Below are 57,671 nucleotides of genomic sequence, written 5' to 3'. Positions count from 1 at the left end.
CTTTTCGACAAAGATCTCGCGAGGCGTCGGCGTGCTGATGACGCCGAGCGTATCGGCAGTGGCCGTGATGTGAAATCCGCGGGTCGTGTTGTATGCTGCGGCGTTTCGCGTGATCTCGATCTCGTAATAAAAATCGGTACATGACCCCGCCGCCAGCGATGCCAGGGCGAGCGACGAACTCGAACCGGTCCGCAGATTTATCAAAGCGTTTGCCGTGTCCCAGACGAACGTCGAGGCGACATTCACCGCGGGATCACCGCCGGTATTGCAGACACGGGCACCGACCGGGAAATGGTTCGGGCCCACTGTCAAATTGTTGCTGTCGAGCCCGACGACGCCCCATGTGATCGGTGTGATCGTAAGTACCGGAACGAGTTCTGCACTTTCCGTTTTGGCTCCGTCCATAGGCAATTCCTGCTCCTGAACTTTTGAACGAAGATCCTGCCCGAAAGCAGCGGATATCAGCAGCACTAGGGTAAAAAAGGATGTCGCAACCTTGCGGCTGATTACAGAGATAGAGTTGGTCATAATATTTAATGCAGTTGTGCTATTTCAAAAACCAACGAAATAGCAGCCGTTAGATCTGATATTGTCTGAAATTGAGAGGAGGGTTTGGCGAGGACGAACGCGGCCTGGGATCATCGGCCTATCCATCGTTCCAATTAATAGGTTAACAGGGCGAACTATTTGGTGTCAATCGCAATTTAACGCCGCGATCTGTGATCGAACTCCAAAAAAGTGAGGCCGCCGAACGCTCGGCAGCCCCGCATATAGGACAGTTTTTGCCTGGAAAAATTATTCGTCCGAGACCCAATCATAGTCGGCCAGATCTTCGTTCAGGCTGACAATGCGTGTGGACGGGTTGAATGTGTAGCGTTTCGCCGCGACGCTGACTATGACGGTCTGGCCGGCGGGGATGTCTTCGAAACGGTAGTAACCGAACGAGCCGGTCTTGGTAACGTGCAGCGTTCCGTCGGCCTCGACGAGGGCGACCTGAACATTGCGGATGCCATTTCCCGCCGCGAGCGAAACTCTGCCCGAAACGTAAACACCTGATGCTGATGCCGGAATGTAGAAACCTGTGTCGAATGTGTGGTTGTTCGATCCGGGGCCGCCGGTCGTGACATTGATGACAGGAAAATTGCCGTTGGGCGAGCCCGTCGGATTGATAACCTGGGCCGCGTCCGAATCGGACGAATCATCATCGCCCAATTGCGACGTGACATTGGCAGCCGTCAGCGTCAGGCCGTTGAGCGGGCCGCCGGTGAGGTAATCGGCAATACGGTCAAAACGGATCTGATACGCGGTACTGAAACCGATCCCGCCGTTGACCTGGCCGATGTTGTCGCCGGTGTTGCCGTCCGCCGCGGTGCTGCCGACGAAGTAGTATTCGCCGTTGGCATCGGTCACGGCCGTGCCGACCACGACGTTAGAGGCATTGAACAAACGGACCTGCACACCCGCGATTCCCGGTTCGCCCGGATCCTGAACGCCGTTGTTATTGTTGTCACGCCAGACGCGGTTGCCGATCTCGATGGGTGCTGCCGAGCACAACGCCGACATCGTTCCGAGGCCGTTCGCCTTGCCAAAATCAGGCTGGCCAACGCCGCCGAGTCCGTTGTAGATACGATAGGCACGCTCAGCGTTGCCGGTGTTGTTGTTGAAATAGCGGAGCCCGCCGTCGAATGTTGCACCGTTGTCGATGATTCGACTGATCGGGTCGAGGAGCGTTGTGACCACGTGCTGACGGCCGGGAAGGTACATCAGCGAGCCCCATGTCACTTCGTCGTGATAGTTCGCTCCGTTCGGAGTCAAACAAAAATCGTCATTGTGATAAAACTCGCCGTTGCCCGGGCCTTGGCCGGTGTTTTGCGGAGCCGAGCCGGTCCCGCCGCAGCGGCCGTTCGATTCGAGCGTCCATGAGCCGAATGTGCCGCATGCACGAAGCGTGTCGCCGGCGGTTCGCTTATCATCCGGACCCGCGTCGAGCGACGAATCGCCCGTACGGTCGCGAATGCCCATGATCAGATTACCGTTCTCAAATTCGATGCTCGTGAACATCGGCTGCGGATATGCGAAGTTCGCCTGGATCGTTGTCACCCAAGGTCGCCACTCGGCTGCCTCGCCCGGATCGGCAAAACCGCGGCTGTAATTAAGCTGTGTGCTGAATACAGGCGTCGATGTGATTGCAAGCGTGGCCGGATCGACCTGGAAAACGTAAGCGTAGAGGTTTGCCGCGTTCTGATTTGTCTCAGCCGTACAAAGTACGCCGATGTAAACGCTGCCGCGATAATATTTGACCGCGAACGGGCGCTTGTTCGTGTTGCCCGAACCTGTCGAACAATTGGTCGCTGAGCCTGCCGGAGTCGGCAATGTCAGGGTCGTGACCGAGACGCTGTTGCCGAGGCTTGCTCCCGTGGTCGGATTGAGTGCGTAGAGGCTGCGGTCCTGGAGGTTCATTACGAAAAGGCGGCTGTTGTCGTCGGCGATGTCCATGCCGCCGATGCCGCTCTTGCCGACGCCGTTCCAGCCGGTGTCACCGTTGTCCGCGCCGTAGTCGAGTACGTCGTGGTTGTTTGTGGTGGCATTCGGCAGCGTAAATGTGGCCGTGACGGCGCTCGTTGCCGGGTTGATGACATATATCGCTCCGGGATCGTCCGACGTGTTGAGCGTACCATCGGCACCGGGGCCGAAGCCCGAATGCTTTTTAAAGTACGAAGCCGCGTAGATGCGATTTGTCGAGCTGTTGTAGGAGATCGAATAGATCGTGCCGACCGTGGCGGCCGTCGTCGTCAGAGAATGGGTCAGCGGATTATCGTAATTTGCGATCGTCGTATCGGTGTAGGTCGTGCCCGCATTGTAGGGGAAATCGTAGAGGACCGCGTTGGCGCTGTATTGGCCGTTCGAGGCTCCCTGAGCGTAACGTGAAACAACGACGGTCGGGTTGTTCTGGCAATAGTCCTCAGCTCGGGTGAGAGCCAGATTGACGTTAGAGGTATTCAGATCATTGACAAACTGCACGGTCGAGCCCGAATCGGCCGCCGAACCGCCGAGCACTGAATCAGTGCTGCGTGCCGACGGTGTGTGTCCGGCGGGCAGTGTTGTGAATTCGATCCGGTAAGGGCCGGTTCCTGTCGCGGCGAGCGAGAACGTGCCGTTCGCGGCCGACGTTGTCGAACCCCGTGCAACTCCATTCTGATCAAAGGCCGAGACTGTCACTCCGGCGACGCCGACGTCGATCGAATTGAGCCCTGCCGTCGTGTCGTAAGCACCGTTGCCGTTGAAATCCTGATAAACACGGCCTGAGATCGTTCCTGCCTCGGGAGCCAGATCATCGATCATTACCCGCGAATATTCATCACCGGCAAGTTCGAACTTCTGTGCATGTGACGTTGTCTGCCACATGATCGCGGTTGCCGAAAGAAACAACGCAAATAGGAATAGAGCGGCCAGGTGCCGTGAATTACCAAACAAATTGGACATAGTCGTTGTTAAACCTCTAAGAAAAGGATATGGGTAAGACGTGGAAAGGAAATGCGGAAAGGGAGATCAGTGTGAGGCGGACATAGCTCATCACCGAAATGACAAGCTTGCCATAATCAACATAACAAAAAACGGCGAGGTGTGTCAAACAGTTTTTGCACTGTTTAACGTATTGTTATTTTCGTTTTAGACGTGCGGTGAACTTTTGTCTGAACTTAGCGACCTTTGGCGCGACGACGGCGGCGCAGTATGGCTGGTTTGGGTTGTTGGCGAAATATTCCTGGTGATAATCTTCGGCAGGCCAGAATTTGTCGAACGCGGTGACCTCGGTGACAATAGGAGCGTCATAAACGCCCTCGGCGGTGATCTCGGCGATGACCTCGTGGGCGACGCGCTTTTGTTCGTCCGAATGATAAAAGATCGCGGAGCGGTAGGACGTACCGATGTCGCCGCCCTGGCGGTTTAAGGTCGTCGGGTCGTGAACGGTGAAATATACCTGCAGCAGCTCTTTGAAACTTAACTGCGTCGGGTCGAACGTTATCTGTACGACCTCGGCGTGGCCGGTCGTCTCGCTGCACACCTGCTGATAGGTCGGATTCCCAGTATGCCCGCCGCTGTAGCCCGAAACGACGTCTTCGACCCCGACCAGATCGTCAAATACCGCCTCGACACACCAAAAACATCCTGCGGCTAGTGTTGCTGTTTCAAGAGTCTCCATGATCCTCATGATAGCAATTATTCGTCGGGAAAACATAAATCGCCGTTAGTATTGACTCAGTTTCGTCGAGAAAATTTATCTTTTATATTTCGGAAAACTGATATAGAATTCTGCGATCATGAGAAAGAAAGTAAACGGTTTTGTTTCTGTTCGTGCGATCAGCGGAACGCATGTTGTTTTCTTAGCCTTTGATATGAAGGAGGCCGATACTGCCGGATTGATGGGTTTTGCGATCCAACGAACGGACCTGACGGATGATGAAACTGTATGGCTTAGAGGTAACAAGACCTTCGCGGCCGTTAGAGAATCAACCGGTATCGAAGATGCGAATAGTCATGAACATCCGTTTCAGATGTTTCAGTGGGCCGACTATGCGGCAAAGCCCGGCTATAGATACCGTTATCGTGTGGTCCCGATGTTCGGGACGCCGGGTAACCTTACAGACGGTGCGGCAACGTCGGTCACAATCGACACCGAACCGCTGACCACCGGCACACATGACGTTCACTTTAATCGCGGAGCGATCTCGTCGCAGGCATTTAGCCGACGGTTTCCCGGAATGACTCTCGACGACGCGGGTGATCCCGGCTACGAGTGGCTCGCACGCGACCTGCTGCCGGCTATGTTGAAGTTCATTGCGCAGGCCAATGACAATACATTCTCGTTACACGCAGCCATATACGAATTGAAATGGCCATCCGTTCTCCAGGCATTTAAGGCCGCAAAACAATCCGGTGCCGATGTAAAGATAATTTATGATTCAAATGGCGAAACCGGAGCCGGAAATGACACTTTCATCGACGACGAACACATAGGCATACGCAATATTTGTATTCGACGTACGAATGCAAAGCTCATGCACAACAAGTTCATCGTTCTCAGCAAAAATGGACAACCGATCGCTGTTTGGACAGGATCGACGAACGTTAGCCGAAACGCCCTTCACGGACAATTGAATGTCGGACACGTGGTGCGGGACCCGAACATTGCAAATGCCTATCTGGGATATTGGAAAGCGTTGGAGGGCGACCCGGACGATGAGACGCTGAAGGACTGGTGCGAGACGAACAATCATCTGCCGCCGCCGAATGAAAATGATGCGATATTGCCGATATTTTCACCGCATCGAGGGCGAAGCATATTCGATTGGTGGATCAACCTCTCAAATAGCCAGAACAAACCTCTGTTCATGACCTTTCCATTTGGAATTGTGAAGGATTTCAGGCCTGTTTTTGAGACAAATGACGGCGTTCTTCGTTTTGCCCTGCTGGACAAGTATGTGAACGGCGGAAATGCACAGAGCCGAAAAATTGCGATCGATCAGATCGAGAAACTTCGTCGGCTCCCAAATATCGGACTCGCCCTGGGGAATCGAATCTTGGTTGACTGGATAGATGGTTGGTTAAAAGAGGGGACGCCGATCGGCGTTAACGTAAATTGGGTTCACACAAAATTTATGCTGATCGATCCATTGGGATCGAAACCGGTAACGATGACAGGCTCTGCTAATTGGAGTGAACCCAGCGTTAACGAGAATGATGAGAATATGTTGATCATCCGGGGCGACAAGCGAGTGGCTGATATCTACTTTGGCGAATTTATGCGTATTTTCGCGCATCATCGATTTAGGGAGTCGGTAAAGAAACATATCGAGCAGAACGGTACCGCGGCATTTAATACCTGGAAACCACAGGACCTATTCGAAGACCCGACAAAATGGGTTCCTAAGAATTACAAGTCCGGTTCGGAATATGAGATCAAACGAAAGTACTTTGCAGACTCTTAAATTGCATTATTTATTAATTTGATCCGCGACTTTGAACCTCAAACAGATGTTCGAATATCTCGACGTGGCGGCGGGTTTCGGCGACGGTTTCTCCCCAGGTGAAGAGGCCGTGTTTGCGGATGTAGATGCCGTGGATATTGCCGGCGTCGTGGAGGACGTTTTCGATGACGTGCGACTGGGCGATGTGGTCATGCGAATTTTCGATGATCGGGATCGTTTCGGTGTGGTCGTATGACGCGACATCGGCGACGCCTTTGAGGACCTCGTAGCCGGTTAGTTTTATCGCGCCATCGGCGTAGAGACGATCTGCCAAAAGCGTGCCCCAGACCGAGTGCGTATATAGAATGCAGCGAGCCTTGGGCCGCAGGCGATAGATCGACAGATGCAGCAAGGTCTCGTCCGAAGGCCGCCCGAAGCCCTGCAATATCTCAGCGTCATCATCTATCTCGAGAAAATTCGTCTCGTCAAACTTACCGCTTTCATTGCCTGCAGGCGTCAAACAAATACGCATCGGCCGCCGCGCAAGCAGCACGCTAAAATTCCCGCTCGTTCCGGCAGACCAACCCCGGCGATAGAATTCGCGGCCGGCCTCGGCGAGTTGTTGTGTGGGGGAATTATCGGATTCGGACATAGTAGTTCTCCGTAAATGCCATTGCGATACGTAGAGCTTAAGTTTGAGTGTTTTCGGAAAGTTTTTCAATAAGTAACTTTGCGTGCGGAGAAATAGTCGGCCTAAAAAACGTTCAAATCGTGATATTCTAAGCTTTGAGGTGCAATGTAATGAACTGGCGAAATCGAATTTCAATTGACCCTGCGGTCTGTCACGGTCAGGCCTGCATTCGCGGAACGCGAGTTTTGGTTTCGGTGATACTCGACAATCTCGCCGCAAATATCCCTGTAGATGAGATCCTCAAAAGCTATCCATCGCTTGAGCCTATTGATATTCAGTCCGCGATATCATATGCCGCAGAACTATCAAAGGAGCGTGTTTTTGTAATTCCTGAAACCGCAATCGCGTGAAATTTAAGATCGACGAAAATCTTCCCGCTGAAGTCGCCGAGCTACTTCGAACCTCCGGTTTTGATGCCATGACGGTTTTCGACCAGAAATTGGTGGGGGAACCCGACGAACTAATTCTCTCGGTGTGTCAGGCCGAGGAACGAGTACTCATAACTGTGGACATGGATTTCAGCGATATTAGAGTTTGTCCACCAGAGGAGCACTTTGGCTTGATCGTGCTTCGCTCACGTCAACAGGACAAACATTCGCTCCTCGAATAAACCAAGAAACTCATACCGGCATTTAAGAGCGAGAGTCCAGTCGGAAATCTGTGGATCGTGGACGGCAATCGGATTCGGATCCGAGGCGGTTCGGCGTAATGTTCTATTCCTCATCTTCCCGTAATTTCTCCAAAACCGACATGTCTTCGAGAGTTGTGGTGTCGCCGGCGACTTTACCGCCTGAGGCTAGCTCACGGAGAAGCCGGCGCATGATCTTGCCGGAGCGCGTTTTCGGCAGCATGTCGGTGAAGCGGATGTCGTCAGGTTTGGCGAGAGCACCGATCTCGTGGGCGACGTGTTTGCGCAAGATCTCTTTGAGTTCGTCATCGCCTTTGCGGCCGCCTTCGAGGGTGACGAAGGCGGAGATGGCCTGGCCTTTGATCTCGTCGGGGCGGCCGACGACAGCGGCTTCGGCGACTGCCTCGTGCGAAACGAGGGCTGATTCGATCTCGGCGGTGCCGAGGCGGTGGCCGCTGACGTTGATGACGTCATCGACGCGGCCCATGATCCAATAATAGCCGTGCTCATCGCGGCGGGCTCCGTCGCCGGCGAAATAGAAGGGCGGGATCTCGGACCAATAAGCCTCTTTATAGCGTTCGTCATCGCCCCACAGGGTACGGAGCATCGACGGCCACGGGTGCGTTGCGACGAGGTAACCGCCTTCGTTCACACCGACGCTCTTGCCGGCCTTAGTGACGACATCGAGGAGAATTCCAGGAATCGGACGGGTCGCGGTGCCGGGCGTCGTCGGCGTCGCACCGGGCAGCGGTGAGATCATGATCGAGCCGGTCTCGGTCTGCCACCATGTGTCGACGATCGGGCATTTACCTTTACCGATGATGGCGTGATACCACATCCAGGCCTCCGGATTGATCGGTTCGCCGACCGTTCCAAGCAATCTTAGGCTCGACAGGTCGTGTTTGAGCGGATATTGCTCGCCCCATTTGATGAATGCTCGGATCGCAGTTGGGGCGGTGTAAAAGATGGTGATCTTGTGGCGTTCGATGATATCCCAAAAACGGTCGAATCCGGGATGGTTCGGCGCGCCTTCGTACATAAAGACGGTCGCACCGACGGCGAGCGGACCGTAGACGACGTAGCTGTGGCCTGTGACCCAGCCGATGTCGGCGGTGCACCAATAGATATCGTCGTCCTTGAGGTCGAAAACGAGCTTGGCTGTGTACGCGGTCTGCGTCAGATAACCGCCGGTCGTATGCAGGATGCCCTTGGGCTTGCCGGTCGTGCCTGAGGTGTAGAGGATAAAGAGCGGGTTTTCGCTGTCGAGCTCCTCGGCCGGGCAATCGGCGGAGACGGTCTTGGTCAGTTCGTGCCACCAATGATCGCGGCCGGGCATCATCGAGATCTTGGAATTTGTCCGCTGAAAGACAATGACATTCTCGACGCCGGGGCATCCCGTCACGGCTTCGTCGACGATCTCCTTGAGCTTGATCTCGGCTCCGCGGCGAAAACCGCCGTCGGCCGTGACGATGAGTTTAACGCCGCAATCGTTCACACGGTCGCGGATCGCGTCGGCCGAAAATCCGCCGAAAATGACCGTGTGCGTCGCACCGATCCGCGCACAGGCGAGCATCGCGACCGAGAGTGCCGGAATCAGCGGCATATAGAGAGCGACGCGGTCGCCGGTCTTAACGCCGAGGCTCTTGAGGACGTTGGCGAAACGCGTAACCTCTTGATGGAGCTGGAGATAAGTGATCGTTTTGATCTCGCCCGTCTCGCCTTCCCAGATGATCGCGGCCTTGTTTTTACGCGAGGTCGTCAGGTGCCGGTCGAGGCAGTTGTACGAAATATTGATCTTGCCGCCGACGAACCACTTGGCAAACGGAGCGTCCCAATCGAGAACCCTGTCCCATTTCCTGAACCAATGCAGTTCCTCAGCCTGCTTTGCCCAAAAGCCTTCGGGATCGGCCGCCGCCTCGGCGTACAGACGGTCGTACTCGTCCATGCTCTTGACGTGGGCATTCGCCGCAAAGTCATTCGGCGGATGAAAAAGGCGATGTTCGTTGAGCGTCGATTCGATAGCGATTGGTTCGGACATATGAGGAATTATAGTGTATTTTGGAATCGCTTTCTAAGCGTGTAAAATCGGCGAAGAAATTATCTCTGCTTTACACTCTATGTCACTGCTCGAAATGCGCTCCATTGTGAAGGAGTTTCCCGGGGTCAAGGCTCTGGACGGCGTGAGTTTTACGCTCGAGGCGGGCGAATTTCATGCGCTGGTCGGCGAGAACGGTGCGGGCAAATCGACGCTGATGAAGGTGCTGTCGGGCGTCTATCCGTACGGGACTTACGAGGGCGATATCTTGATCGACGGAGCGATTTGCACGTTCTCGAAGATCCGCGATTCGGAGAACGCGGGCGTTTCGATCATTTTTCAGGAGCTGTCGCTCGTCAAGGAACTGACCGTCGGCGAGAACATCTTTCTCGGCAAAGAGCCCGCGACATTTGGCGTGATCAATTGGTCGGAGCTTTATCACCGGGCTACGAAGCTGCTGAGCGACCTCAATCTGGACATCGACCCACGCGTTCCGGTCGGGAATCTTGGCATCGGGCAGCAGCAATTGGTCGAGATCGCCAAGGCACTTTCGAAGGACGCAAAAATTCTCGTTCTTGATGAACCGACGGCCGCACTCACCGAATCGGAGGTCGAGACGCTGTTCGGCATTCTCGCAAGACTTAAAGCTCGCGGCGTAGGGATGATATATATCTCGCACAAGCTCGACGAAGTTTTCCGCATGAGCGACCGCATCACCGTGCTTCGCGACGGCAAGACGGTCGGCACGCATTTGGCCGCGGATCTTACCAAAGACAAGGTCATCTCTGCGATGGTCGGGCGTGAGGTCGGTGATATCTTCCCGAAGCCGGAGCATGAATTTGGCGAGACGGCTTTTGCGGTGTCGGGGTTGACGGTTTACTCGGTCGATCGGCCGGACAAGGCTCTGGTGAGCGACGTTTCGTTTGGCGTGCGAAAGGGCGAGGTGCTAGGCATCGCCGGGCTGATGGGCGCCGGGCGGACCGAACTGCTGATGGGTATTTTTGGTGCGTGGAACGGCAAATACGGCCGTCAGATAACGATCGACGGCAAGGCGGCGTCGATCGGTTCGCCTGCGGATGCGATCAATCAGGGCATCGGTTTTGTGACCGAGGACCGCAAGCGGTTCGGCCTGATCCTCGAGCAAACAGTTCTCGACAACATGACGCTCGCGGGGCTGAAAGAGATCTCGGGCCGGTTCCTGACAAATCGAACCCGCGAGAGCATCGCCGCGAGCGGGCCGATGAAAAGTTTACGGATCAAGGCAAATTCGCCGCTGACGATCGCCGGAACGCTCTCCGGCGGCAACCAGCAAAAGGTCGTGCTCGGCAAATGGCTGCTGACCAATCCGAAAGTTCTATTCCTCGACGAGCCGACACGCGGCATCGACGTTGGCGCCAAGCAGGAGATCTACGCCGAGATCAACCGTCTTGCCAAAGACGGGAATGGCGATCGTCCTCGTCTCGAGCGAACTGCCCGAGGTTCTGGGGCTCTCGGACCGCATCATCGTCCTCCACGAAGGCCGCATGACCGGCGAATTTACCCGCAGCGAAGCAACACCGGAAAAAGTGATGGCAGCGGCGACGGGGAATCAATGAAGATTTGAAGAAAAGGAACAAATAGAACGCCGATCGAACGGATCAAGCGGTAAGATAAAAACTTTTGACCACATCATCGCTGCGGGCGTATATCATGATCGCGGTGCTGGGGCTGATCTGGATGTATTTTCATTGGGCGACGGACTCGATATTCTTGACGCCGCGGAATCTTTCCAATCTGATGACGCAGATGTCGGTGACGGGTATTCTGGCGGTCGGGATGCTGATGCTGATCGTTTCGGGCAACATCGATCTGTCGGTCGGTTCGGTGCTGGCATTTGCGGGCGGCATCGCGGCATTTGCGTTAAGCGAAGGTTACGGGCTGCCGGCATCGGTCATGCTGGCGATCGTCGTCGGTGTGGCGGTTGGGCTGTTTCAGGGGACGCTGACGGCGTATCTAAATATTCCGGCGTTCATCGTGACCTTGGGCGGGCTGCTCGCGTGGCGTGGCGCCGTAAAATGGCTGCTCGGCGGCAACACGATACCGATCTCTGACGATACTTTCAAGTTCATCGGCCAGGGTAATCTGCCTGCTGTGGTCGGTTGGGTCCTCGCTGTGGCGGCGGTCGCGTTCGTCATTTTTATGGCTATCCGCAAGGCCCGATCGGTCAAGACCTACGGTCTGGGCGAAGCGAATTACACCGCCGAATTGCTCAAGACGCTGATACCGATCGGTGCGATCATCGCGTTTATCTTTGTGATGAACACCGAACGCGGCGGGGCGATCGAGGAAAGCGGCGTGCCGGTCCCGGTGCTTATTTTGCTGGCGGTCGCCCTCGGCGGAGGTTTTTGACGACATCGACGACGTTCGGGCGATACCTGTACGCGATCGGCGGCAATGCGGACGCTGCACGGCTCTCGGGCATCAATAACAAACGAAATGTGCTTAAAGTGTATGCCATTCTCGGTGCGTTGACGGGCGTGGCTGCATTGATATTCACCGCACGCGTCGGCAGTGGTGCACCGGACGCGGGAACCCTTAAGGAACTCGATGCCATCGCCGCCTGCGTCATCGGCGGAGCCAGCCTGATGGGCGGCCGCGGCACCATCTTCGGTGCATGTCTCGGAGCGCTCATTATGGCCAGTCTTGATAACGGAATGTCGCTGCTCAACGTCCGCGATTTTATGCAGGACATCATCAAAGGCTCGATCCTCGTCGCCGCAGTCGGACTGGATATGGCCGGGCGGAAGCAGGGCTAGAGAGAGCCGGAGAAGTGGAAACGGCCTCTTTCTTATCGCCTTTTCTCCTGTTCCCCTCTTCTCCTGTTTATCCTTACGCGGTTGTGTCGCGCGTCACTTTTCGACTACCGGTTTAGACATATAATCCAAACGTATATCGGAGCGGCGGTCGACGGTCGATTGCTTTTCGCCAGGTCGGACCGGTCCCGGGTTTCATCACATGTGAGCCCTCACCAGATCCAACCGACATGTCTCTCACGCCGCTCGCCGAAATACGAGGAGAACGGGGATATGTCACCAAATACACTTTTAACAATCGGACAACAATTCAGCCGCCGTTCGTGGGCAGAACCGTGGAAGATCAAGATGGTCGAACCGCTCAACATGAGCACCCGCGAAGAACGCGAACGGGCCCTGACGGACGCCGGATTTAACACATTTCTGCTGCGTTCGGACGACGTCTATATCGATCTGCTGACCGATAGCGGAACCGGAGCGATGAGCGACCGGCAGTGGGCCGGGATGATGCTCGGCGACGAAGCGTACGCCGGCAGCCGCAATTTTTACCACCTTGAGTCGGCGGTCCAAAAATTCTACGGCTATAAATTTATCGTGCCGACGCATCAGGGCCGCGGAGCCGAGCACCTCATTAGCAAGGTCGCGATCAAGCCGGGCCAATACGTGCCGGGGAATATGTATTTTACGACGACGCGGCTGCATCAGGAGCTAGCGGGCGGAATATTCGTGGACGTCATCATCGACGAGGCACACGACCCGCAAATACTGCACCCGTTCAAGGGCAACATCGATCTCGACAAGCTCGAAACGCTGATCAAGCGTGAGGGAGCCGGCAATATCGCCTATGTCAGCGTCGCCGGAACGGTCAACATGGCCGGCGGCCAGCCCGTCAGCATGAAAAACATCCGGGATCTGCGGCATATGACCGACCGCTACGGCATCAAGCTCTATCTGGACGCGACGCGGATGGTCGAGAACGCATTCTTCATACAGGAACGCGAAGCGGGCTACGCCGATATGTCGATCGCGGAAATTTTGCGGGAATTCTGCGGCTACACTGATGGTGCGTGGATGAGCGCGAAAAAGGACAGCCTCGTCAATATCGGCGGCTGGCTGGCGGTCAACGACGAAGAGATATTTGAAGAACTGCGCAATCTCGTCGTCGTTTTCGAGGGCCTGCACACCTACGGCGGTCTGGCCGGACGCGACCTCGAGGCAATGGCCATCGGCATCGCCGAAAGCGTGCAGGACGAGCATATCCATTCGCGGATCGGTCAGGTCCGATATCTCGGCGAACTGCTGACGACATGGGAGATACCGATCGTTCATCCGGTCGGCGGCCATGCGATCTTTCTGGACGCCAAGGCGTTCTATCCGCAGCTCGAACAGATCAAGTTTCCGGCCCAGACACTGGCGGCTGAGCTGTATCTCGATTCAGGCATTCGTTCGATGGAACGCGGCATCGCTTCGGCCGGACGCAACGCCAAGACCGGCGACCATAATTACCCTAAACTCGAGCTCACGCGGCTGACCATCCCGCGCCGCGTCTATACGCAGGCACACATGGACGTCATCGCCGAATCGGTCCGAGCCGTCTACGAAAACCGCGACCAGACCCGCGGCCTGAAAATGGTCCACGAGCCGAAATACCTGCGATTTTTCCAGGCGAGGTTTGAGCGGTTATAGATATGGGGGCTATCCGCCGATAAAACTCATTGTCCTGGCCGGTTGGACGAAGTCCGCGTCATTTATGTGGTGACGCGGTTCTTTTTTTAGGACGACGGATTCGATGAATTCGACGATCTCGGTGCGGGTTGCGCCGCTGCGGACAACGTCGCGGAGGTTGTGTTCGGTGGAGGAGAACAGGCAAGTGCGGATCTGGCCGTCGGCGGTCAGGCGGATGCGCGAGCAGGCTCCGCAGAACATCTCGGTGACGGGTGCGATGATGCCGATCTCGCCGGGGGCACCGTCGGCAAATTTGTATTTCCAGGCGGTCTCGCTGCCGCGAGTGAGGTTGACGGGGACGAGCGGATAGACGGCATTGATCGTCTCGAAGATCTCGCGGCCGGGGACGACCATGTCGCGGCTCCATTCGTGGCCGCTGTCGAGCGGCATGAATTCGATGAAGCGCATCGAGATGTCGTATTCACGCGCGAAACGGGCGAAATCTACGAATTCATCATCATTATGGCCGCGGATGACGGCGGCATTTATCTTGACGGGCGAAAACCCGTGCTGCTTGGCGGCGGCAATGGCAGCATAGACCTTGTCGAGGGCGTCGACGCCGGTGATCTTTTGGAATTTGTCGCGGCCGAGGCTGTCGAGGCTGATCGTGACGCGGTCGACGCCGGCGTTTCTCAAGCCTTCGGCATGACGCGGGAAGTCGAATCCGTTTGTCGTGAGCGATGTCTAGGAGGTGCGACTTGAGTTTCGCGAGCTGCTCAACGAGTTTTGGTACGTCCTTGCGGATCAGAGGCTCGCCGCCGGTCAGACGGATCTTTTCGATCCCGAGAGAGACAAAGATATCAGCGAGATAGGCGATCTCTTCGAACGAAAGGATCGTTTCTTTGCGCGCGAGCGGCGGTTCGCCGTTGGGCAAGCAGTAGAAACAGCGGAAATTACATCGATCTGTCAGCGAGATGCGCAGATCGCGAATTGTCCGATTGTGAGCGTCGCGAAGCATTACCACAATGATACAGGAACAACGCTCGAATTTCGTCTTATTTGTATCCTTCTTCGATCTGCTTGAGCTGGGCAAGTGCTTTTGCGGTTTCGGGATATTTGGTCTTTGAAAAAATGCCCCTCAGATCTTTAATGGCCTTGGTAAATTCAGCGTCGTCTCCGGCTTCGATCGCCATCATAGTTTTTCTTTGCCGAGACCGCATCATCGGCCATATATCCAAGTGACTTGACGGTCTCTTGAACGCCTTTCGGCTGTATTTTCCGTTTGGGTAAAGCGAAAGGTATTCGCCGTAGGTCATACGGACGACCGAAAGGTGACACGGGATATAGCCCTCACATTCGCCGGGCAATTGATTCTCGGCGGCGGTCCAAGCGATCTGATCGGCGATCGGCAGAGTTTTGTATTTTTTCTGCAGATCCCAAAAACGGTCGGAGCGGACGTACCATTCGCCAGCGGGTTCACTGTAAACGATGTCCTTATCGTTTCGTTTGAGAAATGAACGGTGCGGTTCCTTGTTCTGCCGATCCATCGGGATCTTACGCAGGGCAGCTTGCAGGTTAACTAGGCGTTTGTATTCCTTGCTTGCGGCTGACTGGGCCGCGGTCTGTGTGGCGGAAAGGCCCGCGAAAACCAGAATCGAGGCTGCTATCAAAAGTGTGTGAGCCAATACTTTCTTAGATATTGCTGATGCCATTAAATGTCTCCTGAGAGGTTATTTTTATAGATCTTGCATTTCGTTTGAGTCCGCCGAGCTTAGAGCGTTTCATCGCGGAGCGGCGAAATCGCTCGACGTATTCGTCGTGCGTCATCGTGATCACACTATCCAGAACGAGCGAGGTCTCGTTTTCTCGCGGTTCAAATCTCGTTTCGTCCGTCTGACTTTCAAAGCGGTTCCATGGGCATATGTCCTGACATATGTCGCAGCCGTAGATCCAGCCATCTTGATGTTCGGCGATCTCGCGGGGCAGCGATTCGCCCCGCAGCTCTATTGTCGCGTATGAGATGCATTTTTTCGAATCGACGAGGTAAGGTTCGATTATGGCCGACGTCGGGCACGCATCGAGGCAAGCGGTGCATGTTCCGCAGTGATCGACGACGGTCTCGCTGGCCGTACTCGAGATCGATATTCAGGATGATCGAGCCGATAAATATCCAAGAACCGATCTCGGTCGTGATGACGTTTGAGTGTTTGCCGAGCCAGCCGATGCCGGCACGCACAGCCCATGCCTTATCCATCATCGGAGCGGTATCGACGCAGATCTTGCCATCGGCCGACGGTTCGTTGACCTTTATCCATGCCAATAGTTCCTTTAGCTTTTCGTGAACGACATCGTGATAATCGTCGCCCCAGGCGTAGCGTGAGATCTTGCCGCGGCCTTGGGCCTCGTCGTGTTTGTGATCTGTGTAATAGTTTTGAGCGACGACGACGATCGATCGGGCACCGGGAAAGAGGACGCGCGGGTCGGTGCGCTTCTCGAGGTTGGCCTCCATCCATGTCATATCGGCGTTCAAACCGCGAGTGAGCCATTGGTGCAGGTTGGCGGCTTCGGCATCGAGGGCATCAGCAGCGACGATGCCGGTCTTTGAAAATCCGAGCTCACTCGCTTTGTCTTTGATCCGGTTGGATAGGTTCATTGAGAAAAGAAAAACGGCCGAACAGCATCTTACTGTCCGGCCGTAATTTTATGTTCTAAGCCAACGGCCTAGAAGCTGAATTTTGCTCCGAACTGGAACTGACGTGCATCGTAAGCGGCGGTCGGACGGCTGTAGTAACGGTTGCCTTCCGCACGCTGGTTAAACGAATTTACGTCGGTGAAGAACGGCGAAGCCGAACCCTCGTTGAAGCGGTTGAAAAGATTGAACCCTTCAGCGATCAAGTCGAGGCGGAAACGCTCGCCAAAATTGATCGCACGTGAGATACGCAGATCGACCGACGAGAACGCATGTGTTTTGCCCTTATTGCGTCCGAGGCTGCCCACGCCGAACACGAGCTGTCCCTGTGCATTGAAGTCGAACAGCGAACACGGCGATCCCGGTGCGATCGAGCCTGTTCCGGTTGCCGGTGTCGAAGGGACACATAATGTTCCGTCGGGCCTGACATCCGGACGATCGGTCTGGCTCGATTGGTCGTTGTTTGCGTCCACATTCGTGATGATGTTGAACGGACGGCCGGACGAAAACTCGATGATCGGTGCGACCGTGAAATCAGCAAGGAACTTCTGCAGAGCGTTGCCCTTTCTCCAGCGTGTCGGTGACGACAAGAGGCCGCTGAATACGAATCGGTGCCGCTGGTCAAAGAGTGAATCGGCTTTTTCCGCTCCAAAGTTGTTCACATCCTGAGCAATGAGCAAGGTCTGCAGATCGGACGAATCGTCGATCGAATGTGACCATGTGTAGCTCGCCAGGAATGTGAGGTTATTGGCAAAGCGACGCTTGAGCTCGACATTCATCGCGTTGTAGTTCGACGAACCGTCAGAGACCTGAGCGTTGACGCTGCCGAAAGGCGTGAGCGTTCCGGGTGTGCGCAAGCTGCCGCCGAGCTGCGAATCGAGAACCGCCTTGGTTACCAAACCACCCGAGAGGGCTTGTGCCAGGAAGTAGTTCGGTGCATTCGGACGGAAGAAGTTGGCGATCGCCGGAGCGACGACGCGTCCGTTCGGACACTGTGCCACCATTCCCGGGATGACCACGAAACAGCCGACGCCGGTCGCCGTTCCCGGAGCCGTCGAAGCGATCGAGAATGCAACTGCCGCCTGTGTGGTGGTCGGAAGTGCTCCGCCGAAGAAGCGTTGGAAATTCTGGATCTGCAACGCCGAGTTTGGAGTGTTCAGATCGGTCGGATGCGGCAGGTTCTTGGCGTCAACGTAAATGTAGGTTGCAGAGATCGACGTGTCACGATTCAACTGACGCTCGATCGATAGATTTGCCTGAATGGCCGATGCGTACTCAAAGTTGGCCGCGATCGGAAGTGTGAACGGCAGAACAGCACCAAAGCCGGTGAATGTCTGATCGTTAAAACGCTGACGGCCGAACTGATACTGGGACGAAGCCGCAACACCCGGTGTAATTACAGCACCGCAGATTGCTGCACTTGAGCCCTGAGCACCGCAGACCGTTCCGTGGAAAACCTGAGCGGCATTAAAGAGCGATGTCGGGGCCGGGCTGCCGGCTGTAAGAACGGCCTGCTGCTGTTGAGCGGCATCGGCGATGTCTGAGTTGAAAGCGGCTACGAGGAGCGGATGATCGTAATAAAGTCCGATCGAACCGCGGGTCACGGTCTTGCCGTCGCCTGCCCAGTCATACGCAAAGCCGAAGCGAGGTGCCCAGTTGTTGGTGTCACGCGGAAATCCCTGCTGAACGCCGACAGCATTTTGAGCGGCAAGGATGTCTGACGATGCCAGATTGATACCGGTCAGCGGATCGCGGAAACCGACAGGAGCGATCGTCTCGGTAAACTCGATATCGTAACGCATACCGTAGTTGAGCGTCAGACGGTCGTCAACTCTCCAGGTGTCCTGAACGAAGAATGCCAGCGGCTTATTCTTGATGACCGAATCAGGATTACCGAATCCCTGAATGTAGGTCGACGGAAGCCCGAGGCCATAGCTCTGGACCGGAGTGAAATCCGGAAGGCCGGCAAATCCGGCGTTCAGGTTGCTGGCCGCAAAGTTGCCGAAGTTGTAGAGTCCGGCGAAGTTGAGTTCGAAATGGGCCCTTGGGATGCTGACGAAATTGATATCGCCGCCGACCTTGAGGGTATGCGAACCGATGGTCCAGCTAAAGTTATCCATTAACTGGAGCCGCTTTTCGATACGTTCGACCGGCGAAAACAGCTCGCGGCCGATGAACGCGGTGCCTGAAATGTTGTAGGCGACAGCGTCACCGTTCTGCGACCTGAAAGTGGTGTCGCGTTTACCGTAGCTGAGGCGGATCTCATTCGACATATTCGCGCCGATGATAGAGTTGCCGGAGACGTTGAACGAGAAGTCTCTGACGGTCGTCACGCCGGTTCGCGAAAAATCGTTCTGGCCGAGCGACTGGTTCTGCGATTCGACCTGTATTCCCGTCAGGTCGATGGTATTATAGCCGGCACGGATCGAGATCTGGTTGTTCTCGTCGACGTTGTGGTCGCCGCGAACGGTGAAATAATTTGCACGTTCAGAGACCGGGAAGATCCGTTGGAGACCGTTGAGCGGACGAAATGCGATCGGCAAGCCGGAGGCATTTGTCGCAGTAAGCGGAACCGGAGCACCGCTAAGCAAAAATCTGGGGCCGATAGCACCAGGGCCGATAGGCGAAATCGCCGGGCAAACGCTGCCGTCGTTCGGACTGGTCAACGGGTTGGCTCCGAGCAGTGCCGTTTGGCCGCCGCTCGACGCAAAGAAAGCATATGCACGGGCCGCACATATGTTGGCGGCAACGCCGGAATTGACCAGGGCGTTGATCGCCGCAGCCTGTTGAGAAGTAAGATTGACGAATGTCCGGGCAATCGGATTGACGCCGGCGATGACCGGGATCGTCGCCGATGATGTCAAATTGCCAACCACATCACTGGTGAAAAAGCCTGACTCGTCGCGTTGACGGCGTTCAAATGCTCCGAAGATAAATGTTTTGTCTTTGATGATCGGCCCGCCAAATGTGGCTCCCCACTGCGTACGGCGGAAATCAGGCTCCGCGATCGGAGAAAAAGCGTTACGGGCCTGGATACTCTTGTCACGGATAAATCCGAAAACATTACCGCGGAAATCGTTGGTCCCGCGTTTGGTGACGACGTTAACGACGCCGCCCGTGGCACGGCCAAACTCGGCGGTGTAAGAGTTTGTGGCGACCTGATATTCCTGGACGGCTTCCATCGAGACCGTCGAACGGGCCGCGTTGATCGAGTTATCCGTAAAATCGGCTCCGTCAACGTTGACCTGAGTCGAACGTCCGCGTTGTCCGCCGATGTTCAAACCTGAGGTCGGTGCAGGGCCGATAGGGCGGCCATTGTCGCGGCCGACCGTCGAGAGCGTGAGAGCAAAGCCGGTCGCACTTCGTTCGTTGATCGGCAAATTAATGATCTTTTGTTGGTCGATCGTATTCGAAACGCCGGATTTTGAAGTTTCGACGAGCTGTACGTCGTCACCGGTGACGTTGACAACAACGCTCGTTTCACCAAGTTCGAGCTTGATCGTGAGATTCGCACTTTGTCCGACGGTCAGTCTGACGCCCGAGATGACGCTTGTTTTGAACGTCGCGGCCTCAGCGGTCACTTCGTATTCACCCGGAGGCAGGCCTACTATCGTGTATTGGCCCTGTGAATCGGTCGTGGTGTTGCGGCTGATGCCGGTTGCCAAGCCTTTGGCCCGGACAGATGCGCCGGCAACGACGGCTCCGGTCGGATCGGTGACCGTTCCGGTCAGGTCGGCGGCGTTTGATTGGGTCTGTGCGAAAGCCGACAATGCAAAAAGCATTGAAACAGCGAAGAACAGACCAATTTTAGTGGCCGCCGCTGTCACGTTTGACGGAAATACTCTCATTCTTTTTTTTCTCCTTTAGACTATTAATTCGTTCGATCTTCTGCCATCGGAGCCGGAAACTTTTTCGACGAGGGGGAGGTCGAAATTCTCAATACTTGAGGGATCACGCACCTTGTCGTAAACGGTTATTCAGAACATTTATCGGCAGACAATTAATCAGAATAGATTTGCTTTGAATTTTTTAACCCAAATCGGTCTTTTTAGCAAGCAAAAATGTAATAATTTTGTAATTGCGAGCCCTTATTTAATTGGAAAGACGAAATTAAGTCCACAATTGACGAATTCCCGGCCGATCGTCCGAAAATCGGCTGATTTGGGTTCGATCAGGCTGCGAAAACGGTATTTGTCTTTTTCTAATTATTCGAGATAATTCGTCTGTTGGCCGGCACGTAAAATATGAAGATAATCCCGATCTCGATACCGACCCCATTCTATGTCGGCGACGTGAACGTTTACCTGATCAAAGAAGATCCGCTAACGCTTATCGACGTCGGGCCAAAGACGCCGCAGGCAGCCGAGGCTTTGCGGCGGGAGCTCGGCAAACACGGCGTTCAGTTCTCGGATGTCCGGCGAATTGTACTGACCCACGCCCACGAAGATCATTGCGGCCTCGCCAAACAGGTCCGCGACGAGGCGAAAAATGCCGAGATCTATATCCACAAATGGGAAACCGGCCATCTGTTCGGCCGCCTGGCTCACGAAGATCACCGAAACCTGATGATGCGAAGCGGCGTGCCGTCGGCTGTTTTCGACGAATTGCGCGGTATGTACGAGGAGATCAGTTTGCTGACCGATTCGCTCGCGGATGGTGATTTTCATGATCTCGAGGACGAGATGGAGCTTGAGTTTGATGGCGGTTCGCTTCGGGTTCTTCACACGCCTGGGCACACGCCGGGCTCGTGTTCCTTTGTCCGCGAGGCCGACCGAACGCTGATCTGCGGCGATTGCGTGCTCAAACGGATAACTCCGAATCCGATCGTCTCGCCGCATCCGCTGGCACCGGACAAACGCTTCAGTTCTCTCGCGGAATACCTCGTAAGTCTCGCTAAATTAAAGAGTTATGCGCCCACACTGGCCCATTGCGGGCATGGCGAACCGGTGACCGATTTTGACGAGATATTTCACCGGTACGTCCGTGCGATCGACGAACGGCAGAAGAAGGTGATCGGCTTTGTAGACAGCACCGGCATCACGGCATTTGAGGTTGCCAAGCGTTTGTTTCCCGATTCGTTCGATCACGATGTGCACCGGTTCCTGTCGATCTCCGAGTCGATCGCACACCTCGATTATGCCCAAGCGGAGGGCAAGATCGGCGTTGAATTAAGCGGCGGCGTTGAATATTACCGCAAGAATTAACGAGATCAGGCAGTTTCAAGGCGGAACGTCGAATTTTTAGCTATGCCGCCGATCGTTTCGGTCATCTTTGTTATATCGGCAAAGCCCGGCAATTGGCGCACGCGTTGGGTAACGGTCTTGTCCAGGTTGGACATAGCTTGGTCGTCGCTGAAAAGCGTAGCGATCATGTAGGCCGTCCGTTTTTTGCTGAGTGCTCCCTGGCCGACGGGTGCCCAGAAATGTTCAGTGATAAAACGGGCGATCCGACGGGCAAGTTCGTTTCCGTTCAATTCAAGGCGGGCCACGCTCCAATAAAATTGGCAGTGGGCCGACTCTTCGCGGATGATGCCGTTAAGGATCTGTGTTAAGACCGGATGATCGGCGAGGGCGACCAGGCGGCGATAACCTTGTGCGGCCTCCATTTCGTGGATCGCTCCGAAGGTCATGTGCGTCGCCGTAAACTTTTTGCCGACAAGATTGGTCAGCGTTGTCAACAGATACGAATTCGCATTGTAGGCCTTGGTCACGTTTCGGCGTATTTCCTCCTGCCAGTTTTCGCCGGTCTCGACGCCGAGTTCGTTCAAAAACCGGTTGAGGACCTCGCCGTGAGTTACCTCTTCGACGCCCCAACGCTCCATAAATTTGCTAATGTGCGGGTCTTTGCCGGTCGGCGTCCGGAGCAGCTCGCGGTGGTACATGTCGGTCAAGGTCTCGACATCGCGCATGTAGAACAGTATCGGGATCAGTCGTTCATCGAAAGGATGATCGTTCACCTTTTGCCAGGGAATAGATGAGATAAATGCAGGCGTCAATGCCCGCGGCTGCCGCTCGTACCACTCAAGAACATCTCTGTTTGTCTCAAATACCATAAAAACTCCGATCGCTGTGCCGCTGCAGCGGTTGGAACTTTAGTTCGACCAAAGATCGATTTTAGATGAAACCCGCCGCGGTTCAAGATCCAAGGTTCATTTCTCCGGGACGAACCCCTGTAATTATAACAATGTTGTCAAATCGGAGAAAAAAGTTGTATTTCCAACGCCTGTCCGCTAAAATTCCTACTAACGAGACGACCTCGTCCGGCGCAACCGATCAAAATTCCTGATCACGACAATCTTTGAACAAGTACGCAAGATCGACAATTTCAGCGATTCCGCCGCCGCAAGGCCGGGCGGCCCGGTTCGCATTGCTGCTTTTCCGTCATGTCGCCTGCGGGATCGCCGCATTGTGCATTTTTTATCTTTCGCTGGTCGCGACCTCGATGCCGCTGCCGGCCGCAGAGCGGCAGACGATCGACCGGGCGGTCGATCTGCTCGACGAAAAAGGTTTTCGCACTGAGGCGTTCCTGCTGCGTAATGCGGCAACAATAAGGACCGGCGAGAATTGGCTCAATGAATTGTTTGCCGGTGAGAGCTCATTTGCATCGACAAATTTCCCTTTCGAGATCATTACCGTAGGGCCGGACTTTTTCGAAAAGACGCACGACGATCTCGAACGGGCAATGATCCTGCTGCACGAAGCACAACATCTGCAGGGCCGGAACGATGCCTATGCGTATGCGTATATTTGGAAGCACCGCCAGCAGCTTGGCTGGACACAGCTAAAATACGGCACCAGCGAGACCTATGTCTCGGTCGAACTGCAAACCCGCGAAAACGCTCCGGAGCTGTTCACGTGCTCGGCGAACGTCTGGCACGACTGCACCGAAACGCTGCGGGCAAAACGTTGAGCGGCGAAGATCGCGGATAGACAAGAGCGGCAGAGTTAAGACTTTTTCTTACCAAGTATGAGAAAAAGTCTTATTTTTTTGCTTTGCGAGCCTCGAGCAGTAATTTTATACCGTTCAGCATCTTGTTGAACAACAATGACTTAGCCGGTCTTCTGTATCAACAGCTTTGTGTGGCATAGCCCTTGCGACTAAACAGGGCGAACGCCATCTGAGTCGGCTGGAGTGAAGTTGAAGATTCAGTACACATTCAGCCAACCCGAGAGACGGAATATTCAGTTTCGAGGAGAGGTTATCATGAAAAGCAACGAAAAAGGATTTTCACTAGTTGAACTGCTAGTGGTAGTGATCATCATCGCGATCGTCGCAGCGATCGCAATTCCAAATCTGCTTGCATCACGCCGTGCGGCGAACGAGGCAAGCGCAATTTCGTCACTTCGCACTTATCACAGTGCCGAAGCGACCTATCAGGCAACGCTCGGAAACAGCGTTGCATATGCAACCGCACCAAACCTTACCGGACTGGTCGATGCCGTGTTGGCAGTCGCAGCTCCGGCCAAGAGCGGATATACATTCACCGTGACGGTCGGCGGAACCGGCAATTCAACATATTGCGCGGCCGCAGCACCTGCGAGCTCATCGACCGGAACTAACTACTACGGTGTGAGTGTGGACGGTGTCATTTACAAGAAGGCATCAGCGATACCATGTGCTGCAGGCGTTTTGGATATCGACGGAGCCGCACCGATCCAATAGGACCGTTGATCGAAAGATCAGCAGGAGGATCGTATAAAAAATTAGAGAAGACTGGGCGTAGATGCCTTTCGAGAACGGGAACGGTCCCGTTCTCATTTTTTATTTGATCTCGTGTTTCTGCAACAGATGGCGAAGTGCATGGACCGGGATCTGCAGCAATGCGGCGGCACGCGTTTGATTGTGCGAGGTGCGGCTCAGTGCCTCTTCAACATATTTACGCTCGATATCATTAAGCACTTCGGGCAAGTGAATGCCGTCGAACGGAAGATCGATATGGCGGAAATGAGCGGCTGACGCGTCTTCGGCGCAGTATTCGGGGCGGATCTCGATGCCGTCGGCGGTCAGCGTGACAGCGCGTTCGACGGCGTGTTCGAGTTCGCGAACGTTTCCGTTCCACGGGCGGCCTTTGAGTATCTCGAGGGCTTGTTTCGAGAGGCGAACTGCCTTGCCTGATCGGGCAGAGAATTTTTTGATGAAATGGTCCGCCAGCAAGGGGATGTCGTCGCGGCGTTCGCTTAAACTAGGGACGTGGATCGGGATGACCGAAACACGGTAATAGAGGTCGCGGCGAAATGTGCCGTCCTCGACCATCGGGCCGAGGTCGCGGTTGGTGGCGGTAATAACGCGGGTGTCGACCGGCGTTTCGTCGCGGGCACCGACGCGGCGGACCCGCTGTTCCTGCAGGACGCGAAGTATCTTGACCTGCATCGCCTGCGACATGTCGCCGATCTCGTCGAGAAAGATCGTGCCATTGTTCGCCGCCTCAAACATTCCGGGCCGGCTCTCGCCGGCACCTGTAAACGCTCCCTTTATGTAGCCGAACAGTTCGGACTCGAGCAGAGTCTCGGTGAGAGCACCGCAATTGATCGGAATGAACGGTTTGTCGGCGCGATCCGAAAGGTCGTGGATCGCGCGCGCTACCAGCTCTTTGCCGGTGCCCGAATCGCCTGTGATGAGAATCGTCGCGTGTTCGCGGGCGACCATTTTGATCATCTTGAACAGTTCGAGCATTTTAGGCGAACGGCCGATAATGCCCGCGAGGCTGCCCATATTCCGCTGAGCCCGGCGAAAGGCCCGGTTCTCGTTGATGATCGCCTGCTTGTCGATGGTGCGTTTGACGATCGTCTTCAGTTCGTCGTTGTTGAACGGCTTTTGAATGAAATCATCGGCACCGAGCTTGAACGCCTCTCGGGCAATGTCCATCGTGCCGAATGCGGTCATCAGGACGACACCGATATCAGGGTCGATCTCGCGGGCCTCTTTGAGCAATTGGATACCATCGACGTCCGGCATGCGAACGTCCGAGATTATCAGGTCACATTTGTCTGCTGCGAGGTGATCGAGAGCTGCCCGCCCGTCTGCAAATGTAATTACATTGTAGCGCTCGGCCTCGAATACGGTTTGTAGTACTTGCCTGTATCCTTCTTCGTCATCGACTATCATCAGCTTTGGCATATCATTGTATGGGGCGGAATCCAGCGATCATCTGGGAAGATCGATGGTGATCATGGTTCCGCTGCCAACCTCACTTTGCACGTCGATCCCGCCGCCGAGATCGGTGACAATCCTATGTACTATAGACAGCCCGAGGCCGGAGCCCTTGGTGCCGCTGTAAAATGGTTCGAATATCCTTTTGCGGTCCTTCGGTGCGATACCGCAGCCCGTGTCTGCAAAGACGAGCCGGACGAGCCGTTCGTTTGGCTCAAGCAAGCTGACCTTCAGACGGCCGCCGTCAGGCATCGCGTGGATCGCGTTTTGGACAAGGTTCCAGCAGACCTGTTTTATCTGCGTTTCATCGGCGCACAGTATGACGGGGCTTTCGGGCGAAGCGTATTCAAAAATGTGCTTTTCCGAAACGCCCGGATCGTGCTTGAGCAATGCAAGGCAATCGCGAATCGCGGCGCTGATTTCGATCTGTTCGCTGGTATGTGTCCCGGCCGGTTTCGTTCGGGCGTAGGTCAGAAAATCGGTAATGATGCGGTTCAGACGGTCCGATTCGCGAAGCACGACGCTCATCAATGCGGCTTCGGCGGTTTCGGGCTTTTCTTTTTCCGAAAGGAACTGAAGTGCCGAGCTCATCGAACCGAGCGGATTGCGTATCTCGTGGGCGAGGCCGGCGGAGAGGCGGCCGACGGCAGCCATCCGGTCCGAATGCCTCAGCGTTTCTTCCATTGCATGGAGCACTGACGTGTCTTGAAACGCAATGATCAAGCCGGTTGCGATGTCAGAACTGCCGCATAGCGGCGACACGCTGCACGCGACGGTGGCCGGTTTGTCTGTCATTACGGCGGACGCGATCGGGGCCTCGAAATTCGCCGGTGTACGGCCGCCGGCTTGTACCTCACGCAGACACATTTCGATCGTCGGACGAACGCTACCGTCAAAGATCTCGAAAACCTCGCGGCCAATAGCATCGTCTGCCCTGAGTCCGGTGATCCTCCCGGCCGCAGAATTGAATGCATGGATCCTGCCGTCTAGATCGGTCGTGATCAGCCCCGAATTTATCGATCTGAGTATGCGTTCATGGAGCACGCTGAGATCGGCAAAATTTGCCTCCGCAAGTTTCAATGCCGCTCCCACTTTGTGATGTTCCGCAATACGGGCCGTCAAGATTCCGACAAGCACGAACGCGGCGTTGTTGAACGCGATGATCTGCACCGCGCGCGACGAAGCGATGCCGCCCGATATAGTTGGTATCATCGACCAATAGCTTGCGATCGACAGCATGCAAAAGGCGCCGCAGCATGCGGCCGTTACGACATAAGCATCACGTTTGCCAAGGAAATACCCCGCGACGCTGATGAGCAGTATGTAGAGCGTGATGTAGGGCGAGATGAGGTCGCCGGTTTCCCAGACGAGCCACGTGATCACAACGGTATCCAGGAAGAACTGAGCTCTGATCTGCCAGGTCAGTGTTCGGCTGACGCGCAGCCAAACTTGGAATACCGCTGCCAGAAAAACGGAAACGAGCAGAAGAACGACAAGTCCGGTCGGCAAGGTGCTGAGCGAAAGGCGGGCATCGCTGTAGATCCACCACCAGCCGGCCATCACGATCAGTACGACAAGGGCGAGCCTCGCAAAGATCAGTACTGAGACGCGCCTTGCGAGTGCAGGGTCGACCGAAATTTCAAGCGCAACGGAATCGTGCATATCAACCAATGCGCCGTGTCGATATCAGAGCGATCAGATGTGCGTCCGCCGCACAAAAAAACGCTGTCTGTTATTGGTATAAACCCAAAACTGAAAAAATAGCAAGGACTATGTGAAATAAGACACAAAGTTTTTTGTATAGCTCGAGTATATGCACCGGACGGTGAAAAAGGTCCTTGACAAGCATGATTTATAGGAGTACAACCACGGTAGAGCATCCAAAAACGGCGTCGTAGAAGCGACATTCTTAGCCAATTTTGGAACAAGCGGGTTTCGCATCTACGTTTCGGATTGCTATTAACAGGACAGAGGTGGCCTGTATTATGGGAATCCAAGACGACCCACGCCAGACGCTCGTAGACCTACTTACCAAGACAATTGAGGCAGGCGCCAGTGACCTTCATCTGAGGGTCGACAGCCCGCCGCAGATCAGGCTCCACGGACAATTGATGCCGATCGCGGGCCTCGATCCGCTGACTCCGGAAGATACCAAGCTGCTGACGCACTCGTTCATCTCCGAAAAGCAGAGAGAACAGTTCGAAGAGAAACGGCAGTTGGATTTTTCGATCGGTCTCAAAGGTCTGTCGCGTTTTCGCGTGAATATTTTCTATCAAAAAGACACCATCGGCGGAGCTTACCGAGCGATCCCGTATGAGATCAGTTCGTTTGACGAGCTTGGGCTGCCGGACGTCGTGTCCGACCTTTGCCGGCGGCCACGCGGGCTCGTGCTGGTGACGGGGCCGACGGGTTCGGGCAAATCAACGACGCTCGCCTCGATGATCGAACGCATCAATTCGACGCGGCACGAGCACATCATCACGATCGAAGACCCGATCGAATTCATCCATCACCATAAGAATTGCCTGATCAGCCAACGCGAACTCGGTTCGGATACGTTCTCATTTGCCGAGGCACTGAGGTCGGGCCTGAGACAGGATCCGGACGTGGTCCTGGTCGGCGAGATGCGCGACCTCGAGACGATCGAGATGGCACTGCGGGTCGCCGAGACCGGACATTTGACCTTTGCGACGCTGCATACGAATACGGCACCTTCGACGATCACGAGGATCATCGATGTGTTTCCCGCGTCGCAGCAGTCTGAGATCAGAACGCAGCTTTCGAATGTGCTCGAGGGCATCATGTGCCAGGCACTGCTGCCGAATGCGGCGGCGAACGGCCGCGTCATGGCGATGGAGATCTTGATACCGAACTCAGCGATCAGAAACCTGATCCGCGAGGACAAGATCCATCAGATCTATTCGGTGATGCAGACCGGAGCTGATAAATACGGGATGCAGACGCTGAATCAGGCTCTGGCAGAATTGTATCGAAACCGATCGATCACGTTGGAAACGGCGCTGTCGGTGTCGTCGAACGTCGAGGAATTGAAAGACCTTTGCGGCCGCCGCATGGACTGACCGCATTATATATGACCAACGTCACAACAATAGGTGACCACCGTCATATCAGCGATGCTAATTGTAGTCATAAGTTAGAATTAGCCCATATTATTATATGAGAGACGGATACCCAATAGAGCGAGCCACAACGATCGGCGACAGCTACGACGCGGAACGGGTTGAGTTATGGGATTCACCCGACCAGGCGGCTTTGGTTTGGATCAATGCCGGCGAAGCGGTGGCTGCGTCGCCGGTAACAGGCGGTACGGCCCGAGATATTCAGATCGACCTTGTCCGTTATCGTTCCGACAGCGATCTTATCTCGGCCCTGGACGAGCACCGCACCCGCGATCTCGGCTTGCCGGCATTTTCACAGGATACTCATTTCATTACGTCGGTCGCCGATTACTCGGAACGGACGCGGATCTTGGCGCTTGACGGCGAAAGGCTCGCACTCGATGACCACGAGCTGCTCGATTGGCTGATCAATGCTGAAAAGCAAATGCTGCTCGGAACAGATCATCATCCTGTGTTTGAGACGTCGCTCGAAAGTACGGCTTGCAGCCTCAGGCGGCTGCCGAACGGGCAGATATCGATGACCGAAGTCCCGCGGCTTTATGTCGATTCGCTGGCGGCACGAATGCGGACACTTGCCGGCGGCCGTATCGATCTGACGATCGAAACACCGCTGCGAGCGATCGCACGATATTTTCTGACGGCCACCGACAAAGGCTCGGCGGCCCGGCGTCCGGGAAAGGACGCAGAGGTAACGGCGTTCCTGATGATCAATCGCTCGGGATACAGTTTTGGGCTGTGGAGCCCGCGATGCGGATTCTTCAGCGAAGACGCATTTCTGGCCCCGGACGAGATCACACGCCGACGCCGCGGTGCGAGACGTGAGCCGGCAAAAGAGATCAAGGACGCCCACCCCGGCGAAGATCGTGAAAGCGTCGAAGCATACGTACGGCAGGCATTCGACCAGCTTTCGCTGCAGATGACGACCGAAAAGTTAAAGAGCCTGCAGCTTACTACATACGCACAGGTCGTTTGGGTGTGCGAGAGCGGCCTTGACGATATCGCCCGGCGTCTCAGCACTGAATGGGAAAATAAGACCGGCGTTGACTATATAGCTCTCGAAAAACCAGTGGACGAAGCCGTTGCGAGCGGACTTTTGCTTGGTTCGTATGCGTCCGGCGGCGACGCGGTCGCCGGATCCGAGATACTGCCGTCGATCGACCTTGCCCGCGACATCCTCGCACTTGCGGATTCAGAGGAAAGCGAACGCCGCCGCGAAGACGAGGCCCGTCTTGAGATACGGCGAGATCGTGCTGCGATGGCTGTTTTTGCGGCCCCGCTGATAGTTGCCGGATTTCTGATGGCTCTGGTCGCGGGCGGAATCGTCTCGTACATGATCACCTCGATCCGCGATTCGCGTGCTGACGCGAGGACGCTCGAACTGCGGCCTGCCGTCGAACGCCGCCGCACATACGAGTCGAGCCTCAAGTGGTATCAGGAATTTATCGGACAGGTCAGCCAGCTTCGCCGTCAGCAGCCGGTCGGACTTGGAATGCTGCGGGAATTGAACAAGAGCTTTCCGTTCACGATCGATCCGTCGTTCTACGTTTCGGATCTCAAATTGACGGAAAAGGGTGAGGTCGAGATCAAGGGCATGGCTCGCAGCAAGGACGCCGTCGCGTCGTTCATCAAATCACTCGAATTCGCCGGCGGTGCTGAAAGCGGAACCCGTCTGTTCAGCAATCTGGCGTACGAAGTGCAGGAGGTCGCACCGGTATTGACGGCTGCAGGACAAGTGAAAGCTCCTTCGATCGCCGGTTCGACGTTGACCAATAATATCGCGGCTGCACCGGGCGTGGTCGTCTGGAGTATCAAGGGAAATTATCTGCCGATGGCCGAATTTGGGCCGAAGCCCAAACCGGCGACTCAGCCCGCGGCTCCGGGCCAGACGGCCCCGGGACAAGTGCCTGATCCGGCCGCAGCATTGCAGAGGCCGCCGACGTAGGAATCGCGAAAGAGGAAAGCCATGAACAGACAGAAACGCACAACCGGAATTCAACGAATGTTCGACGGCATTTATATGGAGGCGATGCGCCGGGGCGGATTTGTGACGTTCGTTGTAATGGCGATCATCTCGGCCGGGCTTGGTTATCTGATCTATGGGTATCTTCTGAAAGGCTGGGTCGAATCGGGGCGTGAATATCAGCGGCAGGTCGCGGCGAAGGAGTTAGAGAATCGAAAGACCGAGGCGATGCTCGAGGGCGAGACGCAGTTTCGTGCCCAATTTGCCAAGGTCACCGACCTCTACGAAGACGCGAAACCGCTGCTGCCGAAAGAGACCGAGATCGCCGACGTGCTCGGCCAGGTCGAAATGGCTGCGAGGCGAAACAACGTTACGCTCACCGGCCTCTTAGCCGTAAAAGAATCAGTCAAATCGCCCCGTGCCGCCAAGCTCTACGAGCGCGAGATCCCGGCCGTCGTGACCGGTTCATATCCGCAGGTCGTCAAATTCTTTGGTGATATATCGCGAATGCCGCGCATATTGCTGGTTCGTGATTATTCGATCGTTTCGCTAAAGGGGTCGGTCTCGGCGGGATTTACGCTTGTCGCATACCATGCTCCGCCGCCTGCCGAACTGCCGAACGGGCCCAAGGACGTTGCTATCAACGAAGGAAGGGTAGAAAAATGATCAGCATATACGCAGAATCATTTCGATCAGAGACCGGCTCGGCCCGATTGGGGCTGTCATTAGCCGGCATTTTTGCGGCTTCGTTCCTGACGTTTCTGGTTGTATTTGTTGCTTACGACGTTTTTTCATCGTTTGGAAATAGAGCGGACGCGGACCGTTTGGCAAATGAACAGCAAACAAAGGTCGTGATCGACCCGAAGATCGAGGCGGATCTCGCAAAGGTGCTCGCCGCAGATCCCGCTCCCGCAGCGGATGACGTCAGCGATGCATTCGCCGACCGCGGCGGGCTGAGTGCCGCAACGTCGCAGGCCGCACAATCACAGGGTGCTCGTCCGGGAACATCGGATCAGACGGCGGCAGCCGGAACGTCGGGAGGTTCGACATCCGGCGGAGCTGCAGCAGCCGGAACCGCGGGCGGAACCGCGACCGTTGTCGATATTTCATCCGCGGACGCGATCAAGGCCCGATATGAAAGGTGGCTGAGCCCCGAAGGTGATCTTGTGCAAACCAGGCCGGTGGCAGAGATCCTTGTGATAGATGACCTCGTGCCGGTCGGATTTTCCGGCGGAGGTACGAGCGGGGAAGAAGTGATGCTGTTTTCGAAGGCACTTTGCAAGGTGTTCAGCTTTGCGCCGGGAACAGCATTTTTGAATGGTTATTTGGATTCATTTAATCAGCAGGAAGTCATTTTCAAAACAAAGAGCGGAATTCGCCGGAAATCGTACCGGCGGCCCGAGCCGTGCATCGACACGGGAACCTCGACAGCGTCCGCCGCAGCGGTCACGCGTGATGATTGAGCGATCGTACATGAGTAAGCCGGAATGTCCGGAAATGGCTCAGAGGAGTTGTTCCAATGAGAGAGAGAATATTAAGCGTTTTTACAGCCGTTTTGGCTCTGAGTTTGTTTTGTAATTATGTGTTGATCGCGGGTGTTTCTGCCACTAACGCCGATTCGATCGCTGAGGCGAACGATCACAGCGGGCCGGCAATTTCATTTCCGGTCGCTGAAGGCAATTTCTGCGATGAACGATACGTCGGCGAGTCGATGACGTACATGCAGAACATCGAGACGGACCTCGACGAACTGCTGATCCAGGTCAACCGCCGATTCGGCATCAGCTTTGTCACGGCGCCGAATCTCGGACGCCTGCCGGTCAACATCAAATCGCAAAACGTCCCGTGGACATCGATCCTGAGGGCACAATTTTACGTTCTGGGCATCAGAGCGAAGTGCATCGACGATCGGACGATCCAGCTCGTCAAGAACGATGACCTGACCGAGCTTGAGAGTGACGAACAGCAGGCGTCGAGCCTCGAAACGCGCTATATCAAGCTAAAATATCTGCAGCCGACAAGTTCGGGCAACCAGAATATCGCCGGCCAGAGTTCGTATCAGGGAATGTCGCAATACAGCCCATGTCAACAAACGACCGGACAGTACGGCGCCGGCGGCGGCCAGAACGACCTGATGCAGAGCTGTAAATTTGAACGTCTGATACGAGAGATACAACAGATCCTCGGCCCCGCGGGCAATTCGGCTGCTCCCGACCAGGCGGCGACGTATACGATAAAGGATGCAGACGGCAAGACCGTGAGAGTCCAGCGGAGGCCGTATGTGGGCCAAGTGCCGGGACGCAATATGCTGCTCGTCAAGGCGAACAAGGCACAGTTGGCTGAGATCGAAGAACTGATCAAACGCGCCGACATACCGCCATTCCAGGTCGTCATAAAGGCGCTTGTATACACGGCGAACGAGAATAAACTGAGGGATATCGGTGTTCAATCATCAGCAATATTCGGATCGGCGAATCTCAAACAACTAGGCGGAATTACGAGCCAGCCGCCTGTCACAAATACAGGAACCGGCACAGGAACCGGCACCGGAACGGGAACCGCGACCTCGACGTCGCCGGGCCAGTTGAATCCGGGCGGCGTGCGCACGCTGGGTCCGGGTTTTTTGCAGCCGCTTGGTACGAGTGATTCGATATTCGGACTTTCGGCGATAATCGGCACCGCACAATTTACGGTACAGGTAACGGCACTCGAACAGAATGGGGTCATCTCACTCAAGTCCCGGCCATTTGCCACGGTCCTAGACGGCGATACGGCCGATCTGACCGTCGGCCGGCAGATACCGGTGATAATTCAGGCAGCGAACAACATCGGCGGTTCGCCGGGAACACTGCAGATACTGCAAGCAGCGAATTTGCTGCGTGTAACGCCGCATGTGATCGACGACGAGAACGGAGTTCCAACGGCGGTAAACCTCGAGTTGAGGCTCGAATCAAACGACGTTGATACGTCGGTGGTGAGCCAGAGTGTTCCGTCGGTCGCGGTCCGTTCGATCCAGTCGAAGTTCATTCTTAATCAGGAGCAGACTGCGATACTCGGCGGATTTACGGTCGATTCGGATACCAAGACGGTGAGTAAGACGCCGGGACTCGGTGATATTCCGATCATCGGCGAACTCTTCAAGCGGCGTGTCAGGTCAACCCAGATCAACAGGCTTTATTTTGCGATCTCCGTGACCGTTATACCGTACGGCGGTACGATCGAGCCGGTCAAGGTTCCCGGAGCAACCACGGACGTGCCGACCATCACGCCTGAAATGCTAAAAAGGGCCGAACTTGGCGAGCCCAAGGCGGTTCCGACAGCGACGCCGACTCCGATGCCGACGCCGAACAAGGAAAACTAAGGTCGATATGAACCAAGTACGGAAAGCGAATGAACATTTGATGTGCCGTAAGGAAAGGTGGTTATGCCGTTTGAAGAATTGAATCAGAATGGAAACGCCTCCCACAATGCTGAGAAGCACAACGAAGAGATCTTAACGCCCGAAGAGCTTCGCGAGTACGTATCGCTGGTCATCAAGAGCCCCGACAAGACCTATTCGGTCGAATCATCACAGCAATTTTCGCAATATCTGAATAAGGAAGCATCGAGCCGGTACAAGGCGATCGTCCTGGACGCGTGGAACGGTGATTACGATTCGCTCCATTTCGAGGTCGGCCTGGTTCAGGTCAATAACACCGACCACCGCAATGGCGTGGTCCATGCCCTGCATGTCAGCCCGTTCCACGTTAATTTTATCGCGATCGAAGAACCGTTCTTTGAGTATATGCACACGCATATATACGACGCCAAAGCTCAGGTCGAGGTGCTCGAATATCAGCACAAAAAGCAATCACAGAAGACCAAGAATTGGGGCGAAGGCCAGAGTTTTTTGACCGACGAGCAGACCAGCACCGCATCAGCCGCGGCTGCCGTGGATTTTGAGAGCGAAGCAGAAGAATGGATCGACCTGACCGACCCTGCGGAATACGAGCAAAATATCAAACGAAATGAAGCCGAGCTGACGACGCAGGAATTCATCAGGCTCATATTGACCGAGTTCCTGCGGTCCGGCTCGAGCGATATGCATATCGAGGCGGGCCAGCCGACCGGGCGAATACGATTCAGATACGATGCCGAGATGTTCGTACGCTGGGACAATATTCCGTTCATCAAGATCAAACAGATCTGTATGGGAATGGCCGAAATATCGGGCAAAGATGCCACGCAGATGAAATTCAAGGACATCGACTCGACGGTCAAGGTCCGTGCGCTCCGCGACGGACGCAAGGCAGAGGTCGAACTGCGGTTCGTATCGCAGCCGACGCTTTATGCACCGTCGATCGTTCTGCGTTCGCAGCTCAAGCCGATCCGCGATATCGCGGCGGTCGGTTTGCTGCCGCAGCAGATCGCCGACCTGAAGGCGGCGTATTCGCAGAAACGCGGCATCCTAATCGTTACGGGTGCGACCGGCTCGGGCAAGACGAATACGCTCGAGGCGATATACGCCGGGCTCGAGGCTCCGGACACGTCTAAGATCATCGAGATCGGCGAACCGATCGAGATCAGATCGGCACGAAGGACACAGATGAGCCTGCGGCCGAATACGCAGTTCACGTGGTGGGACGCATTCTATTCGTGCCTGCGGGCCGATCCGGACATAATCGGGATCGGCGAGCTGCGTTCGGGCGAACACGCTTCGGTGGCGATCAACGCCGCGTTGACCGGCCACTTGGTGCTTTCAACATTTCATGCGGCAAACGTCGAAGATACGCTGACGCGACTATTCTCGCTCGGATTGCCGCGAGAGAACCTTTCGACCGGACTCAACCTGATCCTCGCACAATCGCTGATCAAAAAGCTCTGCGAAAAGTGCAAGGTCGTCGATCCCAAGCCGTCCGTGCAATACGATCGGCCGGTCTATAAGAGCGTTGGCTGTCCCGATTGCTTTAACAAGGGAACACGCGGACGGACGGCGATGGCAGAGCTGCTCTATTTCAACGACGAGGTAAAGGAATGGGTCGAGGACCGAACACTGACGGCCCGCGACGTCGTCCAGAATGCGATCGACAAAGGATATCTGATACCGATGAAGGTGGTCGCCCGCGAAAAAGTACTGGCAGGGATCACGTCAGAGCTTGAGGTCGCTGCGGTTCTCGGACTCGTCGAGAGCAAACGTCAGGTGACAAATCGGATGTACGAAGACGCAGCGATCGCCGCCGCGGCTCTCTCGGCACAGAGAAGCATCGACCGCCATGAGCGGATCATCGAAGGCGAAACCGTCAGGTAGGACAAGCCTCATCGGGAGGAACGAAGATGAGAGTATCAAACAGACAGATCAGAACCGGACCGGGCATCGCCGGCCGCGACCTTGTCGCCGACAGGGTTCGCCGCGATAGCACAGCGTTCTCGAGCTCATTCGACCCAGATCATTCGGAGGACGGATTCAATTATACGGGCATCGATTCGCTTGGACAGGAGACGCGGGGATTTGTACAAAGTAAGGAATTGAGGCAGGCGGAGAAAGAGCTCGAACGGGCAGGCATAAATGTCAGTTCGATCAGCCCGCGAAGGTCGACCAAGAAGAAGAACCGTCGGCCGACGGGTGTCGAATTTGCGACGCTCGCCGAACAGTTCGGCGACCTGATGGAGATCGGTGAGAGCCCGACGCAGGTCTGCCGGCTTCTCGCATTTGCGCAAACGAATACGGTGCTGTCGGATGCCCTGCTCAATTCCAGTGAACTTATTATCAACGGCCGTTCTCTGTCGGAGGCTTTCGCGGCGCAATCCGATCCGAACGGTGATCCGCTGTTTCCGATCACGTTCATCTGCGCCTTGCGGATCGGCGAAGAGGTTGGAACCGCCGAGGATCTGGACAGCGGCACGAGCAAAAGCGCGTTTCTGCTGACGTTGCACCGTTTTGCCGAGGCCGAGAAAAAGGCCGACGCGATCTGGGCGAGCATACGTTCGGCACTGATGTATCCGATCGCGGTCGTGCTTTTCTCGATCTTTGCCGTAGGACTTGTCCTTTATTACGTAATGCCGAAAATGGTCGAGCTCTATGAATCGCTGCTGACCGGCGAGGACGCAAAATTGCCGCTTATCACACGCATCATGATCGGTGCTTCTGATTTCTTGACGAGTTGGCTTGGAATTGCGGCGATGATCGGCGTTGTTATCGGCGTGATGATCTTTCTGCGGTGGGCACGTTCGGCTGTAGGCCGGGACCGTTTGAAGGTACTTGCTCTGCGATTGCCGGTCTTCGGTTCATTTTTCAGGCATTTTTATGCCGCCCAGACGCTAAGGACGCTGGCAATGCTTTCGGCCGGAATACCGTCGATGACCGAGCGATTTCAGGTCGCTGCCGAAACGGCGACAAATCCCGAATATGCCAGGATGCTGCTGCATGTACGGCACCGGTTTATGACCGAATCGACCGATCTGCACAAGCTATTCCTGCCGTATCCATTTCTGATGGGGAAAGAGTTCGCCGGCGTGCTGCTGACATTCGAAAAGACCGCCGATATGCAGGGCACATTTCACAACTACGCAAAGGTCGTCGAGGTTCGGGCAGAACGCGAACTCGAGACCGTGCTTTTCTGGTTCCAGAATTTCGCGATCGTTCCGGTCGGTTTGCTGGTCGGATTTATCGTGGCGGCACTTTACAGTCCGATGTTCGAATTGGCAGGCCGGATCGGAGGCAAATAAGAGCGGCGGACGGAGATCCGTATGAAACGCTATGGTTACAAACAGGCAAGTGAAGGCGGCGTTTCGCTGGTCGAAACAATGGTCGTGGTGGTGATCATTGCGATCGTCGCGGCCTTTGCACTTATGCAATTCGGCGAGCCGAACCAGATGATGAAGCGGCAGAACGTGGCACGCGAACTGAAGGTCGCACTCGAACGCGGCCGGTTCGATTCGGTAAAACGGCGTGCCGACACTTCGTCGAAACAGGCACGGGTAACGGTCACATCAGCGGCATTCATACTCACGACCGACAATGACCTTTCCGGCTCGATCGAATCGAGCGACGATGTCGTGACGGCCTTTGGTTCACAGAATATCAGTATATCGCCGACCGGCAGTATGACGCTGCCGTTTACGGTTTTGTTCAACCAGCGGGGCGAACCTGTCAACAGCAGCGGAGTTTCCGTTAGTCCGGTATTTTTGGTTTGCAACGGCGTTTGTGTGTCGCCGAATGTCTCAAACTCGAACATCGTCGTGCTTACTCCGACCGGAACGGTCAATCTGCTCGCGGGAGGCTCAGAAGTGCCGGTCTTTCCGACGCCGAATGTCACAAATGTTCCGCCCGGGGCCGGTATCAGCAATATGGTCTCGGTACCGTGAACGGGCAAGGAGTGTGATCGAAATGAAAAGTGTAGGTATCAGACAGAACGATGCGGGGTTTACGCTGGTCGAGGTGATCATTGCTTCGGTGATCATGGTCATCCTGTGCGTCGGCACGCTGACGGTTTTCAGCTATGCGGTTCGGGTCAATCGCGGCAATAACCTGCGGGCCCAGGCTCTGTCCATACTGCAGCGTGAGGTCGAATATTACCGCAGTCTCAAGTTCGTGCCGGTCGGCTCGGACTCGGCACTAAATGCCGGCACGTTCCCCGACCTGCGGACGCGAACCAGTCCCGACGGGCGAGTTTTCCGGATATCGGTGACGATCGACAACGATCCGTTCACGACAGGTGTTCAAACATCGCCTGCCGATGGAACATGCAGATTCAAAGAGATCACGGTAACGGCCGAGCCCCAAGTGCCGGAGGAAAATTGGTTGGCTGATCTGAAGACGAAAATGACATTTCAGCGGGTGCGTTCAAATTGATGGTTGGATCATGAACAGTGCAGATGAAAATATCGGAGTTTTGAAAACGGGCGGAATGGCGGGATTCTCTCTGATCGAGCTGATCGTTGCTATGGTCTTGACCCTGATAATCATGGGCATCGCCGTCGTGACATTCTCGACCACACTTGGCCGACGCGAACGTGAGGCAAGCCGGACCGACGCACTAACTTCGGCCCAGGCCGCGTTGAACATAATGTCCCGCGAGATCGGAAATTCAGGCTACGGATTGACAACGAACGGCCTCGTCCTCGCAGATTGCACTGACAAACGGCTGCATTTTCGTGCAAATACCGTCAACGCCGGGAACAGTATGTCGACAAACAGCCCGGGCGAAGACGTGACATTCTATTACGACACCGATTCGCAATCTGTCGTGCGTTACGACGCGATCACGGGAACTTCCGGTGTCATCAACCGCGTCAGCGACGTCGATTTTCTATATTACAACTACACCGCCGGCAGTTCGGCGGTACTCGGAGCGGCTGCGTTGAACACCGGACGAGTGAACATCACGCTGAAAGTGATACTTGCCGACGTTCGCGGCCAGCCGGCCAATCAGACGCTTACGATCAGTTCGGACGTGACGCTGCGCAATTCGCCGTACATGCTTGGCCAATATTGACGGTGCGGGGCTGACCAGGAGGAATATCATGAACACGAAGGAGATCCTCACCAGAAAATTTCATACAGGCGAGCGTGGTGCCGCGATGGTCACGGTGATATTGATCTCGATCTTGCTGGTGACGGCATCTGTCGCGATGCTGATCGCGGTCGGAGCAAATACGCGCAACACGACCGATGTCCTTGCCGAGACCAAAGCCTATTACGCCGCCGAGAGCGGCATTCAGGCGACGATCAATGTGCTTCGCAACAATTCGACAGCGACGTACAGCGGAGCGGCTGCCGACCCGGATCTATCGACGTGGCTCAACTATGATTGGCCCACGTCGGGAGCACCTGACCGCATCGTGATCGGCGATACGCCGGCCGATTACACGGCAAATCTCGGAACGGCATACAGCATTTGGGCGGTTGACCCCGACAATACAGGGGCTTCGCTGACGTTCAGTACGTCGGGTGTATTCCTGTCCGGAGGCACTATATCGGGGAACGGCAAGACGATCTACTATCCGAACGAAACAGCATCGCCGAGGACCGAGATCACATTTACCGACGCTGCGGCCACGGTCCACAATTTTACGAGCAATCCGGTGCTGGGAACATTTTCCAAAGTCGACGTCGGAACCGGAGCGACGATACCGGCGGGGATCGCGCTCAAATTCCGGATCGACTATTTACTATTAGCACCGCGAATTGGCGTTAAGTCGATCTGGGGCTCGATCACACAAACATCATCAACGGCGCCAAAGGCCGTTCGGTTTCAATCGCAAGATCATTACCTGCTCGGAAGTCATATTGAGCTATGTTCTGCCTCGTCCGGCGGTCCGGGATGTACAGATGTGATTTTCGACCTCGGGACAACGCCATCAACGCTTTATGCATTCATAACTGCGCTCCAGCCGTACCGGCTAAAGGTCGTTTCAGCGGGATACGGGCCTCATGGCGCGGTAAAGAAGCTGGAGGCCATACTGCAGAAGAATCTGTTTAATGGACTGGGCTCGCCTGCGGCAACTGTGATGCTCGGCCCCAGCACGCCTCCGCCAGGTGGCCTGCCGTTCTATTTTGCCCCCGGAACGTCAAACGGGATCACTTATTCGGGCGGCGATTGTGCGTCCTCCACAGGTTGCGTCCCGTCGTTCGGAGTGACCGACCCAAACAATCTGCAATACCTGAATGACCATCCGCCAAGCGGCAACCCGAACCAGATGATGCCGCCTCCGCAGCTGATAACCGGAGGTGTGCCTGAATGGCAGCAGACGCCGCAGAATATGGACGTGCTCATCGATCAATTGCGGACAACGGCACAGAATTCGGGGCGGTATTTTTCATCAAATTCTGAGAGAATAACAAACCCGGGCAATTTCACGGCCGGAACCGGTATCACATTTTGCGAAGGAAGCTGCCAAGTTAGCGGTGACGGCGGCGGTGTTTTGGTCGTCACGGGAATGCTGACAAATCTCGGCGGATTTAGTTTTAAAGGATTGATAATTGTTACCGGCGAGGAAGGCTGGGACCGAAACGGCGGCGGCAACGGCCAGGTGATCGGGAATGTGGTCATCGCTCCTTATAATATGAGGCCATATATACCGGAGAATCTTTCGGCAACATTCCTATGCCCGCGTTACGGCATCAGCGGCGGCGGCGGATCCGACGTGATCTACGGCGACATTGCATCGATCATCGACAATACGTCCGCCGTCAGTGATTTTGTGGCGGGCGTTGCGGAAAAATAGCGCATCCTAAAACTTGAAACAGGTGCGAGGCGTGCCTCGCCCTTTTTTTGCCGGCTTGCAACGGAAACACATTCTTTCGGCAGATCAGCCGCACAGCAATATTTTTATACCTCCGCATTCGCGGGATTCTCGAAGTCTGCGACCTGATGTTATATTAAATAAATATGAGAAATTTACTTTACGGCGCGATCTTACTTTCTGTTTTCATTGTTAATGTAGCGAGCCAGACCAAACCGCTGGAATTTCCCGGCGAGAAGCATTTGAAGAACATCAAGCAGCTCACATTCGGCGGAGAGAATGCGGAGGCGTATTTTTCATTTGACGGTAAACAGCTCATCTTTCAATCAAAACGTGACGCACTCAAATGCGACCAGATCTTCACGATGAACTCCGACGGCTCAAACGTGAAGATGGTCTCAAACGGTGAGGGCAGGACGACCTGTTCGTATTTTCTTAAGGGAAATAAGAAGATCGTTTATGCCTCGACGCACGGCGGAGCCAAGGAATGCCCTCCGAATCCGGATTTTTCGATGGGATATGTCTGGCCGGTATATTCGGATTTTGATATTTACACCTCGACAAATGATGGCAAGAAGATCAAAAAGCTGACAAACACGCCCGGCTATGATGCCGAAGCGACCGTTAGCCCTAACGGCAAAAAGATCGTTTTTACCAGCGAGCGTGACGGCGACCTCGACCTCTATTCGATGGACGTCAACGGCAAGAACGTCAAACGTTTGACCGATGCGGTCGGCTATGACGGCGGAGCATTCTTTTCACCCGACAACAAGATGATCGTGTACCGACGGTCGACGCCGAGAACACCGGCGGAATTGGCCCGTTACAAGGAGCTGCTTGCCCGGCACCTGGTCGTGCCGACAGTTTTTGAGATCTGGGTGATGAACGCCGACGGCACGAACAAACGTCAGGTCACAAATCTAAGCGGTGGAAGTTTTGCACCGTTCTTTACTCCTGACGGCAAGAAGATCATCTTTTGCACCAACTTTTTCGCGGCCGACCCGCGAAAGCGCAATTTTGATCTGGCACTGATAAACCTAGACGGTACGGGCATTGAGCGTGTCACATTCAACGAGACATTCGACGGATTCCCGATGTTCTCGCCGGACGGAAAGAAACTCGTCTTCGCGTCAAACCGCAACTCGGCGAAAGAGGGCGATACGAATGTATTTATCGCTGATTGGGTCGATTAAGCTGTCGCGGCGGTCACTCCCGTTGACCTCTGCATGATCTCATCGGCCTCTGCGTGGAAGAATTTTTCCACACAGAGAACACGTAGTAAGACGCCTAAGCCGCGGAAATTACAAGTTTCGATCCAGATGTTCGTTCTTTGTCATATGAAAAAGCAAATATTCTGTATCGCACTTTTTCTGGCTTCCGTGGCCGGCGTTTCCGCACAGGCCAACAAGAACATCCAAAAGATCGAAGCGTACTACAAGGAAGTTGCCGAGAAAGCACGGCTGTGTGAAACGGACGACGATCAGGGTGAGTTTGGCGAGTTGGTGATGAATACCCTCACTATCAACAGCCGCTCACACCAGTGGCGAGCCGTCGGCATTTACGGTCAAACCATAAAATTCTTTTACAAGGGCGGCGACACCGAAGAACGCATGTATCCCGATAAGCTTGTGCTTGTTGTTAACGAACGCAAGGTTTCAGCTCAGCGCTATCGCGAAGAGTGGCTGTTCTCGGAAACAGGCGAGTTGATGCTGTTTACCTTCAAGGTCGAAAGCGAAGAGCCGCCGCTCGATGCTCGAATTTACTATTCTGGAGGCAAAGCGATCAGGACCATTGACGGCAAGAAAGTGACCGATCGCCTGACGGCTCTCGATCTCAAATATACGAATGTACGTGCCGCCGAAGGCCGCCGCTTGAAAGAGCTTTTCGCCAGATCGATCAGCTTATAAACTCTGCCGTCTCCGCGTGGAACTAGGCCCATGACCTGCTTACGGCCGGACGACACAGAGAACGCAGAGTGATCCGCAAGGGATGCGGACAGAAGAACATGAAAAAACAGTTATTCAGTTTTCTCTTATTGCTTTCGTTCGTCGTCAGCCTATCGGCGCAGACTGCAAAGGTCGCCAAGGTCGATCCGACACAGCAGAATCTGCGAAATCATGTCGAATATCTGGCGTCAGATGCTCTCGAAGGCCGCCGCACGGGTGAGCCCGGTGCAGCGACTGCGGCCGGATATATAGTAAATGCGTTTGCCAAGTTCAAGCTCAAGCCGGGCGTTCGTATGCCGAATGGCAAACTCAATTACATGCAGACGTTCGCGGGCAAGGCGGTTTCGCCGGACAAGCCGGTCTCCGGCTACAACGTCATCGGCATTCTCGAAGGCCGCGACAAGGTGCTCAAAAACGAGGCTATCGTGATCGGCGCACATTACGATCATCTCGGCCGCGGAGGTGAAGGCAGCCTTGCACCGAATTCGACCGAGGTCCATCACGGAGCCGACGATAACGCATCGGGCACGTCGGCGATCATCGAGCTGGCACGGCAGTTCACCAAAGCAAAGACGAATAAACGGACGATCATCTTTATCGCTTTCAGCGGCGAGGAAGAAGGCCTCTTCGGGTCGAAATATTACACAAATAATCCTGTCTTTCTGATCGAAAATACCGTTGCGATGTTCAACCTCGACATGGTCGGGCGGCTGAACGGCAACAAGCTCTCGATCGGCGGCATCGGCACTGCCAGCGAATGGAAGATACTTGCTATGGAGACGGCGATAAATCAACCGATGCGGCTGACCCAAGCACGGATCCGGGCCGCAGCATCCGGTAAACCGTCGAAGACCGTGCCGGCAGTGAGTTCGTCAGTAAGTCCTGTATTCTCTGTCCTTCCAACAATTAGGGATGCCGACAAAGCATTTGAACTTCAGTTGACCGAAGACGGATTCGGCCCGTCGGACCATGCTTCGTTCTATATGAAAAAGGTGCCGGTCCTGTTTTTCTTCACGGGCACGCATCTCGACTATCACAAGCCCTCGGACACGGCCGAAAAGATCAATTACGAAGGTTTGGCAAAGATAATCGACTATGTCGCGACGATGGTTCGTTCCGTCGACGAAAAGGTCGTAAAACCGACCTACACGGTCGCCAAATCGTCGAGTGCGACCGGCGGACGTGCGAATTTTAGCATCACGCTCGGCACAATTCCCGGTTACTCCGATTCAAATGACGGCATGGTGATCGACGGCGTTCGCGACGACTCGCCCGCATCACGAACAGGCCTCAAAGCGAACGACAAGATCGTCAAGCTCGCCGGAATGGAGATCAAGAGCGTCCAGGACTATATGAAAGCAATGGGAGTGATGAAGGCCGGCGAGGAGTACGAGATCGAGTTCATCCGCGGCACTGAAAGGATGACGCTCAAGATCATCCCCGTTAAGCGCCCATAAGCAGAACACGACCGGTAAGGAGTGTGCCAGGTACGAGTCTATACAAGACAAATATGACCATAAAGCTAATATTGACGACCGTCGCCATCACGATCCTCACAGCCTGCGGAAACACCGACGCCGGCAAGCCGCCAACCGCTCCCGCACCGAACGCGGCAAGTCCTGCGGCGGCCAAACCGGCGGATTCGCCAATGCCGACGATGCAGTCAACCCCGAAAAACGGTGAATATCCCGGCAAGGGCAAGGTCACAAAGATCAATAACGAGCTCGGCTCAGTCGAGATGAACCACGAAGAGATCGTCGGCGTAATGCCGCCAATGCTGATGGAGTTTTACGTCACCGACAAGGCAATGCTCAAGGGCCTCGCGGTCGGCGATGCCGTCGAATTCATGCTCAGGTACAAGGACGGCCAGGAAACGATCTCAAAGATAGAAAAGACAAAATGACGGCGATCGCATTCAGTAAATTTCACGGATTTGGCAACGATTACATCGTGATCGAGCGTTCGGATATTCCCTCCGGGACCGATCTGTCTGACTTGGCCAAGGCCATCTGCCACCGCAATACCGGTGCCGGCAGCGACGGCATTGCCGTGCTCGACCGGCTTAGCGACGGCGAAGCCGATTATGACTGCGAGATCGTCAATCCTGACGGCAGCACCGCCGGTTTTTCGGGCAACGGCACACGATGTGCGGTCGCCTATCTCCACTGGAAGGGCATTTGGCAACAGCCCGATCTGCGTCTCAGGACACGCAGCGGCATCAAAAATTATCACCTGATCGAACGCAAAGGCACGGGCGAATTTTGGTTCCAGGCAGAGATCGGGAAGCCGAAATTTTCGTCAGACGAGGTTCCTGTCCTGACCGACACCCGCCGCGAGGCTGTGGTTAACGAACCGATCATCGTCGACGGCCGGCATTACGCATTTTCGGCGGTGAATGTCGGCAATCCGGTCGCGTGTATATTTGTTGATAATTTCAATTTCGATTGGCGCAGCGTCGGGAAGGTGATGGAAACGCACGAGAAATTTCCCGAACGCGTCAACGTCGTTTTTGTAAAGATCGACGACCGCGAGAACATCGAACTCCGCATCTGGGAACGCGGTGCCGGCGAAACCTCAGCCTCAGGCACATGCTCCAGCGGAGCCGCCATCCTCAGCACCTTCATACTCAAAACCGACCGCAAGGTCATGGCCCACTCGCCCGGCGGCACCACCGACGTCATCTGGCGCGAAGACGACGAGATCGTCATCACCGGCCGAGCGGATTATTCATACATCGGCGAGTGGCCGTAAGAAAAGCATAAGAAATCACCACCGAGACATAGAGGGCACTGAGATTTTTGAAACGATCAGCTTGCGGCGAAGTCGTTCTTTCAAAATTTTGTGAAATTTGACTTGTTGTTCTCCGAGTTCTCCATGACTCTGTGGTGAATTCTTTTTAATCCCCCAACATCTCTGCCACCACCTTTTGCCGGTAGTCGAAGATATAATCCAATTCACTTTTCACAAAGAAATGTGCGATGTCGCCGAGCGGTTCGATTGGCAGGCGGTAGCGGACCTCGTCTTCCATCAGCGTTTGCGTACGGCTTAGTTCGGTGAAAGTGTGCGTGTGGATCCATTGGCGGTAGGCACCCCGGAGCTGCTGGTCGACGAAGCGATAAGGCGGTTCCCAGACCGATATCTCGGTCCGCCATTTTATTGGGATACCTCGCATTTTTAGTTTGTAATCGATCAGCGTGCCCTGTTTGATATCGATCGGCTGGGGCGTGAGGATGTGAAAATTCAGCTCAGGCGGGGTGATGCGTTCGAGATTGCCGGCGTCTGCAAAGAACTCAAAGACATCTTCACGCGGCAGATCGATGGTAAGGGTACGAGTGAGGATATGTTCAGCCATATTATTTAACCGCGAAACATGCGAAAAGACGCCAAAATAATTGTGCCTTTTGTTTAGCGTCCTTTAGCTTATTTCGCGGTTAAACGATCTTTAGTTTCGATTTTTCAAATAAACTTTCGGGATCGGGTTGTCGGGCGTTTCGGCCTGCCAATAGATCGTCACGACCCACCATCGTGTTCCGTCGTTCAACAATTGAAAGCTGTTGATGCCGCGCAGGAACGGTGTCTTGTCGTCCGATTTTCGAAAGGCGTGATACGTCGAGAAAACCTGTGCGATATTGCCGTATTGATCGACGTGGCGGGCGAGTTCACGCTCGTGAAACCCGTCCTTGGCGAATACTGGGTCGGCGCGATTTATGTATTCGTCGGGCGTAAATGCGTTACCGCCCGTCACACCGGTTTGCGGATTCTTGCCGGTCGGGATCAGCCGTGCATCTTTGTGAAAAAGCGTTCGAAAGCGTCCCCAATCACGCGGCTTTCCGGCATCTCCTGAGATGACGTCATAAACAGCCTTCATTATCGCGTCGAGCGAGCCGACATCTTTGGGATCGGCCTCACGCGGTTTCGGCGACGCCATCGGCGGTTGGCCGATCATAGTAGCAGCAAATGTGAAGATGAGCACAAAAAGTAGAATTTTCATATCAGCATCTTACGCGGTTTCGCAGAAATTGTTTAGGGCGAGTGAAGTGTGTTCGCGTCCGAGCGTGTTTCGATACGTTCCTGTAGTTCTCGCGGCAGCACGCTGAAAATGTCCAAACCGGTCATTTGTTCGATCGAGCGAACGGTGGTCTTATACTTTTCCCAGCGGACATTGGCGATGCCCTCGACGTTGGGCATATCGACGGCAATGATGCGGGTCGAATCAGTTATCTCAGATATTCCGCGACGCAGGACGACGATCACTTTCCAGCAGTTTGTCGGCACCGTGACCTTGCCGCGAAGGCGTTCCCTCTCACCATAAACGCCCGCGATCGTGTATAGAGTATTTCCGCTTCGGGCGAGTCCGCGAGCGTAGGATTCGAGCTTGTTCCAGGGAAATTGATTGAGGTCGCCCGTTTGCGGAACGATGTTGGTCATCAGGAATGTCTGTTCGTTCAGCTTTGGATCAGCGAACCGGTCGGCACTCGGAACCAAATGTCCGCGGTCGTAGCCGCTACCCGAATAGTCGTAATAGGCGACGCGGCGAAAACCGTTTGGCAAGCTGCGGTCAGGTTCAAAGTTGTTCCGCGGCAGGGCGTCGCCGAGGTTTTCGAGCGTCGTTTGCCAGGCGACCCAATTAGCCGTTCCGCGGCTATTGTCATAGGAAAGAACATGCGAATCGCGTACGACGAGGTAATTGTCGGCGTTCGCCGGATCGGCCGTGGCGTTGGATGGATTTCCGAACGGCAATGCCTCGGTAGCGGTCACTATAGGCTGCTCGGGCCGCGGATCGACACTATCAGTCTTGCTCAATTGTCGCTGACAACTGACCGCTGTTAGCAGTGAAATGCAAAGTGCGATGTACCGTGTGGTAGAGCCGAAACGATTCATATGATGCGAACATAAAGTCTAGCAAATTCGCGGCAAATCCACGGACTAAGCAGATCGCCGACAGATACGCTAAAATGGAACGAGTGTCTGAGCGAATCCACATTACCGGGCTAAAGCAAGCCGAGCTTGAAGCCCTCGCCGCCGACATGGGCGAGCCAAAGTATCGTGCCGTGCAGGTCTTTAAGGCGATCCACGAACGGCGGCTGACATCGTTCGATGAGATCACCGATCTGCCGAAGCGGTTTCGTGCCCGTTTGACGGAATCGGCAGATATTTCGCGGCTGACGGTCGAATCGAAGTATGTTTCGACTGACGGAACGCGGCGTTACCTGATGAAAACCGCTGACGGTTTTCCGGTCGAGACGGTCTTTATCCCGAGCGAAGGCCGCGATACTATCTGTTTTTCGTCACAATCAGGGTGTCCGCTGAAATGCGATTTCTGCCTGACCGCAAAACTCGGTCTGCTCAGAAATCTGACGCCCGGTGAGATCGTCGAGCAGATAATACTCGTGCTCAATGATGTTTATGGCGTCGGTGGCGAGACACCTCACGGGACGAACCTCGTCGGCATGGGAGCGGGCGAACCGTTTCTTAATTTTGAGAACCTGATCGCAGCACTTGAGATAATGTCGAGCGAGAACGGCCTCTTCATAGTGCCGAATCGCGTGACGATATCGACGGCGGGCATCGTGCCGAAGATCTACGAATTTGCCAAGCTCGAAAACCGGCCGCATCTGGCGATCTCATTGTCGTCGGCGAAAGATGAGCTTCGCGACACGCTGATGCCGATAAACCGGAAATGGGACCTCGATGAACTGATGACGGCGGCGAAGGAATTTGAGGGAAGCCTAAGACGCGGCGAGCGGTTCACATTTGAATACGTAATGCTCGGCGGCGTGAACGATTCGGACGCTGACGCGCGCGAACTCGCTTCCTTGCTCGACCGCTATCAGCTTTCGCGGGTCAAGATCAACCTCATTCCGCACAACGGTGCCGAACAGCTCGATTACAGCACTTCGTCGGAGGAGCGCGTCGACCGGTTCAAGAAAACGCTTGAGTCGCGGGGCGTTTCGGCATATGTCCGACAGCCGCGGGGGCGTGATATCTATGCGGCGTGCGGCCAGCTGGCAGCAAAGACCGTTGGCAGCGGCGGTACGCAGTAAGCAGGCTATGGCCGACTGCCAACTGAACGATTATGGAACTTCTAATACCCGGACTTATTCTCGTTGCATTGATGGTCTACGCATCAACGAAGATCAAAAAGACCGCGGCGGCTGCGTTTGAGCCGGAAACGATCGAAACCGACGAATTTGTGGTTGAGAAGCCGGAGGGTTTTCTGAACGTTTTGAATCACGATCCCGCCCTCGATCTCGACATGTATTCCCGCGATTTCGGGGTTGAAAACACGGCCAACATCAAACAAGCACGCGTCGAAATGCGGCACTATCGCGTATGCACAATGAATGAAGCGATCAAAATGATCAAGGAAAACGCGACGATCAAATCGGACATTGCCGAGATCATCAATGAACGAAAATACCGTTTGGTCGAAGCTGAGCGTATCGAAAAAGGGATCGGCTACCGTGAAATTTACAAACTGACAGAAAGCGGGCCGGATGTTTTTGAACTCAAAGCGATCGTTCTGGAGGATGCGAGTGACGAGATCTCGCAAAAGGCCGATGGCATCGTTTTGAGTTTTATAGTGAAATAAATACAACGTTTCCCGGTACATTGTTCATCAGGTAAATATTATGAGAAAAAGAGTGTTGAAATTGGTTTCAGTGGCCGCTTTTGTATTTGCAGCAGGCTTGGTCTCAGCGGCTAACGGCCAAACGGTCAGCGGGTCGATCCCCGGCGGCAAGGTCACAGCAGGTAAAACCGCAAAGGCAACCGTTTATTTGAGCATTCCGAGCGGACTGCATGTGAATTCGAGCCGTCCGGGCAGCGAATACGCCATCGCGACCCGAGTCACGGCGACATCGTCCGGCGGCGTTAAGATCGGCCCGGTATTGTATCCTCGCGGCAAGAACCGCAAATTTGGGTTTTCCGAGGACACGATAAATGTTTACGAAGGCAGAACTCCATTTACATTCAACGTGACGGTGCCGGCAAATTATAAGAAATATTCAGTTGTAATAAATGTTTCGGTTCGCTATCAGGCATGCACCGACGAGGTCTGCTATCCGCCGAAGACAAAGACCGCAAGGATAACCGCTAGCGTGCTCTAACGGCGGCCGATGACTGACAAGAGCCGGCCGGTCTTGCCGAAATCGCCTTTCTCGCGGCGATAAGAGAAGAAAAGATCAGCCAGCTCCATCGTACACAACGGTGCGGTATGAATGTTTCCCGCAGTGACGCCGCTCGCGATCAATTGGTCGCGGTTTGCCGAATGAAGATCGATCAGCGCGTGTCCCTCGCGAGTCGGCTTGAAATATTTCTCGCTATCAGCGAAATTTTCAGCGAACTGATCGATCACATCCTGTCCGATCTCGTAGCTCGAGCAACCGGCCGCCGGACCGATCGCACACACAAGATCCTCCGGGCGTGAGCCGTAAACCTCGCCTAGTTTTTCGATAGCGGCCTGTACGATCGACTGGACGGTTCCGCGCCAACCGGCGTGGACTGCCGCGTAAGCTCGGGTGCGAGTATCGCCGATCAAGACCGGCACGCAATCGGCTGTTTTCGCTCCTGCAAGGACGTGCGGGACGTCCGAGATGACCGCGTCGGCGTGTTTGTCCGAATCTCCCGCATCGGTTCCGGTCCGGACGATCCGAATATCAATGCCGTGAACCTGCAGTGCTAGTGCCAGTTCGTATTGTCGGTCAAAAGCTGTTAGAAATCGTCTGCGGTTCTCATAGATATTCGCCGCAGTATCGTCGTTGAACCCCGACAGGTTAAGGCTGTTCTCAGGAAAGGGCGAGACCCCGCCGTTACGTGTCGAGAATCCGTTTGTAAAACCGGCGTCCTCGAGAGGCCGACAGACCAACACCTTTACGTCGCCACGCTCTCGCCAATAAAACCCCGAATCTGCTAAAGTTTCATCAGTCGTACTTGGGGCGAGGGGCTTGGGACTTGGGGTTTCTGAAATGATCATTTCTACCGGCATCGACATTGTTGAAGTTTATCGCATACGCGAAACGATGGAAAGAACCCCGCGTTTTACCGAGCGTGTTTTCACGGCCCTGGAGCGTGAGTACTGCGACAGCAAGGGAGCTGCGGCTTTTCAGAGTTATGCGGCCCGGTTTGCTGCGAAAGAAGCGTTTTTAAAGGCCCTCAAGACAGGATGGCGCGGCAAGATCGCCTGGCAGGACATCGAGGTGCTCAACGACGAAGACGGCGTTCCCACGCTCTCGATCACGGGCGAAGCGAAAAAGTTCCTCGACAAGAGCGGTGCCGACCGCATTCACCTCTCGATCTCGCATACGGCGGAACACGCCGCGGCCAATGTCATTCTCGAGAAGAACTAGTTCAAGGTTTTGGCGTCGGTGTCGGCGTTGCGACCGGTGCCGGTTCGTCGAGGTTCAGATATAGTATCGCCGCATCGTGATCGGACGTTCGTTCCGGCCGGGAGGCGTCGTTGGCATAGACCTTTGGAAAATCTGCGTTCGAACGCGCATATCCGAATTTCACTGCCCGCAGACGGGCCGGTTTGTTTACCAGGATATGGTCAAGCGATTGTGCGGAGCCGTCGAAGCTGTAGGAATATCGGTTCTTAGCGTCAATATAGTCGATCAAATTAACGAGGCCGGTCGCATACGCCGTTTTCGATGGCACCAGGACATTTTGATCGGACTTGCCTTTCAAAATGCCGATCAGGTCGTTGTAGCCATCATTGAACTGAAACGAGTTAAAGTCGCCGCAGAGAATTATCCGTTCGGTCGGATCCGCTTTCTGGCGGTCTTCGACAAATTTTGCGAGCCATTCGGCCTCGAGGCGACGTTTTTGCCGGACACGATCACCGTCTTTTACGTCGTCGATGCCGTTGTAGGACTTAAAGTGATTGACGATCACGGTAAACGCAAGCGGTTTTGCCGATCTTGTATCAATGACCTCAGCCCTAAGCATTAGCGGCGGCCGGTCGTATAAGTTTTGGCCTTCGGCTCCGGGAACTGACTCAAGCTTTTCTTTTCTGCCAAGCTGTTGGACCTCAAGCACTTTGATTTTGGTCGATTTGATCAAGAAACCGACGTCGATCCCGCGGACGTCGTTACCTTCTTCGAGATACGCGACATACTTCGGGTCGGGCTGGTTCGCTGCGACCGCGTCGGCATTGACCTTGTCGGCTAGCTTTTGTAGGGCCTTAATATTCTCGACCTCGACAATACCCAAAACGTCCGGCATTGAAAGGACATTTCTTATCGCAAGTGACGTCTTGGTCAGGCGTTTTTGAAAGACATCCTTGGGAGTAACGACCTCTTTTTCGACATTGCTCGAATTTGTCTCGTCGTCGAAGAAGTTCTCAATGTTAAAGCTGCCGACCGTCGCCTCACGCTCTCCGGCAGGGCTCGTCGGTACGAACGGCCGGATATTGTCGACCTTCGGAGGATTGGCCGCATCGACATAGAGCGTATAAAATTTGCGTGAATAATCAATTACGCCCGTCATCCCTTTGAGCGTCGCTCCGGCCGTCACATCGATTGCCTTGGCACCTTCCTGCTGAGAGCTGTCGATCCGGAGCAGTTCCGGATTCATATCAAATGCAGGTACAGTGTTCGGGAGCTTATCCACAAGAATCTGTAGTATTCCGAGGCCGGGCTCTCTAAACGGCCGCGGCGTTCCCTGTAAAACAACAAAGAATACGCCGTTCGAGCCAGAAATCCCCGTCTTTTCGTTAGTGAAACCGCCCGTCGGGGCGACGGCAACAAAATCGCCCGTGACACGCATTCCTTCAAAACGCTCCATCTGGTCGAGCTTTCCTTTAGGATCCAGGTCGGCCGCGGTCAAGACGATCGGAGCGGGGAGCGGATTATCCTTAGAAACTACCTTTACCGTCGGCTTTGTTATTTCAGTAATGCTGAGAAAGATCCGTTCTGTGCGCGGCCGGAATTCCGTGACCGTTCCTTCGACCTGAACGAGGTTGCCGAGCGAAACCGAACCGACGCTATTTTCACCGTAAATGTATAATCCTTCGGACGTCTTTGGGTCTTTGTCGATCTGATCGTCAGGCGTTTGGATATAAAATCCCTTTTTCAGGATCGCGGTAACAACGCCTGAAACGCGAACGATCTGCCCGTCGACCGGCGACGCACCTTTGTCGCCCTGTACCGCGGCTATCGACATTTCCTTTTGGCCGATCGCGGAAAAAGCGCCAGCCATAAGGATGGCGGCGCCGAAAATGCTGCGGAAAAAACTCTTCCTTAACATACTGTTTTTCATTACAATCTATCGCGTCTTCGTTCGATAATTTCCTGGGTGTTCTTAGGGATCTGATTGAAAAAGTCGTAGCCGGTCAAATATTCGACCGCATCGACCGTCGTTCGATAATTGCGCCACGGCGATGCCTGAGTGATCGAGACATTGGACATGATGACGCCGAATGCGCGTGTCGAACGCACGGAAGCGCGTGTAAGGTCGTCGTTACCATTTGGCATTACGAGAACGACTTTCCAGGTGAGTGTCGGAACCACAACGCGTTTATCCGGATCCTGACTTGCACCGATTGTCGTGTGATTGCCGACTCCGCCGCTGAAAATGTAGATCTCGTTACCTTGAGCCGCCAGCGTGCGGCAGTAAAGTTCGAAATCGACCCACGGGCCCTGATTATTGGCCGGGAGCTGCGGGATGATGTTCGTCATCAGATAGGTCTGATCGTTGATCGGCTGCGTTATTGTCCTATCACCCGAAGGACACATATGTCCGCGGTCGTAGATGGGTTCAGAATAGTCAGTGGGCGTAACCTGATACCAACCTGCCGGGAGGCTTGTATCGGGGGCAAAATTACCGCTATTCGCACTGCCGATCCAGCTCGAATCGAGGCGCCATGCGCTCCAGTTGGGAATATTCCTTGAGCGGTTGTATGACATTGAGTAGGCACCTTTGACCATCAGGTAATTATTCTCATTTGCTATGTTGGCAGTCGCTCCGCTCGGGTTGCCTAAGATAAGCGGATCCTCGTTGGGCAGAGTGCCGTTAACGGTAAACGACGCGTTCGAGATCACATTGCGGGCCTGTGCATCGGTCGCGGTGGCGGAAAGCTGTTTGAGTCCCGGAGCGGTTGCCGCGTCGACCGTTGCAAGATAAGAGAATTTATTATCGCCTGGCGTAACATCACCGTTGGTGCCGTTGTCAAAGAAGGTCTGTGTTGCCGAACCGCCGATCTGGGTGAGATTTCCGGTGACCGTAATACCTGTGCTCGGCGGTGTCGTTGCCGGGATGACTGTCATCACAAGCAGCGTCGTACTTCCGGGATTGCCGGACGTTGGGGCTGCAACGAGAGCTCCAAAGAGTGTGGTGCCGCCGCCGCTGCAGGTAACAGGTGTTGTTGAAGTGTTGCGGGCTGCTGCAGGCGTCAATGTCGCAAAATCAGCCGAATTGTTATCGCTGTCCTGACAACCATTGAGTGCGCGGGCCTTACTGTTGTCATTGCCGGGAGCGGGCGTTGTGGTGCCTTCAATAAAAATGTTCGTAGCGCTGCCCCAAGCGACCGAATCGAGTACCGTTCCCGTGTTACTGTCGCCGAAACGTATCGCGACACCGCCGCCGGTAGCGGACATAGAGCAAGCACAGACCGTTGGATCATACACCTTGTCCGGCGAAATGCCGCCGTCATAGCTCGTTGCCGCGATCAGCATATACTGGCCGGGCTGGATGATCGTCGAGGTCGCCCACACGGCCATGGGCCCCACGTCATTGGTTCCGCTTGCCGAACGATAAACAACACGATGATTTAGCAGATCTACCGGATCCGCTCCGTTATTATGGATCTCGATAAACTCGTCGTTCGCATTTGCAGCTCCGCCCATTTGGACTTGGCTGATCACAAGATTCGGCGACGGCAACGCGTTGCCAACCGATTCTGTTTGGGCCGAGACCCGAATGCCGATCACTACCGCACAGACAAACAAAAGACAGACTGCAGCTGATATAAAATACTTCTTCATTGAATAATTCCCACCTGGCCTTAGAAAAAGAGAGCAATCCTATTTTGTATCACAGAACAGGGGCGAAAACGAAGCTGAAACCGGTCCCGTTCGTGTGCGACAATGACCGTCCTCGATTTCCGACGGACTACGAAGCGGCGGATCAAATATGGCCGGATCTATTTTGAACGCGTCAAGACAAAGCTCTCTTCCTTCAAGGTCCCGTCCTTTTGTCGCAGGGCGAGATAAATTGTGAGTTTGTTTTTGGATGTTTGTTCGTACGTAAGGCCGCTGAAGTTCATACGGTTTCCCGTTTTGTTCACGAACCTAAAATCAACCGTCTTGTCCTTTTCTTCCCAACCGACGAGTTCGGACGAGAAGTGTTTGAGCCTGAGTATGAGAGACCCTTCGTGCTCCATCATCCACATCATTTCGTAGAAAATGGGTTTATTGTTGATCACCAACCGATACGTACCGACCATAACACCATTGTTCGGCGTGCCCCACGTCTCGTCGGAAACGCCGCCCATGCCGGTCCCCGACCAATTGCCGGCGAGCCATGCGATGTCCTTGATAGAGGCCGAGGGGCTCTTGGCACCGTCGGCAAGTTTGACGGTGTTCTCGGTGTTCTTTACCTGCGAGCTGCCAACGACAGCCAGCATCGCGATCATCAATACGGTACGAAATAGTTTCATTGCGGTCTTCCAAGGAAATAGTGTCTCAAAAGCATTTTTATCTTGACGGCGTCGGTGTTGCAGCAGGCCGCGGCTGGGTCATCGGCCGAGGATAAACCACGGGACTCTTATTTCCAAGTTTATCAACCGCACGAACGCCAAAGAAATAGTTGTCCTTTGACATCGACTTAGCAGTATAAATTGTCACATTTCCTACGTTTTCGCTGTTCGTCCATTCCGCCGCAGTCGTGTCGCGCCAGACGACCTCGTAGCCGGCGATGTCGGCGTCGGTGTTCGCGTCCCATTTGAGGTCGGTGTCGTTCGTCAAACGTCCGGTGACGATGCCGACGCCTTTGGGCTTGGCCGGAGCAGAAGCAAGATTTGCCAATGCGACCAGATTTACACGAGCTACATTGGCCGTGTATTCAAAATCGACGAACTCGGGCGTGTCGCCGTAGAAAACACTGGCCTCGGTGCGGACATTCTGGTGTTGATGAGTGTAATCCTCATCAGGTTCGGTAAACCTGATGCCCGCAAATCCGCGTTCGACAAACGGAATATGGTCGCCGCCGCGGCCGTATCGGTCACGCCGATAGATCAACCATGCGCCGAATTTTTTGAGATAACGGTCGCTCTGCTCTTTGACATATCGTGCGAGCTGCCGCGAAGCCGAGTCGTTCTCACCGCCGACGCTGCGACGCGTGCCGGCTTGCTGCTCGGTCTCGTTCGAAGGTACGCCTTCGCTGAAGACACGTACCTTATTGCGGTTCGCGGAATTCTTGTTTGTAGTGACACCACCGACGATATCATTCGTAAACATCGCCTCGATATTTATGTTGTTGACCTTAGCCTGCTCCGCATAATAAGCCGCACCGAGCAATCCTTGCTCTTCGCCCGGAACCGCCATAAATACGATCGTCGCGTCGTATTTCTGTTTCGACATCACGCGAGCGAGTTCGAGCGAGACCGCCGTCCCCGAAGCATCGTCATTCGCCCCCGGAGCGTCGCATTTCGCATCGGTCGGTGACGTACACATCGAATCATAATGCCCCGAAACGACATAAACGCGCGTCGGATCGGTCGTGCCCTTGAGCACCGCAAAAACATTGGTCAGCGTAGTCGGCTCCGGAATACGGTTGGCCTTTGGCTGCACGAAAGACTGTTTCTGCACATCCAGACAACCGCCGCAATCGGCACTGATCTTCTGAAACTCCGCATACAGCCAATCCCTCGCCGCCCCAATGCCGCGAGTCGGACTGTCCTGCTCGCTCAATGTATTCCGCGTCCCAAACGACACCAACTTGCGTATCGTCGCCTCAATATTCTTCGGCGAAACTTCTTTCACCATTGTGGCGATCTCGGGATTGGGTTTTGCCGGCTTTTGCGCGGCGACGGCAACCGCAACAATTAGTGAAATGCAAATAGAAAAAGCTAGCTTATTCATCGATTCCTTGATAGTCCTTTTTTGTACAGGTGGGGACAGTACCGTATTCAAGATATATTGCCCTGTTCCAAATTCGTTTTCCGATCTGTGGTTTGCCCGACCAGACAGCATACAAAATGCTCTCGTTGCCGGTGCATTCGCGGAAGTACTCGGCTGGCGGGGCTCCTGTTAATTCAGCCGTTGCGACTCCCTTTGCAAGGGTCGGTGCTTTCGATATGCCCACCACCGCGATACCAAATATTAGGCTTAGTTCGTCATTGCTCGTGAGAAATTCTGCTAAATAGTAGCTTGTTCGCGAAGTAATTAGTTCACTGTCCGGCATATCCGAACTGCCGCGCACGCAAGACGTCGGCACTTTCTCCTTGATCCTTAATTTGTGGATCACATGAGGACGTTCGTTAGGAACGACCGCATAGAACTCATCGGACGGCCTCAGAGACGCATTAAGAATCCTAAGGCAAACTAAGTCTGTTTTTGTCAGTGAAACGATCCCCAGCTTCGCTTCAATATCTTTTGCAGTGTACTCCGATCCGATCTGACTCGGGATCTCCGGAACGGGTGTAGAAGATGTAGGGACAGGCGTGGAAGCCGTTAGCGCAGGCGATCCACTTTCCGGTTGCTCGACCGTTGTCGGTGTCGAACACCCAAAGCATGTGGCGAACAACAAAAAGGTAAGCACAGACTTCATTTTGGCTCCGAGAAAATTT

Annotated in this window: 48 protein-coding genes and 3 pseudogenes (1 of these 51 cut by a window edge); 30 read left to right on the top strand and 21 right to left on the bottom strand. The window is 54.7% G+C overall.

Translation table 11 applies throughout. The features are described from left to right. From IPK01_03900 to msrA, 3 genes are all read right to left on the bottom strand, one after another. Positions 1 to 528, bottom strand: the 5' end (the start) of a protein-coding gene (locus tag IPK01_03900) for a carboxypeptidase regulatory-like domain-containing protein (GenBank protein MBK7932636.1). The gene continues 759 nt to the left of window position 1, outside the view; the window shows 528 of its 1,287 coding nt (coding positions 1–528); it begins with the start codon at positions 526 to 528; the stop codon falls past the left edge of the window. A 267-nt stretch (positions 529 to 795) separates the two neighbouring features. Continuing rightward, positions 796 to 3,483, bottom strand: coding sequence for a carboxypeptidase regulatory-like domain-containing protein (locus IPK01_03895; protein MBK7932635.1), 2,688 nt, complete (start codon positions 3,481 to 3,483; stop codon positions 796 to 798). A gap of 175 nt (positions 3,484 to 3,658) precedes the next feature. Continuing rightward, positions 3,659 to 4,201 (bottom strand): peptide-methionine (S)-S-oxide reductase MsrA, encoded by a 543-nt coding sequence (msrA, locus tag IPK01_03890; GenBank protein MBK7932634.1) that lies wholly within the window; start codon positions 4,199 to 4,201, stop codon positions 3,659 to 3,661. A gap of 118 nt (positions 4,202 to 4,319) precedes the next feature. On the opposite strand from msrA, the gene IPK01_03885 reads away from it, so the two are divergent. Further along, positions 4,320 to 5,987 (top strand): hypothetical protein, encoded by a 1,668-nt coding sequence (locus tag IPK01_03885; protein MBK7932633.1) that lies wholly within the window; start codon positions 4,320 to 4,322, stop codon positions 5,985 to 5,987. 13 nt (positions 5,988 to 6,000) lie between these two features. Here IPK01_03885 and mtnB read toward each other — a convergent pair whose 3' ends face one another. Continuing rightward, complete coding sequence (gene mtnB / locus IPK01_03880) at positions 6,001 to 6,618, bottom strand: methylthioribulose 1-phosphate dehydratase (GenBank protein MBK7932632.1); 618 nt, start codon at positions 6,616 to 6,618, stop codon at positions 6,001 to 6,003. Between the two features lie 149 nt (positions 6,619 to 6,767). On the opposite strand from mtnB, the gene IPK01_03875 reads away from it, so the two are divergent. Both IPK01_03875 and IPK01_03870 read left to right on the top strand, forming a co-directional pair. Next, positions 6,768 to 7,007, top strand: a complete 240-nt coding sequence (locus tag IPK01_03875; protein ID MBK7932631.1) for a DUF433 domain-containing protein — start codon at positions 6,768 to 6,770, stop codon at positions 7,005 to 7,007. Next, a pseudogene (locus IPK01_03870) lies at positions 7,004 to 7,366 on the top strand (DUF5615 family PIN-like protein). Before IPK01_03875 ends, IPK01_03870 begins: the two are co-directional and overlap by 4 nt. A 4-nt stretch (positions 7,367 to 7,370) precedes the next feature. Here IPK01_03870 and acs read toward each other — a convergent pair. After that, positions 7,371 to 9,323, bottom strand: a complete 1,953-nt coding sequence (acs, locus tag IPK01_03865; protein ID MBK7932630.1) for an acetate--CoA ligase — start codon at positions 9,321 to 9,323, stop codon at positions 7,371 to 7,373. A gap of 79 nt (positions 9,324 to 9,402) precedes the next feature. Here acs and IPK01_03860 point away from each other — a divergent pair. The 4 genes and pseudogenes from IPK01_03860 to IPK01_03845 all read left to right on the top strand — a co-directional run bounded on the left by IPK01_03860 (position 9,403) and on the right by IPK01_03845 (position 13,798). Further along, a pseudogene (locus IPK01_03860) lies at positions 9,403 to 10,915 on the top strand (xylose ABC transporter ATP-binding protein). A gap of 64 nt (positions 10,916 to 10,979) precedes the next feature. Further along, positions 10,980 to 11,708: a hypothetical protein gene (locus tag IPK01_03855; protein ID MBK7932629.1), complete on the top strand. Its 729-nt coding sequence runs from the start codon at positions 10,980 to 10,982 to the stop codon at positions 11,706 to 11,708. Further along, positions 11,705 to 12,115, top strand: a complete 411-nt coding sequence (locus tag IPK01_03850) for a hypothetical protein (protein MBK7932628.1) — start codon at positions 11,705 to 11,707, stop codon at positions 12,113 to 12,115. The genes IPK01_03855 and IPK01_03850 overlap by 4 nt, the downstream gene beginning before the upstream one ends. A 270-nt stretch (positions 12,116 to 12,385) precedes the next feature. Continuing rightward, complete coding sequence (locus tag IPK01_03845; GenBank protein MBK7932627.1) at positions 12,386 to 13,798, top strand: tyrosine phenol-lyase; 1,413 nt, start codon at positions 12,386 to 12,388, stop codon at positions 13,796 to 13,798. 9 nt (positions 13,799 to 13,807) lie between these two features. Here the strand turns inward: IPK01_03845 and moaA are convergent. The 4 genes and pseudogenes from moaA to IPK01_03825 form a co-directional block, all read right to left on the bottom strand. After that, positions 13,808 to 14,795 (bottom strand): annotated as a pseudogene (gene moaA / locus IPK01_03840) (GTP 3',8-cyclase MoaA). Positions 14,796 to 14,832: 37 nt separating this feature from the next. Continuing rightward, positions 14,833 to 15,489 (bottom strand): hypothetical protein, encoded by a 657-nt coding sequence (locus IPK01_03835; GenBank protein ID MBK7932626.1) that lies wholly within the window; start codon positions 15,487 to 15,489, stop codon positions 14,833 to 14,835. Between the two features lie 188 nt (positions 15,490 to 15,677). Continuing rightward, positions 15,678 to 16,430, bottom strand: a complete 753-nt coding sequence (locus IPK01_03830) for a DUF1730 domain-containing protein (GenBank protein MBK7932625.1) — start codon at positions 16,428 to 16,430, stop codon at positions 15,678 to 15,680. A gap of 68 nt (positions 16,431 to 16,498) precedes the next feature. Beyond that, positions 16,499 to 20,314 (bottom strand): TonB-dependent receptor, encoded by a 3,816-nt coding sequence (locus IPK01_03825; protein MBK7932624.1) that lies wholly within the window; start codon positions 20,312 to 20,314, stop codon positions 16,499 to 16,501. Positions 20,315 to 20,710: 396 nt separating this feature from the next. Here IPK01_03825 and IPK01_03820 point away from each other — a divergent pair, with 396 nt between their 5' ends. Continuing rightward, a complete protein-coding gene (locus tag IPK01_03820; protein MBK7932623.1) occupies positions 20,711 to 21,670 on the top strand; it encodes an MBL fold metallo-hydrolase in 960 nt (319 codons plus the stop codon). Between the two features lie 5 nt (positions 21,671 to 21,675). On the opposite strand, the gene IPK01_03815 is transcribed toward IPK01_03820, so the two are convergent. After that, positions 21,676 to 22,518 carry a ferritin-like domain-containing protein gene (locus IPK01_03815; GenBank protein ID MBK7932622.1) on the bottom strand — a complete coding sequence of 281 codons (843 nt, stop codon included), beginning with the start codon at positions 22,516 to 22,518 and terminating at the stop codon, positions 21,676 to 21,678. A gap of 245 nt (positions 22,519 to 22,763) precedes the next feature. Here IPK01_03815 and IPK01_03810 point away from each other — a divergent pair, with 245 nt between their 5' ends. Beyond that, complete coding sequence (locus IPK01_03810) at positions 22,764 to 23,375, top strand: hypothetical protein (protein ID MBK7932621.1); 612 nt, start codon at positions 22,764 to 22,766, stop codon at positions 23,373 to 23,375. A gap of 294 nt (positions 23,376 to 23,669) precedes the next feature. After that, positions 23,670 to 24,128, top strand: coding sequence for a prepilin-type N-terminal cleavage/methylation domain-containing protein (locus IPK01_03805; protein ID MBK7932620.1), 459 nt, complete (start codon positions 23,670 to 23,672; stop codon positions 24,126 to 24,128). 99 nt (positions 24,129 to 24,227) lie between these two features. Here IPK01_03805 and IPK01_03800 read toward each other — a convergent pair whose 3' ends face one another. Together IPK01_03800 and IPK01_03795 are read right to left on the bottom strand one after the other, a co-directional pair. Further along, the gene (locus IPK01_03800; GenBank protein ID MBK7932619.1) at positions 24,228 to 25,583 is read right to left on the bottom strand and encodes a sigma-54-dependent Fis family transcriptional regulator; all 1,356 of its coding nucleotides are present in this window, start codon (positions 25,581 to 25,583) and stop codon (positions 24,228 to 24,230) included. 27 nt (positions 25,584 to 25,610) lie between these two features. Next, positions 25,611 to 27,278 carry a PAS domain-containing protein gene (locus IPK01_03795; protein ID MBK7932618.1) on the bottom strand — a complete coding sequence of 556 codons (1,668 nt, stop codon included), beginning with the start codon at positions 27,276 to 27,278 and terminating at the stop codon, positions 25,611 to 25,613. A gap of 323 nt (positions 27,279 to 27,601) precedes the next feature. On the opposite strand from IPK01_03795, the gene IPK01_03790 reads away from it, so the two are divergent. The 16 genes from IPK01_03790 (at position 27,602) to dapF (ending at position 45,637) form a co-directional block, all read left to right on the top strand. Further along, entirely contained in the window at positions 27,602 to 28,696 is a 1,095-nt protein-coding gene (locus IPK01_03790) for a type IV pilus twitching motility protein PilT (protein MBK7932617.1), read from the top strand. A 97-nt stretch (positions 28,697 to 28,793) separates the two neighbouring features. Next, a complete protein-coding gene (locus tag IPK01_03785) occupies positions 28,794 to 30,698 on the top strand; it encodes a hypothetical protein (GenBank protein MBK7932616.1) in 1,905 nt (634 codons plus the stop codon). A 21-nt stretch (positions 30,699 to 30,719) separates the two neighbouring features. After that, complete coding sequence (gene pilO / locus IPK01_03780) at positions 30,720 to 31,382, top strand: type 4a pilus biogenesis protein PilO (GenBank protein ID MBK7932615.1); 663 nt, start codon at positions 30,720 to 30,722, stop codon at positions 31,380 to 31,382. Beyond that, positions 31,379 to 32,179 (top strand): hypothetical protein, encoded by an 801-nt coding sequence (locus IPK01_03775; GenBank protein ID MBK7932614.1) that lies wholly within the window; start codon positions 31,379 to 31,381, stop codon positions 32,177 to 32,179. The genes pilO and IPK01_03775 overlap by 4 nt, the downstream gene beginning before the upstream one ends. A gap of 56 nt (positions 32,180 to 32,235) precedes the next feature. Further along, on the top strand, positions 32,236 to 34,077 hold the full coding sequence (locus tag IPK01_03770; GenBank protein MBK7932613.1) for a hypothetical protein: 1,842 nt from the start codon (positions 32,236 to 32,238) through the stop codon (positions 34,075 to 34,077). Positions 34,078 to 34,140: 63 nt separating this feature from the next. Then, positions 34,141 to 36,003, top strand: a complete 1,863-nt coding sequence (gene tadA / locus IPK01_03765) for a Flp pilus assembly complex ATPase component TadA (GenBank protein ID MBK7932612.1) — start codon at positions 34,141 to 34,143, stop codon at positions 36,001 to 36,003. 26 nt (positions 36,004 to 36,029) lie between these two features. Then, on the top strand, positions 36,030 to 37,421 hold the full coding sequence (locus IPK01_03760) for a type II secretion system F family protein (GenBank protein MBK7932611.1): 1,392 nt from the start codon (positions 36,030 to 36,032) through the stop codon (positions 37,419 to 37,421). A 21-nt stretch (positions 37,422 to 37,442) separates the two neighbouring features. After that, complete coding sequence (locus IPK01_03755; protein ID MBK7932610.1) at positions 37,443 to 38,060, top strand: prepilin-type N-terminal cleavage/methylation domain-containing protein; 618 nt, start codon at positions 37,443 to 37,445, stop codon at positions 38,058 to 38,060. Between the two features lie 22 nt (positions 38,061 to 38,082). After that, positions 38,083 to 38,547 (top strand): prepilin-type N-terminal cleavage/methylation domain-containing protein, encoded by a 465-nt coding sequence (locus IPK01_03750; GenBank protein MBK7932609.1) that lies wholly within the window; start codon positions 38,083 to 38,085, stop codon positions 38,545 to 38,547. A 10-nt stretch (positions 38,548 to 38,557) separates the two neighbouring features. Further along, complete coding sequence (locus IPK01_03745) at positions 38,558 to 39,190, top strand: prepilin-type N-terminal cleavage/methylation domain-containing protein (protein ID MBK7932608.1); 633 nt, start codon at positions 38,558 to 38,560, stop codon at positions 39,188 to 39,190. 28 nt (positions 39,191 to 39,218) lie between these two features. Beyond that, a complete protein-coding gene (locus tag IPK01_03740) occupies positions 39,219 to 40,922 on the top strand; it encodes a hypothetical protein (protein ID MBK7932607.1) in 1,704 nt (567 codons plus the stop codon). A 164-nt stretch (positions 40,923 to 41,086) separates the two neighbouring features. Then, on the top strand, positions 41,087 to 42,133 hold the full coding sequence (locus tag IPK01_03735; protein ID MBK7932606.1) for a PD40 domain-containing protein: 1,047 nt from the start codon (positions 41,087 to 41,089) through the stop codon (positions 42,131 to 42,133). Between the two features lie 144 nt (positions 42,134 to 42,277). Beyond that, positions 42,278 to 42,847, top strand: coding sequence for a hypothetical protein (locus IPK01_03730; GenBank protein MBK7932605.1), 570 nt, complete (start codon positions 42,278 to 42,280; stop codon positions 42,845 to 42,847). 98 nt (positions 42,848 to 42,945) lie between these two features. Continuing rightward, a complete protein-coding gene (locus IPK01_03725; GenBank protein ID MBK7932604.1) occupies positions 42,946 to 44,343 on the top strand; it encodes a M20/M25/M40 family metallo-hydrolase in 1,398 nt (465 codons plus the stop codon). A gap of 53 nt (positions 44,344 to 44,396) precedes the next feature. Further along, complete coding sequence (locus tag IPK01_03720) at positions 44,397 to 44,789, top strand: copper-binding protein (protein MBK7932603.1); 393 nt, start codon at positions 44,397 to 44,399, stop codon at positions 44,787 to 44,789. After that, entirely contained in the window at positions 44,786 to 45,637 is an 852-nt protein-coding gene (dapF, locus tag IPK01_03715; protein ID MBK7932602.1) for a diaminopimelate epimerase, read from the top strand. Before IPK01_03720 ends, dapF begins: the two co-directional genes overlap by 4 nt. A 145-nt stretch (positions 45,638 to 45,782) precedes the next feature. On the opposite strand, the gene IPK01_03710 is transcribed toward dapF, so the two are convergent. The 3 genes from IPK01_03710 to IPK01_03700 form a co-directional block, all read right to left on the bottom strand. After that, positions 45,783 to 46,238 (bottom strand): SRPBCC family protein, encoded by a 456-nt coding sequence (locus IPK01_03710; GenBank protein MBK7932601.1) that lies wholly within the window; start codon positions 46,236 to 46,238, stop codon positions 45,783 to 45,785. Positions 46,239 to 46,328: 90 nt separating this feature from the next. Next, on the bottom strand, positions 46,329 to 46,877 hold the full coding sequence (locus IPK01_03705; GenBank protein ID MBK7932600.1) for a hypothetical protein: 549 nt from the start codon (positions 46,875 to 46,877) through the stop codon (positions 46,329 to 46,331). A gap of 32 nt (positions 46,878 to 46,909) precedes the next feature. Continuing rightward, complete coding sequence (locus IPK01_03700; protein ID MBK7932599.1) at positions 46,910 to 47,689, bottom strand: DNA/RNA non-specific endonuclease; 780 nt, start codon at positions 47,687 to 47,689, stop codon at positions 46,910 to 46,912. Positions 47,690 to 47,841: 152 nt separating this feature from the next. Between IPK01_03700 and rlmN the strand changes: the two genes are divergently transcribed. From rlmN to IPK01_03685, 3 genes are read left to right on the top strand one after another with little or no spacing between them, the layout of a single operon-like run. Then, positions 47,842 to 48,930 (top strand): 23S rRNA (adenine(2503)-C(2))-methyltransferase RlmN, encoded by a 1,089-nt coding sequence (gene rlmN, locus IPK01_03695; GenBank protein ID MBK7932598.1) that lies wholly within the window; start codon positions 47,842 to 47,844, stop codon positions 48,928 to 48,930. Positions 48,931 to 48,962: 32 nt separating this feature from the next. Next, positions 48,963 to 49,478 (top strand): hypothetical protein, encoded by a 516-nt coding sequence (locus tag IPK01_03690; GenBank protein ID MBK7932597.1) that lies wholly within the window; start codon positions 48,963 to 48,965, stop codon positions 49,476 to 49,478. 40 nt (positions 49,479 to 49,518) lie between these two features. Next, positions 49,519 to 49,995: a protein-disulfide reductase DsbD N-terminal domain-containing protein gene (locus tag IPK01_03685; protein MBK7932596.1), complete on the top strand. Its 477-nt coding sequence runs from the start codon at positions 49,519 to 49,521 to the stop codon at positions 49,993 to 49,995. On the opposite strand, the gene pgeF is transcribed toward IPK01_03685, so the two are convergent. Then, on the bottom strand, positions 49,992 to 50,861 hold the full coding sequence (gene pgeF, locus IPK01_03680) for a peptidoglycan editing factor PgeF (GenBank protein ID MBK7932595.1): 870 nt from the start codon (positions 50,859 to 50,861) through the stop codon (positions 49,992 to 49,994). The two genes, IPK01_03685 and pgeF, sit on opposite strands and share 4 nt — an antisense overlap. Here pgeF and IPK01_03675 point away from each other — a divergent pair. After that, entirely contained in the window at positions 50,854 to 51,234 is a 381-nt protein-coding gene (locus tag IPK01_03675) for a holo-ACP synthase (protein ID MBK7932594.1), read from the top strand. The two genes, pgeF and IPK01_03675, sit on opposite strands and share 8 nt — an antisense overlap. 1 nt (position 51,235) lies before the next feature. Here the strand turns inward: IPK01_03675 and IPK01_03670 are convergent, their stop codons facing one another. The 5 genes from IPK01_03670 to IPK01_03650 all read right to left on the bottom strand — a co-directional run bounded on the left by IPK01_03670 (position 51,236) and on the right by IPK01_03650 (position 57,652). Then, positions 51,236 to 53,083, bottom strand: coding sequence for an endonuclease/exonuclease/phosphatase family protein (locus IPK01_03670; GenBank protein MBK7932593.1), 1,848 nt, complete (start codon positions 53,081 to 53,083; stop codon positions 51,236 to 51,238). A 59-nt stretch (positions 53,084 to 53,142) separates the two neighbouring features. Further along, on the bottom strand, positions 53,143 to 54,867 hold the full coding sequence (locus IPK01_03665) for a DNA/RNA non-specific endonuclease (protein ID MBK7932592.1): 1,725 nt from the start codon (positions 54,865 to 54,867) through the stop codon (positions 53,143 to 53,145). A 158-nt stretch (positions 54,868 to 55,025) separates the two neighbouring features. After that, entirely contained in the window at positions 55,026 to 55,541 is a 516-nt protein-coding gene (locus IPK01_03660) for a hypothetical protein (GenBank protein ID MBK7932591.1), read from the bottom strand. A 37-nt stretch (positions 55,542 to 55,578) separates the two neighbouring features. Beyond that, positions 55,579 to 56,964, bottom strand: a complete 1,386-nt coding sequence (locus tag IPK01_03655; GenBank protein ID MBK7932590.1) for a M28 family metallopeptidase — start codon at positions 56,962 to 56,964, stop codon at positions 55,579 to 55,581. Next, a complete protein-coding gene (locus IPK01_03650; protein MBK7932589.1) occupies positions 56,957 to 57,652 on the bottom strand; it encodes a hypothetical protein in 696 nt (231 codons plus the stop codon). The genes IPK01_03655 and IPK01_03650 overlap by 8 nt, the downstream gene beginning before the upstream one ends. Positions 57,653 to 57,671: the final 19 nt, after the last annotated feature.

This window comes from Acidobacteriota bacterium (assembly GCA_016713675.1).
In the GTDB taxonomy this organism is placed as follows: domain Bacteria; phylum Acidobacteriota; class Blastocatellia; order Pyrinomonadales; family Pyrinomonadaceae; genus OLB17.
This window is presented reverse-complemented; position numbering and strand designations above follow the sequence as displayed.

Bases quoted from the DNA above. Each gene is read 5' to 3' on its own strand.
- IPK01_03895 (MBK7932635.1), bottom strand. From the start codon at position 3,483: ATGTCCAATTTGTTTGGTAATTCACGGCACCTGGCCGCTCTATTCCTA.
- msrA (MBK7932634.1), bottom strand. From the start codon at position 4,201: ATGGAGACTCTTGAAACAGCAACACTAGCCGCAGGATGTTTTTGGTGT.
- IPK01_03885 (MBK7932633.1), top strand. From the start codon at position 4,320: ATGAGAAAGAAAGTAAACGGTTTTGTTTCTGTTCGTGCGATCAGCGGA.
- mtnB (MBK7932632.1), bottom strand. From the start codon at position 6,618: ATGTCCGAATCCGATAATTCCCCCACACAACAACTCGCCGAGGCCGGC.
- IPK01_03875 (MBK7932631.1), top strand. From the start codon at position 6,768: ATGAACTGGCGAAATCGAATTTCAATTGACCCTGCGGTCTGTCACGGT.
- acs (MBK7932630.1), bottom strand. From the start codon at position 9,323: ATGTCCGAACCAATCGCTATCGAATCGACGCTCAACGAACATCGCCTT.
- IPK01_03845 (MBK7932627.1), top strand. From the start codon at position 12,386: ATGTCACCAAATACACTTTTAACAATCGGACAACAATTCAGCCGCCGT.
- IPK01_03835 (MBK7932626.1), bottom strand. From the start codon at position 15,489: ATGGCATCAGCAATATCTAAGAAAGTATTGGCTCACACACTTTTGATA.
- IPK01_03830 (MBK7932625.1), bottom strand. From the start codon at position 16,430: ATGAACCTATCCAACCGGATCAAAGACAAAGCGAGTGAGCTCGGATTT.
- IPK01_03825 (MBK7932624.1), bottom strand. From the start codon at position 20,314: ATGAGAGTATTTCCGTCAAACGTGACAGCGGCGGCCACTAAAATTGGT.
- IPK01_03820 (MBK7932623.1), top strand. From the start codon at position 20,711: ATGAAGATAATCCCGATCTCGATACCGACCCCATTCTATGTCGGCGAC.
- IPK01_03815 (MBK7932622.1), bottom strand. From the start codon at position 22,518: ATGGTATTTGAGACAAACAGAGATGTTCTTGAGTGGTACGAGCGGCAG.
- IPK01_03805 (MBK7932620.1), top strand. From the start codon at position 23,670: ATGAAAAGCAACGAAAAAGGATTTTCACTAGTTGAACTGCTAGTGGTA.
- IPK01_03800 (MBK7932619.1), bottom strand. From the start codon at position 25,583: ATGCCAAAGCTGATGATAGTCGATGACGAAGAAGGATACAGGCAAGTA.
- IPK01_03795 (MBK7932618.1), bottom strand. From the start codon at position 27,278: ATGCACGATTCCGTTGCGCTTGAAATTTCGGTCGACCCTGCACTCGCA.
- IPK01_03790 (MBK7932617.1), top strand. From the start codon at position 27,602: ATGGGAATCCAAGACGACCCACGCCAGACGCTCGTAGACCTACTTACC.
- IPK01_03785 (MBK7932616.1), top strand. From the start codon at position 28,794: ATGAGAGACGGATACCCAATAGAGCGAGCCACAACGATCGGCGACAGC.
- pilO (MBK7932615.1), top strand. From the start codon at position 30,720: ATGAACAGACAGAAACGCACAACCGGAATTCAACGAATGTTCGACGGC.
- IPK01_03775 (MBK7932614.1), top strand. From the start codon at position 31,379: ATGATCAGCATATACGCAGAATCATTTCGATCAGAGACCGGCTCGGCC.
- IPK01_03770 (MBK7932613.1), top strand. From the start codon at position 32,236: ATGAGAGAGAGAATATTAAGCGTTTTTACAGCCGTTTTGGCTCTGAGT.
- tadA (MBK7932612.1), top strand. From the start codon at position 34,141: ATGCCGTTTGAAGAATTGAATCAGAATGGAAACGCCTCCCACAATGCT.
- IPK01_03760 (MBK7932611.1), top strand. From the start codon at position 36,030: ATGAGAGTATCAAACAGACAGATCAGAACCGGACCGGGCATCGCCGGC.
- IPK01_03755 (MBK7932610.1), top strand. From the start codon at position 37,443: ATGAAACGCTATGGTTACAAACAGGCAAGTGAAGGCGGCGTTTCGCTG.
- IPK01_03750 (MBK7932609.1), top strand. From the start codon at position 38,083: ATGAAAAGTGTAGGTATCAGACAGAACGATGCGGGGTTTACGCTGGTC.
- IPK01_03745 (MBK7932608.1), top strand. From the start codon at position 38,558: ATGAACAGTGCAGATGAAAATATCGGAGTTTTGAAAACGGGCGGAATG.
- IPK01_03740 (MBK7932607.1), top strand. From the start codon at position 39,219: ATGAACACGAAGGAGATCCTCACCAGAAAATTTCATACAGGCGAGCGT.
- IPK01_03735 (MBK7932606.1), top strand. From the start codon at position 41,087: ATGAGAAATTTACTTTACGGCGCGATCTTACTTTCTGTTTTCATTGTT.
- IPK01_03730 (MBK7932605.1), top strand. From the start codon at position 42,278: ATGAAAAAGCAAATATTCTGTATCGCACTTTTTCTGGCTTCCGTGGCC.
- IPK01_03725 (MBK7932604.1), top strand. From the start codon at position 42,946: ATGAAAAAACAGTTATTCAGTTTTCTCTTATTGCTTTCGTTCGTCGTC.
- IPK01_03720 (MBK7932603.1), top strand. From the start codon at position 44,397: ATGACCATAAAGCTAATATTGACGACCGTCGCCATCACGATCCTCACA.
- dapF (MBK7932602.1), top strand. From the start codon at position 44,786: ATGACGGCGATCGCATTCAGTAAATTTCACGGATTTGGCAACGATTAC.
- IPK01_03710 (MBK7932601.1), bottom strand. From the start codon at position 46,238: ATGGCTGAACATATCCTCACTCGTACCCTTACCATCGATCTGCCGCGT.
- IPK01_03705 (MBK7932600.1), bottom strand. From the start codon at position 46,877: ATGAAAATTCTACTTTTTGTGCTCATCTTCACATTTGCTGCTACTATG.
- rlmN (MBK7932598.1), top strand. From the start codon at position 47,842: ATGGAACGAGTGTCTGAGCGAATCCACATTACCGGGCTAAAGCAAGCC.
- IPK01_03690 (MBK7932597.1), top strand. From the start codon at position 48,963: ATGGAACTTCTAATACCCGGACTTATTCTCGTTGCATTGATGGTCTAC.
- IPK01_03685 (MBK7932596.1), top strand. From the start codon at position 49,519: ATGAGAAAAAGAGTGTTGAAATTGGTTTCAGTGGCCGCTTTTGTATTT.
- IPK01_03675 (MBK7932594.1), top strand. From the start codon at position 50,854: ATGATCATTTCTACCGGCATCGACATTGTTGAAGTTTATCGCATACGC.
- pgeF (MBK7932595.1), bottom strand. From the start codon at position 50,861: ATGATCATTTCAGAAACCCCAAGTCCCAAGCCCCTCGCCCCAAGTACG.
- IPK01_03670 (MBK7932593.1), bottom strand. From the start codon at position 53,083: ATGGCTGGCGCTTTTTCCGCGATCGGCCAAAAGGAAATGTCGATAGCC.
- IPK01_03665 (MBK7932592.1), bottom strand. From the start codon at position 54,867: ATGAAGAAGTATTTTATATCAGCTGCAGTCTGTCTTTTGTTTGTCTGT.
- IPK01_03660 (MBK7932591.1), bottom strand. From the start codon at position 55,541: ATGAAACTATTTCGTACCGTATTGATGATCGCGATGCTGGCTGTCGTT.
- IPK01_03655 (MBK7932590.1), bottom strand. From the start codon at position 56,964: ATGAATAAGCTAGCTTTTTCTATTTGCATTTCACTAATTGTTGCGGTT.
- IPK01_03650 (MBK7932589.1), bottom strand. From the start codon at position 57,652: ATGAAGTCTGTGCTTACCTTTTTGTTGTTCGCCACATGCTTTGGGTGT.